This is a genomic window from Cupriavidus sp. 8B, from assembly GCF_054589115.1.
The window spans coordinates 113,048-170,718 of the sequence record NZ_BAAILO010000299.1 but is presented as its reverse complement, the minus strand read 5'-3'; the positions used below and the strand labels follow the sequence as shown (position 1 = coordinate 170,718).

Here is a 57,671-nt window from a genome sequence, read left to right as displayed (position 1 = left end):
CAAATTTACGGGAGTACCCATGCCTGACAATAAACTGATCGGCTTTTACCCTTCCGGATGGATCTCTGGGAGTGTAGAAAACACGCTGCAACGCGATGGCTCCATCTCTGTCGTTCCTGAACTGCCCAGCGGGTCGATAATCCTGGGCATCGCGGTGCTGCCCATCCACATCTATTCCAACGATCCCCATCCGGAACCATTTCCCGGTCTGGTGGTGAACTTCACAACCGATGGCCGCGGCTTTATCCTGCGAGCGGAACCCTACAATCCTCGCGATTCAATTCAGTCATTCGAATGGCAGGTGACATATGGCCAGGCGCCTGCCGGTTATCAACCAAGGGGCTGGGTCTCCGGCGTCACCGCCAACGCATCATTGCCGCAGAAAATCAACACGGGCCTCGCGCGCGACGTCGCCATTGCGGGGGTATCGATTCTCCCGATCCATATCTACAACAATGATCCGAATCCCGAGCCCTGGCCCGGTCTGGCCGCGGAGTTCACGGAGGCGGGAAATATCTTTCTCAGTTCGGATGGCACCGGGCCCCGCGACAGTATCGATTGGTTCGAATGGCAGACCCTGCTTGGTCCATATGGAGCCAGTCCCGCACGCATTGGCTGGCTCTCCGGCGTAACGGGCAATGCCGAACTCCCCATGCAAGTCACGCCGGCTGTCCCGGCTGGCTACGGCATTGTGTCGGTGACGGTTCTTCCCATACATATCTACGATAACGACCCCAAGCCCGAGCCATGGCCCGGATTGCGCGTAAAATTCCCAACCCCGCAAAGCTTCACCATTCAGGCGGTCCAAAACAACCCTCGCGACAGCATTAGCTGGTTCGAATGGCAGGTTAGCTACGCCGCCCTCGAGTAACGAGGCCTGGCAAGGACGTCGGCCGCCCGGGGCATCTGACCGGGCGTGCCGTGCGTTCAAGGCTGGATCTCCTCCTTGCCGAGATCGGGCCGAAACTGTCAAACACTTCGCACTTAGCGGCGATGTAATCAGATCCTGTCGCACTACTTTTCTCGTTGAGGAGGAGCGATCCGCATGCCTCTGCCAGGGCACCAATTCCATCTGGGTAGTGCCCACACGCAGTGATAGACGTCGTCGTTCGACGAGCGACCACATGGACGCTTTGGGTTAAGATCTGGCAGCCTTCTTAGCTCATTGCGGAGACTTGCTTGAAACATCGTTCCCAACGGTTCATTTGGTTGCTTGTCTGCACTCTCCTGGTGCTTGGAGCATTTAGAACTGCTGCTGCAGAAACGCTGACGATCAATGCGGCCATCAACAAGGCAGGCCGCCAGCGTATGCTGTCTCAGCGCATAGCCAAGGCCTACTGCCAGATTGGACTAGGCGTCGAGACGGAGCGCTCAAAGAGAATCCTCGATCAATCCGTGGCGCTCTTCGATAAACAGCTGGTGGAACTGAAAGCCTTCGCGCCTACGCCCGAGGTCAAGGAGACCTACGGCAAGCTCGAGCAGGCGTGGCTCTCCTACAAGGCGTTGCTCTCCGGCAGCGAGCCGAATCTCGAGAGCGCGAAGAAGGTCGCACAAGCGAGCGACGATGTGCTCAAGCTCGCGAACGAGGGAACGGTGCAACTCGAGAAGCACTCCGGTACCACGATGGGTAAGCTTATCAACGTTGCCGGTCGCCAGCGGATGCTGTCGCAGAGAATTGCAATGTTCAACATGTTCCGCGCTTGGGGCATCACATCTGCGCAGATGACACGGGACTTGGACGCCGCGGTGAAGGAATTCGCGGCTGCTCAGGAATTTCTCGCTGCTGCGCCGCAAAACACGGCTGCGATCAGTGGCGAGTTGCAACTCGCCAACGCGCAGTGGCTTTTCTTTGACGAGGCGCTCAAACAGGCGGCCGGCACTCGCGCAGAGCAATTGAGGAATATCGCCACCACCAGCGAGCGTATTCTTCAGGTCATGGATAGGGTCACCGGCATGTATGAGGTAACCACCAAGTAGTCTGCACTGAAGCGCGCCATTAAGTTGCCTGCAGCACAGTTGGATGCCTTGATCGCCCGCTTGGGCCACGGCAAACAGGCGCGCCCTTTGCGGGGATGCCAGCGCGGTGATGTTTAGCCAGGTGCGGGGCACGAGGGTGGTCTTGGCGCTTCTTGAATTTGAATTTCCAGGGTACCCTTGATCTTCTTGCCGCAACAATACTAATATGACATCTCGCTGGTCCTGCGCGATCAGCCGACATCAGGTCCGCCGGTATTTCAATACAGCACGCCGGCAACCGCACGTAGCATGTCCAGGACGCACACTGCAGCAACGTAGTGCCTACGCTCAGGAGCCGCTGATGCTGACCCCGCATGAACTTGCAACGCTGATGTTAATCAAGGACACCATCCATCCATCCGAACTCGATCCGGCTGATTTCAGTACGTTGGTAGAGCGCCAGCTCGCGAGATGGGAACAAGTCTCGCCGGGATGCCATCGCGCCCTGATCACTATCGAGGGCCATGTTTTTCTCAAATCGATTCAACGGCGGGGGATGGGCGACTGCCTGCGGTAGCAAGTCCGCCAACGCTAACCTTGCAGGCCAGGCGGCGAATTTGTGCAACAGCCCGCTGCACAATTGGCTTCGTTCCGCCTGCACACACTACTGGACTCTCTCCAATGAGTAGCGCAAATGGCATGTGTCCATGCAGCAGGGCAGGCCTGGTCGCGCAACATTTTGGTCATGCAAATTGAGACCTCAACAGCATGAACCGAGGCGGCATGCAGTCGACAACGCCGCCGGTCGGCAAAGACGAAATCAGGTTTAAATAATCCTGTATGGCGTTCTCGCGGTGGGGGGACCTACACTTTGTAAAATTCGACTTCGATCGGGAGTGGCGCCATGCAGGAAGGTAGGTTTTCCAAAGGCTACATAGAGTTAGCTCGTAGCCTGGCGGAGGCGACGGGCCGTCGACTCGTTCGCGAGGATGGCCCGGCGGCGGGAGATCTGGTCACTGTGCATAGCAGCATGGATCCCGAAGTCGTGTTCGATCTGCGAGTAACCGCCAGTGCAGGCCCGGAATCCTGGACCTGCGTCCTCTTGGGGATCGAGCGCGACGCGACCTCACTCGTAGCCTTCGATGGGCTGGAACTAGGTGAGGAACTGACGGTATCCCGGGCCGAGATTGCAGGAATCATCCGTTGTGGTGGTATCCATTAGCCTGCCGCATTTGCGCTGAGGCAACGTCAACGCATTGCTGGCTGGCGGTGGCTTGCGGTGCTAACCGGATCGGTAAAGCGTCCCGGTTAGCGGCCCTTGCAGGTGCGTCGGGCGGCCCATGCGCTTGCCCTGGGCTAGTGTCCCGCTCCGCTGATTCGTTCGCAAAGTCTGTTGAGCTTGGAGCAGGAATTGTAGGTTGGGGGAAAGGTGCGATGTGTATTGCTTGTGGCCCGCTGACGCGGGGGGGCTCTTGTGGGCGGGGTTTTCATGCTTCTAGCTGCTGGCGCGGCTGTACGGTGTTGGCCGTTTTAGAACGTGTGAGATGTCACTTTTCTTTACTCGTAAAGAAAAGTAACCAAAAGAAAGCGATCCTTGCAGGAGGCTGGCGTAGCGTCATTGGGGACCCCAATGGTTTCGTCGTACGGCCCTGGGTGCTAATGGACTCGTGCCGTTACCAGTTTAGATCACCACGAGCCAGCCAGTGCCCAGGGTTTCGTGGTGCCCCCCCCCGGTAGCGGCCACCACGAATTTCAGGCCGTCTGTCGGTCGCGGAGTCACTGGCCACGAAGTTGCAGGCGTCCCGTTTTCGTCGTGGGCGCGGTGGCACCGAGGAATAGATCCGATGGCATCACCACCGCGCCCACCCCACCACGAAACCATCACGATGTGATATATCGTGGCGCTTTGCGCCGGTACCGGCAGATGGGTGAATAGGCAGGGATGCCGCTACCGAGCAGCCTCACCACGAAACCAGCGCCATCCGCAGGATCGTGGCCATTCAAACCGGTAACGGCACGAGTCCATTAAAACCCGTGGCCTGACGACGAAACCACCGGGCTGCGCAACCCCGACAAGCCAGCCTCCTGCAAGGATCGCTTTCTTTTGGTTACTTTTCTTTACGAGCCGCGAGTAAAGAAAAGTGACATCTCACACGTTCCAACACGGCCAACACCGTACAGCCGCGACAGCAGCTAGAAGCGCTAAAACATCGCCCAATCACGCTATTCTGCATCAGCAGCTAGAAGCATCAAAACCCCGCCCTAAAGAGCTCTCACTATTTGGCTCGCCCGCTGCAGAAGCCAAAACGATGCGTGCCCGCGCAACCAGCGACGCTGGGATACTCCGTGAACTCGCCATCAACGCAAGTTGAGACCGCTCGTCTTCGCTCAACACCAGATCCAGCTTCGGTCGTCCCATTGGCATGTTGGCATCTCCCGTTCGTCGATACCAACATCCTACAAAAATATAGATCCGTTAACAACGGAACGGGACACTAGAGCGCCGCTGTCACGATGATCTCAACCAGCAACTCGGGGCGCGCGAGCTTGGCCTCGCAAGTGGCTCGCGTCGGCACGGCGTGCTCGGGAATCCAGTCCTCCCAGGCGACATTCATGCCGTCGAAGTCGCGTTCGATGTCTTTCAGCCAGATCTGCACAGATAACAGCTTCTCCTTATCGGAACCGACGCTAGCGAGGTAGCCGTCGATCTTGGCCAGCACGTCGCGTGTCTGGCCGGCGATGTCCGCGGTCGTGTCACCCGCGGTGACACCTGCTACATAGACGATGTCATTGTGGACAACCAACCGGGAGAGCCGTTTGGTGGATTGGTGACGCTGGATATTGCTCATGTGAATTCCTCTTGTCGGTGGTAGTGGTGTTGATGCTGGCGTGAACAGTGGGTTGGAACACGGGCCACGCCTAGTCGTGCAAAGCTGCCGCTCGCACGGCTTGAGGCTTGTCGAAGCGGTCGATGGCAAAGGCTTCAATTGGCAGCGAGGCACGCCCCTCGGTGACCAGTTCGGCGACGATCTGGCCCACGATCGGTCCGAGCTCGAAACCATGTGCGGAGAAGCCGAACGCATGCACCAGGTCGGGCGCGCAGCGGCTGCGGCTGATGACTGGGATGTCATCTGGCATGAAGGCTTCAACGCCCGCCCACGCGCGATTAATGGCAAGCGGGCCGAGGTGGGGGAAGAGGGCGGTGACGGTCTGCGCGCTGGTGGCAAGCTTGAGCATGTCGACCTCGCCGTGGCGGGCTTTGGCATCGGCCTCGCAGCGCAACCCGCCGCCGATCAGCACGGTGCCGTTGGCGAATTGCTTGAACGACAATGCCCTGCCGGTGGCGCCCAGCACTGGCTTGACGAAGGGGGCCACGCGGTAGGTGATCATCAGCATCAGGCCGCCAACCTGCACCGGCACCGGCTCGCCGACTTGTCCCGCAAACTCGCCGGCCCATGCGCCCGCCGTATTGACGAGGTGACTGGCGCTGAAGGTGCCACGCGGGGTGCGGACAAGCCAGTGGTTTTCGGTGCGTTCCACCTGCAACGCTGGCGTGCCCTCGTGTATCGCGGCGCCGGCGCGCGCCGCTGCGCGCCGAAAGGCGGTCACGGCGCGGTAGGGGAGCGCGTGGCCATCGTCGCGTGCCCAGATCGCACCCGTGACATGAGGCGTGATCGACGGCACCAGCTCGCGCACCGTGTGCGCGTCTACCAGTTCCTCATGTGTAAAGCCCAACGCCTCGAGCTGTGTGACTCGGCCGCGCAGCACTTCCAGCTCGGCCTCGCTCTCCGCTACCTTGAGCTGGCCGCTCGGCACAAAGTCGGCATCTTCGCCGGTCAGCTCGGCAAGGCGGTGCCACATCCCGCGCGCGGCAAGCGCGAGGGGAATCTCGGCAATGTGACGGCCAAGCGTGCGGACTCCGCCTGCGTTCACGCCGGAGGCGTGCCGGCCGCAGTATTGCGCTTCGAGCAACGTCACCCGCAGGCCGCGCCGCGCCAGTTGCAGTGCGCTGGAAGTGCCCTGCAGGCCCCCGCCGATGATGATGACATCGGCCCCCAGCTTGGCGTCAGGCTTCACGGGCAAGCTCGCCAAGGGTGATCGGCTTGATGGGCGGGCGGATGCGGTAGTAGCCCACTTCCTGCGGTGGCACGCCGCGCGCCTGCGCAATGATTTCCGTGACGGTCAGCCCGCACAGCCGGCCCTGGCACGGGCCCATGCCGCAGCGGCCGAAGGACTTGGTCTGGTTGGGACCGCCGCAGCCCAGTTCGACAAACGCGCGGATCTCGCCGGCCGTGACCTCTTCGCAGCGGCACACGACGACCTCGTCGGCGGGGATCCGGTTGGGGGCCTTGGGGCGATACAGCGCATCGAGGAAGGGGCGGATCTGCAGGTGCGAGCGCAGCGCGGCGCGGGCCGGCGCTGCGTGGCGGTCGCGCCCCGCGGCGTCCAGCCGGCCTGCCGCGTGCGCGGCGGCCAGCCCGGCGAGCTCGCCTTGCAGGCGTGCCGCCAGCGCGCCGCCGATGCCGCGTCCGTCGCCGGCGATAGAGATGCCGGGAATGTCCAGCGCGCCCCATTCGTCCGCCTGCGGCTGCCAGCACAGCTGGACATCGTCCCACCGATGCGCGGCGCGCAGCGCCCAGGTGAACTGCGTATTGGGTACCACGCCCTGGTGAAGCAGCACGGTGCGGGTCTCGATGCGTTGTTCGCGCCCGCCGCTGGTGAAGCGCAGCGCGCGCACGGCATCGTCGCCCTCGACAGCCAGGCCGGTGGCGCCTTTGTAGAAGGGCACGCCGCTCTTCCTGAGCGTGCGCATCAGCGCCAGGCCTTTTTTCAGGTAGCGCCAGCCGGCCAGCGCGCCGCCCAGGTGGGATAGCGCGCGGCGATAGTCGGCGCCATCGGTGGTGTCGACAATGGCACGGATCGGCACGCCGGCGCGCGCATACTGCCACCCCAGCAGGTAGAGCAGCGGGCCGCACCCGGCCAGCACCACCGGCTCGGCGGGCGCCAGGTCGGCGCTCTTGAGCAGGATCTGCGCCGCGCCCGCGGTCATCACGCCGGGCACGGTCCAGCCCGGGATCGGGAAGGGCCGCTCCATGGCGCCGGTACAAAGAATGACCTGACCGGCTTGCAGGCTCGCCACGCCGCCATCGCGCAGGTAATGCACCACCCGCTCGCGCGTGACTTGCCATACTGCCGCGCCGGTGATGTGCTGCGCGCCGCTGGCGGCGAAGGCCTCGGCCAGGGCGGCGCCGGCCGCGTAGTCAGGCCCGAGGATGCGCAGCCGCTCCGGCGTGGCCGCCGTGATGGCGCGGTAGATCTGGCCGCCGGGGGCTTCCTGCTCGTCCAGCACCGCCACGCGCGCGCCATGGGCGGTGGCGGCCACGGCAGCGGCCATGCCGGCCGGGCCGGCGCCGATGATGGCGATATCGAATTGATGCTCAGGCATGGTCAGCCTCCGTCTCGGTTGCCGTCTTCGGCGCCTTGAACGCGAGATCGAGTTCAAGGTCGCGTGCGCCATGCTGGCTGCGCACGGCCATGCCTTCGCGCACCTGCACCAGGCAAGCCTGGCGGCTGGGCTGGCCGTCGATCTCCATCAGGCATTCAAAGCACACGCCCATCATGCAATAGGGCGCGCGCGCAGCGCCGCTGACCGGCGTGGTGCGCAAGGGCGTCACGCCGCTGGCCAGCAACGCGGCCGCCACGCTGCGCCCGCAGGGCACGCGCAGGGGCTGGCCGTTGAATTCGATCGTCACCATGGCGGCGCCGTTGGCAAGCGGGCGGAACAGGGCTTCAGTGGGCATGATTAAAAACCTGGTTGGTATCGAGGAAGCGGTCGCCGGTGAATACGTCGATGCCTTCGGGCGTGGCGCCGCCGCTGACCCACGGCGCCACGCGGAAAACATGGGCGGCGGCCAGCGTGACGCCGCTGTGGCAAGTGGTGACGAAGGCACCGGGGCAGGCGGCGCTCTGCTGGTAGATCGGGAAGCCGTCCGGCGTCATCACGCGCAGGGCGCCCCAGGCGCGTACCAGCTTGAGGCTGGCCAGCGCGGGAAAACTGCGCACGCCACGCCTGGCGATCGCGCCTAGCACGTCCACCGTCGTGCCGTCGTCGAACCCGACATCTTCCATCGAATCGCCCAACTGGATGGTGCCCTCGTCGGTCTGCCGCACGTAGGTAGTGGGATGGTCGAGGAAGTGCGAGGCCCGCTCGCCGATCAGGACCTGGCCGCGGTTGGGCGCCACCGGCGCATGCAGCCCGATCTGCCCGGCCAGCGCGCGATTGCCCAGGCCAGACGCCAGCACGATGCGGGGCGCCGCAAAGCGCGTGCCGCCGGCTTCCACGACAAAGCCCGCGCTATCGCGCGCAATCTGTCCCACGCCGTGCCGGGGCAGTATCCGGACACCACGGTGCTGGCATGCCGTGTGCAAGGCGCGCAGCAGCTTGAGCGGGTTCGCATGGCCGTCCATCGGCGTGTAACTGGCGCCGGCCACGTCCGGGCCGATGCCGGGCAGGCGCGCGCCCAGCGCACCGTGGTCCAGCATCTCGAACGGATAGTCGCCGCCAAGGTCGTCCCGGATGCGTTGCAGCCGCGCCTCGCGCGCCTGCATCTCCTCGGCGGAAAAACACAGGTGGAAGCCGCCTGGCTGCTTGAGTTGCACATCGATGCCGGTATCTTCCAGCAGCGCGGCGGCAAGTGCCGGCCATCGCCGCGCCGAGCCCATGGTCCAGCTGGCGTAGGGCGCCATGCCATGGCCCTTGCCCTGGACCCAGACCAGGCCGAAGTTGCCGCGCGAGGCACGCAAGGCATCGTCGCCCTCGTCCAGCACGGACACGCGCACGCCGTTGCGGGCGGCGCCGTAGGCGATGGCGGTGCCGACCAGGCCGCCGCCGATGACAATAAGATCGCTTGTGGTCATGATGAGAGTGGGTTGCGAAAGACGCCTGGCGCGGGCGTTCAGTTCTTGCCGATCAGCACGCGGTCGAGCCCGACGATGCGGTCCAGCAGCACCATCAGCACTAGCGTGCCGACGATCAGCACCGTGGACACCGAGGCCACCAGCGGATCGATGGTCTGGGCAATCTGGTTGTACATGGCCACCGGTAGCGTGGTGGTGCCCGGGGTGGCGACGAACACGGTCATGGTCAGCTCGTCGAAGCTCTGGATAAAGGCCAGCATCCACCCGCCCGCCACGCCCGACAGGATCAGCGGCAGCACCACCCGCCGGAACGCCGTGAAGCGGCTCGCGCCGAGCGACAGCGCCGCGTGCTCCGCGTCGCGGTCCAGGCCGGTCGCCGCTGCCAGCACCAGGCGCAGCGCATAGGGCATCACCACCACCACGTGCGTCAGCGCCAGCCAGAAGAACGAACCGCTGACGCCCACCGTGGTGAAAAAGCGCAGGAAGGCCACGCCCAGCACCACGTGCGGGATCATCAGCGGCGACATGAAAAACCCCATCAGCGCGCCGCGCCCCGGAAAGCGGTAACGGGTGAGCGCCAGTGCGCCCGGCACGGCCAGCGCCACCGCGATGGTGGCCGAGGCCAGCCCCAGCCAAAGCGACAGCCAGAACGCGTCGACAATCTCGTGGGCGTCGCCGATAGCGCGGAACCAGCGCAGCGAGAGCCCGTCGGTGGGCAGGGAGATATAGCCCTTGCCGGTGAAGGAGACCGCCACCACCACGAGCAGCGGCGCCACGATGAAAGCGATGAAGAGGCTGTGGTAGAGCAGGGAAAACAGTCCGTTCTTGCGCATGATCCTCTCTCTTTTTCTCTTGCCTTGCTCAGCCCTCGAACACCTGGCGGAAGCGCCGCTCCACCAGCCGGTTGCAGCCTACGATGATGATCACGTTGGCGATCAGCAGCAGCACGGCGATGGTTGCGCCGAGCGGCCAGTTCAGCGTGTTGAGGAATTCGTCATAGGCCGCGGTGGCGACCACCTTGAGGCGGCGCCCGCCAAGGATGGCCGGCGTGGCGAAGGCCGATGCCGCCAGGGCGAACACGATGATGCCGCCCGACAGGATGCCCGGCAGGATCTGCGGCAGGATGATGCGGCGGAACACGGTGAAGGGCGACGCGCCAAAGGCCAGGCCGGCGTTCTCGACCTGCGGGTCGAGCTTTTGCAGCGCGGCCCAGACGGAGATCACCATGAATGGGATCAGCACGTGGGTAAGCGCGATCACCACGCCGGTCAGGGTAAAGACAAGCTTGACCGGTTCGTCGACAATGCCCATCCATTGCAGGGCCGCGTTGATCAGCCCGTTGTTGCCCAGCAGGATGGCCCAACCGAGCGTGCGCACCACCACCGAGATCAGCAGCGGGCCAAGGATCACGATCAGGAACAACGCGCGCCAGGGACGCTGCATGCGTGCCAGGATGATGGTTTCCGGCACGCCGAGCGCAACGGCCAGCATGGTCACGGCCAGTGCAAGGCCCGCGGTGCGCAGGAAGATCTCGTGGTAGTAGCTGTCGCCCAGCACCTCCAGGTAGTTGGCCATGGTCAGCTCGGGCAGCACGCCGCGCGTGCCGTCGAAGACATGGAACGACAGCAGCGCGGTGAGCGCGAGCGGCACCAGCAGCATCGCGGCGAACAGCAGCAGGGCGGGTGCCGACAGCAGCCAGGGCGCCGATCCGGCATGCGCATCGCCGCTGGCGGTGGCAGCCTTGGCGGGCGCGGCCGGGGCGCCGGAGGGCAGGGTGGAGACGGTGGTGTCAGCCATGATGTTGCTCCGCCGTCAGTACCCGCAGGTCATCGTCCGACCACAGCACGCTGACCGCCGAACCTTCCTCGGGCGGCGAGGCGCCATGGTTGGGCTGGCTGACGCGCAGCAGCCCGAGCGCACTTTGCACTTCCAGCATCCAGTGATTGCCCAGGAACAAGCGCGTCTGCACCGTGGCGGGGATGCCGCCGGCATTCGCCGGCGCCAGGCGGATCTTCTCGGGGCGCACGTAGACGTGCACCTCCTTGCCAACCTCGCGGCCCTCGTGCGGCACATGCGCGAGCGTGGCGCCCAGGCGCACTTCGCAGCAGCGCGGGTTGGTCTTTTCCACCACGCCGCGGATAGCATTGGTCTTGCCGAGGAAGCCGGAAGCAAAGGCGGACTGCGGACGCTCGTAGGCCTCGAGGGGCGCGGCCAGCTGCACGATGCGCCCGCCGTGCATCACGGCAATGCGGTCGCTCATGGTCATGGCCTCGACCTGGTCGTGGGTCACCAGGATGGTGGTGATGCCAAGGTGGCGCTGGATCGCGCGCAGCTCGATGTGCATGTCCTCGCGCAGCTTGGCGTCGAGGTTGGACATGGGCTCGTCGAGCAGCAGCACCTCGGGCCGGATGGCCAGCGCACGGGCAATCGCCACGCGCTGGCGCTGGCCGCCCGACAACTCGCGCGGGTAACGCTTGCCAAGGCCGCCAAGGCGCACCAGTTCCAGCGTCTCGTCGATGCGCCGGCGGCGTTCGGCGCACGCCACGCCGCGCATCTCCAGGCCAAAGCCGATATTGGCGGCCACCGTCATGTGCGGGAACAGCGCATAGCTCTGGAACACCACGCCCATGCCGCGTTTTTCCGGGCGCAGGGCAGTGATATCGCGGGCCTCGAGCAGGATGCGGCCATGGGTGGGCTCCACAAAGCCGGCGATCATCTGCAGGGTGGTGGTCTTGCCGCAGCCGGAGGGCCCGAGCAGGGAGAGGAACTCGCCGCGCCTGACCTCCAGGCTCAGGTTTTCGACGGCGTGGAAGCCACCATAGGCCTTGGCGAGACTGTCTAGAGTAAGGAACGTCATGGTCTTTTCGTGGTTGGCGCGGCGCCCCCCGCAAGAGGCTCCGTCTGTCGTGGCGACTACGGGAGGGGGCGCTGGCTCAGCGTTCCACGGTGCGGTTCCACCGGTTGGTCCACTCGGCGCGCTTGTCGTTGACAAGCGTCCAGTTGGTCGGCAGCAGCTTGTCGATCTGCGCCTTGCCATAGGGCACCTTGGCCGATACCTTGGCATCGAGCGCGGTCTTGGCATTGACCGGCCCCCAGCCCTGCGAATCCGCCAGCATGGCCTGCACATCCGGTGTCAGCAGGTACTGGACCAGCGCCTGCGCCTGCGCGGGCACATCGCTTTGCACCACCGGGCAGGCCGCGATCATCAAGGCGGGGGCGCCTTCCTTGGGGTAGACGAATTCCACCGGGAAGCCGGTATCCTTCAGGCTCTGCACGCGGCCGCTGCCCCACACGGCGAGCGAGATATCGCCGTTCTGGAAGAGTTCGGTCATCTTGCCCGGCGACGGTTCCCAGGCCAGCACGTTAGGTCCCACCTCTTTGGTCAGTGCGGTGAAGCCGGGTTCGATGCTTTGCTCGCTGCCCTTGCGCAGCTTGGCGAACATCACCAGCGTCTGCAGGCCGTAGGTATTGCTGATGGGCGGGATGGCGATCTTCTGCTTCAGCTTCTTGTCCGCCAGCGCCTCCCAGGAATCCGGCTTGGGCAGGCCAGCCTTCTTGAAGGCTTCGGTGTTGTAGGCCAGGCCGGTGGCCACCACGCCCACGGCGGTAGCCTTGTCGGTCAGGCGGGCAAGCGGATACAGCTCCTTGTACACCGGCGCATCCTTGAGTGTGTCGCAGAAACCGAACTGCACCGCCTGGTACATGGGGCCGTCATCGAGCAGGACCACGTCCAGCTCCTGCCGGCCCTTCTGCGCCTGCAGCTTGGCCAGTGTGTCGGTGGAGTTGCCGGACACATACACCACCTTGACCTTCTCCTTTGCTTCGAAGGCCGGGATGATCTTTTCCTTGAACAGCTTTTCGGTCGAGCCGCCGTAGGAACCCACATACAAGGTGGGCTGCTGCGCCACGGCTGCCGATGCCGAGAATGCCGCCAGGATGGCTGCCGCCACAATGTGCTGCTTCATCTTTCCCTTCCTCCGTGTGCACCGGTAATGGGCGGCGCTTCACCAAATCAATGCAAAAAAGTTATGGTTGCACCGCAACAGAAAATTCGGAAACAGGCTGCTTGAATCCTTGCTGCCTGGCATAGATTAGAGGGGCTGCCAACACTTGGAAAATTCTTTTTTTTGGCCTGTCCATAACATGGTGTTATAGACTTGCGGGATGAAGATCCGACAACTTGAAGCCTTCCGCGCCGTCATGCTTTGCCAGACGGTGACGCGCGCCGCGGAAATGCTGCACATCTCACAGCCGGCCGCCACCCGGCTCATTGCCGACCTTGAGGAATCTGTTGGCTTTGCCCTGTTCGAGCGTGTGCGCGGCAGGTTGTACCCGACCGCCGAGGCGCAGGTGCTCTATGAGGAGGTGCAGCGTTCATTGGTCGGGGTGGAGCGCATCGCGCTGGCCGCGCAGGACATCCGCGATCTGCAGCGCGGCTCGCTGCAGATTGCGGCGGCGCCCGCGCTGGCCTTGTCCTTCCTGCCGCGCGCCATCGCGGAGTTCCTGACGCAGCACGGTCAGACGCAGATCTCCATGCTGACGCACTCATCCCGCACCGTGGTGGACATGGTGGTGGGGCAGCGCTGCGATGTCGGCCTGGCGATCCTGTCGATGAACCACCCCAGTACGCATGGCGAGCGGCTGATCTCCACGCGGATGGTGTGCGCGCTGCCGGTCGGGCACCGGCTGTGCGCCGAGGCGGTGATCCGGCCGCATGACCTGGCAGGCGAGAGATTTGTCTCGCATCCGCGCGCGCTGGATTCGCGCCTGCAGATCGATGCGCTGTTCGCGTCCTATGGGATCGAGCGCCAGTTGCAGGTGGAAACGCAGGTGTCGTGGAGCATCTGCGCATTCGTGGAGGCGGGCCTGGGGGTGGCGCTGATCGATCCGATCACCGCGCTGGAGTATCGCGGCAAGGGCATTTGCTTTCGCGTCTTCGAGCCGCAGTTGACAACGGATTTTTCCGTGCTGTTTTCGACCCAGCGGCCGCCGTCGCTGTTGCTGAAATCGTTTATCGCCCACACGCGTGCGTTCGCGATCGCCCAGCTGGACCCGCAACTCGTGGTGGCATGAGGGTGGCATGAGGGTGGTATGGGAGTCGCCACAAGCGGCGCAGGTCCGACCGCGCCGCTTGTGCCGCTCGCGTGCCGCTCGCAGCTTAGGGCAGGTCGTCGACGTAGCCTGGATAGGCTTGCCGCGCCACGGCGGGCGTCACCTTGCCGTCGCGCAGGTCCCGCGCCAGTGCCTGGGCGCTGCGCTGCGCGGGATCGCCATAGCCGCCGCCGCCCGGCGTTTCCATGCGCACGCTCTCGCCGGCCTCCAGCGCGATATTGGCGGTCTTGGAGAACAGCTCGCTTTGCTGCGCGGTGCCGGAGTTCCGCACCAGCCGCGCGCGGCGGCCGTCATTGCCGCCATCGACGCCGGCGGGCACGCCCACCGTATGGCTGTCCGAGCGCGCGGAAAAGACTATGCCCGGCACCAGCGCGCGGATCTGCTTGGCGATGCCTAGGCCTCCGCGCGTGCGGCCGGCGCCGCCGGAGTCGGGAATCATCGCATACTCGTCCATGCGCAGCGGATACTCGTTCTCCAGCGCCTCGACCGGTAGGTTGGACGTGTTGGTCATATGCACGTGCACCGCGTCCATGCCGTCGCCGTCATAGCGTGCGCCGCTGCCGCCGCCGATCGTCTCCAGGTAGACAAAGTCGCCCGCACGCTGGCGCAAGCGCCCGGAGAACACGATAGCCGGGCAGGAGTCATTGCCCGAGGCCATGATCTTCTCCGCCGGCAGCAGGCCGCGGAAGGCGCCGAAGATGGCGCCCGCTACCTTCTGCGCGGTGATGGAGCGCGCACCCACCGCCGCGGGCGGCTCGGGATTGGTGATGGTGCCGCGCGGCGCGCTGATGCTGATGGGGTCGAACATGCCGGCATTGGGCACGAGCTCCGGGTCCAGCAGCGCCTTGACGGCGTAGTACACGGTGGCGCGCAACGCATTGATCGGCAGGTTCATGGCGCCGCGCGCCTGCTTGCCTGAGCCGGTGAAGTCGAAATGCAGCCTTCCTTGCGCCACGGTCAGGGTAACGCAGATGGGCACCGGATCGCCTCCCATGCCGTCGTCGTCCAGGTAGCTGGTGAACGTGTAGTTGCCCTCGCGCAGCTCGGCCACGCGGTTGGCCAGCCTGCGGCGGGTATAGCGGATCACGTCTTCCACCGAGCGCAGCACTGCCTCGAGCCCCATCTGGCGCAGTAGCCCGCGCACCGCCTCGGCGCCGCGCGCGTTGGTGGCCATCTGCACGCGCAGGTCCAGCATGCGTTCCTCCGGATCGCGCGTATTGCTGCAGACCAGGCGCAGCAGGTCGTCATTGAGCTCGCCGCCACGCGCGATGCGGCAGGCCGGGATGCGCACGCCTTCCTCGAAGATGCTGCGCAGCGTGCCGGCGATGGACCCTGGCACCGCGCCGCCCACGTCCGAATGGTGCGCGATATTGGCGGTAAAGAAGCGCAGCGTGCCTTCCCAGAATACCGGCGTGACGATGTTGATGTCAGGCAGGTGGCTGCCGTTGGCCAGGTAGGGGTCGTTGCAGATAAAGACGTCGCCGTCGCGGATGGTATCCGCGGGAAACTGTGCCAGCACTGCCTCGATGGCGCCATTCAGCGAGCCCAGGTGCAGCGGGATCTGCGTGCCCTGGGCCACCAGCCGCCCGGCCGCATCGAACAGCGCCACCGAGCAGTCCTTGCGCTCCTTGATATTGGTGGAGAACGAGGCCCGCACCAGCGTGTTGTTCATGTCCTCGGTGATGGACAGCAGCCGGTTGCTGAACACTTCCATCTCGATGGGGTCGGCCAATGCGTCCTGGCTCGGATCTGCGGCGCGGGGGGATTCAATGGACATGTTCGCTTTCCTGGATTGCCTGGCTTGCTTTGATGCCCTGGCCTGGCTGGCTCGTGCGGTGGGACTCACGCTGGCCGTCGGCCACCGTGACAATGAGGTTGCCATAGGCGTCGACCTCGGCATGGTGGGTGGGGCCGAGCACGGTGGTCGAGCTCATTTCCTCGATCACCGCCGGGCCGTCGATACGCAGGCCCGCGCAGAGCCGGTCGCGGTCGTAGACCGGCGACAGGCGCCAGCCATGCGCGCGGCCGTGGTAGACCTTCCGTTCTCCCGTCAGGGACTGGGCCAGCGTGCCGCCGGCACGGGCCGGCGCGAGCGGGGCCTTGATGACGTTGCCGACCGCCTGCACCCGGCAGTTGATGATCTGCACCGCCCGTCCCGGCACCTGGTAGCCGTACTCGCGCGCATGCTCGGCCTCGAACGCCGCCAGGAAGGGCGCCAGCTGGTCGCCGTCGATGGCCTCCATGGGCACCTGGACCTCGAAGTTCTGGCCGTCGTAGCGGGCATCGATGGCGTAGTGCAGGCGCTGGCTGGCCGGCGCCACATGCTCGGCCTCGAGCCAGGCCTGCGCCTCGCCGCGCAACTGGGCGAAAGCACTGACCACGCCTTCCCAGCCGTCGCCATCGGCCGGCGAGATCTCACTGCGCACGAAGTCGAACGAGATATCGGTCAGCAGGATGCCGCGCGCGCACATGGTGCCAGGCTCCTGCGGCACGATCACTTTGGGAATGCCGCATTCCTCGGCCACCTCCACCGCATGCAGCGGCCCGGCCCCGCCATAGGCGTACAGCGCGAACCGCGACAGGTCGTAGCCGCGCTCGGTGGACACGGCACGGATGGCGCGGCTCATATTGGCGTTGGCGATGCGGATGATGCCCTCGGCGGCGTCTTCCAGCGGGATCCCCAGCGGCGCTGCCACCTGCTCGGCAATCACGCGGCGGGCACCCGCCAGGTCCACCGGCATGCGGCCCTTGAGCAGCGCGACCGGGTTGAGGCGCTGCAGCGTGATCTGCGCATCGGTGATGGTGGGCTCGGTGCCCCCGCGCGCATAGCCCACGGGGCCGGGCACGGCCCCCGCGCTATGCGGGCCGACCTTGAGCGAGCCGGCGTCGTCACGCCAGGCGATGCTGCCGCCGCCCGCGCCGATCACGTGGATGTCCACCATCGGCGTCTTGACCGGATAGCCAGCCACGTGGCGGTTCGAGGTGAACAGCGGCCGGCCCGCGGAAATCAGCGAGACGTCGGTGCTGGTGCCGCCGACATCGAAGGTGACCAGGTCGGGCCGGCCGATGGCGCGGCCCACCGCTGCCGCGCCCACCACGCCGGCGGCGGGGCCGGAGAGGCAGGTGCGCACCGGATACTGGCGCACCGCGGCGGCCGACATCAGGCCGCCGTTGGAATGGATGGTGTAGGGCCGCTGGGCAATGCCCAGCTCGGCCACGCGTGCCATGAAGCGGTCCAGGTAGCGTGCCATGCGCGGGCCCACGGCAGCGTTCAGCACGGTGGTGGAAAGCCGCTCGTACTCGCGGAATTCCGGCAGTACCTCGCTCGACAGGCTGATATATGCGCCGGGCATGACCTCTTCCACGATGGCCCGGGCGCGCTGCTCGTGTGCCGGATTGCGGTAGGCATGCAGGAAGCAGATCGTCACCGCCTCCAGGCCGGCGGCGCGCAAGGCTTGCGCGGCGCGGCGCACGGCCGCTTCGTCCAGTGGCGTGACCACCTGGCCCTGCGCATCCAGCCGCTCCGGCACTTCGATGCGGTGCGCGCGGGGCACCAGCACCGGCGGCTTGGTCACGCTGTAGTCGAACAGGTGAGGGCGGGTCTGCCGGCCGATTTCCAGGATGTCGCGGAAGCCCTGGGTGGTGATCAGGCCCACCGCCGCGCCTTTGCGCTCGATGATGAGATTGGTGGCCACGGTGGTGCCGTGGCCCACGTGCGCCACCTCGGCGGGCGCCACGCCGTGCTCGCGCAGCAGTTCGGCAATGCCGCGCTCGATGGCCTCGGACGGGTCGTGCGGGGTGGAGGGGACTTTATGGAACTGCACGGCCCCGGCCGCCTCGTCGATCATGGTGAAGTCGGTGAAGGTGCCACCGACGTCGATACCGATTCGGTACATGTTGGGTTCCTGGGTTGCGCTGGTGAGGATGGGGAGCTGGGTGTTGGGGAGATCGGGAGTCGGACGCGCGCCTTGGCTGCCTGCCTGGCGGCAGGGGCAGCCCGGCAGCATCTCATTCGGGCTTGATGCCGGCGGCCGCCGCCACCTTGTGCCATTTGGCGATGTCGGTACGGATGAACTGCGTGAACTCCGCCGGGGACATGCCTGACGGCTGGGCGCCTTGCTCGGTGAGGTAGCCGCTCATCTTCTTGTCATGCATGACCGCCATCAGTTCGCGCGACAGGCGGCCCGCGATCTCGGGCGGCATATTCGGCGGCCCGAACAGGCCGAACCAGACAATGGCCTCGAAACCCGGATAGCCGGACTCCGCCACCGTGGGCACCTCCGGCAGCATCGGCGAGCGCGTGAGCGACGTCACGGCGATGGGTTTGAGCTTGCCACCCTTGATGTAGCTGTAGGAGGTCATCACCACATCCATCATGCTGTTGACATGCCCGCCGATCAGGTCGGCCATGGCGGGGCCAGAGCCCTTGTAGGGCACATGGGTGAGCGATACCCCTGCGGTGGACTTGAACAGCTCGTAGGCCAGATGGTTCGATGTGCCCTGGCCATTGGAGGCAAAGGCGTACTTGCCCGGCTCGCGCTTGAGCAGGCCCACGAACTCTTTCATATTGCCGGCCGGCGCCGCGTTGTTCACCACGAGCACGTTGGGGATGGTGGCGACCATGGTGAGCGGCGTGAAGTCCTTGAGCGGGTCGTATGGCAGCTTGGCGAACAGGCTGGGCGCCACCGCATGGGTGCTCACCGAACCCATCAGGATGGTGTAGCCATCCGCCGGCTGGCGCGCTACGAACTCGCTGCCCACCGTGCCGCCCGCGCCGGGCCGGTTCTCCACCACCACGGTGCCCTTGACGCGCTCCCCCAGGTCCTCCGCGATCTTGCGCGCGATCAGGTCCGTCGAACCGCCCGCGGCAAACGGCACAACCAGGCGGATCACCTTGGCCGGCCAGGGGGCCTGCGCGTGCGCGCCGGTGCTGCCCAGCAGGAGCGGACACAAGACGGGGAGGCAGGACAACAGGTGCTTCAGGCGCGGCATCGCTTCGTTCTCCGTAGTGGGGGAACCGGCTGCGCAGCGCCCGCGTGCCCTGGTTTCGGGCTGGCAGGCTGGCCGGACCCCGTGCGCCGGGTACTTCGCCCAGCGGCATCGAGGCCGGCGCGACGAAAGCCGGTTGACCCCATATTAGGCAGGCCGCCGGCCGCTACGCGATACAGTCGCCTTTATACTGGTATCCATCAGACAAATACTGCGCGCCGCCGCTGCCATGGCTGCCAATGCACGTTGACAGCCTTTGGCGCTGGCACGGCGCTCGCTTAAGCTGTATTCCTAATGGATCCAAGCCCATGAAAAGTGCCGACCTGAACCTTGTCACGCACTTCGATGCACTGATTTCGTGCCGCAACGTGTCCCGTGCGGCCGAGCAGATGCAGCTTTCCCAGCCCGCCATGAGCGCGGCGCTGAGCCGCCTGCGGCGGCTGTTCAATGACCCGCTGCTGGTACGCGAAGGCGCGCAGTGGAAGGCCACCGCACGGGCGCTGGAGTTGCACCGGACCTTTGCCCCAATCCTGCAGCAGTGGCAAGCCGCCACCGCCCCGCGCGAGGAATTCTCGCCGGCCAGCAGCAAGCGGGTGATCTCCATCTATGCGACCGACTATGTCCAGTTCACCGTGTTGCCCAAGGTCGTGGCCAGGGTGGCGCAGGAAGCGCCGCATATGCAGTTGCGCGTGTTTCCCGCGCGCCTGCAGCACGGCCTGAGCATGCTCGAGACCAACCATGTCGAACTGATCGCCGGCTACTACCCAGAGCCGGCGCCCAACCTGCGCGCGCGCTTCCTGTTCGAGGAGCCCACGGTATGCCTGATGCGCGCCGGCCATCCCTCGCTGGAGCGCCCTTGGAACCTCAACGCCTTCCTGCGCTACAAACATATCGACCTGGCCGCGCATACCCGCTACTTCAGCGAGCGGATCGACCGTGCGCTGGAAGGGTTGGGCCGGAGCCGGCAACTGGCGGTCACGTTGTCGAGCTACCTGGCCTGCCCGCATGTGGTCGCCGCGTCCGACATGATCGCGACTTTGCCCAGCAGCGTCGCCAACGCCCTGGCACGCAGCACCGGTACGGTGATCAGGGAGGTTCCGATCTCCCTGCCGGCACTCAGCGTGTCCCTGTACTGGCATGAGCGCTACCAGACCGATCAGGGGCATGCATGGCTGCGGCAGGTGATCGGGGATATTTTTTGATGGCAACTGGTTAAGCAAGCTCAGCGATAGGTTTGTTCGACCAGCGTCCTCAATGCCGCCGGTTCGCTCCCCTCTCCCGCGCGCGGGAGAGGGGCTGGGGGAGAGGGCGGGCGCTCGTTACGCCTGCGTGCTGGACAACCCCACGGGCTTCGCTTGAAGTGGCTCCTAGCCACCCCTCTCCCCGGCCCTCGCCCCCTGAGGGGAGAGGGAGAAACAGCCGTCGTCATGGCGCGCGGCTTTGGCCTGTTCGGCGGCTTCGGCTAATGTTCCAGGTTTGTCAGCAGTCTGAAAGCCCCGCCGAAGCGGGGCTTTGTCTTAGGCCAGGCGCTCGAGTTGCCGATCGACGTCGTCCAGCCAGGCCTGCTGCCGTCCGGAAATCGCTGCAAATTCTGCGCTGGCCAGCGGGTGCTCAGCGAGCCGTCGCCAGTAAGTGCGGGCCGACGGCAGCATCTCCTGCCAGATATCGGCCGGCGGCTGCGCGGGCGGCGTGAGCGCGTCCAGGTTGTCCCGCATTGCGCCGCTGCGGTCGGGTGCCAGGCCCATGGGCAGCATGTCGTAAGCCGGCGTCAATGAAAGCGGCAGCGCGCCGTCATGCAGGAAGGCGAGATTGCCAAAATGCATATCCGTGTTGCCAATCAGACGGCCGAAGGCATATAGCCGGCCGGCATCGTGGTGTGCCTGGTCCGTAATCACATCCTGCTTGAGCAGCGCGTCGGTGATGGCCGGCCAAGCACCTCGGCCGCGTCCGACGAATTCCGCATCCAGCACAGCCAGGGACACCACGCCCCGCCGGCCGCCCTGCGCGGTGCGATCGAAGCGGGCGACCTGCAGGAAGCGCTGGCCGCTGGCATCCAGCAACTCGCTCTTGGCCGCGGGCAAACCGTGATCCACCAACTGCTGCAGGGCGAGATGTTCCGCCAATAGCAGGTCTCGCCAACGCTGACTGATCGCGCTGTCCTGCGCGGCACTGAACTTGACCAGAACGTCCTGCCCATCGACCTGGATGGCGAACTTCGGCTGCTCTCCGCCGGCACTGGAGCCGACCCGCTCGCCCGCCATCGACTGGGCCGCCAGGCCCGGAAAGCGCTGAGCGCGTTCGCCGGCGGCGATGTTGTCCGGCTGGTGTGCCAGCCAGGCGTCGCGGCTCAGGTCACCCAGCAGTAGATTGCCGGTCACGTCATGCTGTCCCGCTGCCAGCGCGGCCAGCACGTGGTCGTCGCTCCAGGTCAGCAGATCATCGGGCAAACCGAGCCCAGCGGCGCGCTGGCGCACCCAGTGCCGCCCAAGAAAGCCTTGCGGGCGCATGTCCAGCAACCACCATGGCAAGCCCTCGAACCAGCGGTCGTCTTGGCCAGGCTGGCGTACGACAAAGCCCGGATGGACCGGCAACAGCTCACCCCATTGCTCAATGCGTCCTGCAACCGTCACACGGTACAGCGCCAGTTGCGCCTGCCCCGCCACGCTTCGGCGTGCCAGATAGCGCACAGCTCGGGCGTTGCCAATGCGCAGAACGCGATCGCCGGCTTCTGCGATACGGCGCGACAGCGTGGGCTGACTGATCCCTAGCCGCCCACACAGGTACCCCGCGTTAGCGGGGCCTTGGCTAAGGGCGTCCAGCAGAGCAGGGGTATGCGCAACCATGAATAGATACTGAATTGATGATGAAATATAGAAATCATTATATATCAATCAATTATGGTCGCATTCCATGGTTTGGCAGGTAATTCGTGAATAGATACTGGATAGGTGTCTAAAAAGTATGTTTTCGACATGCGCCGGCGGGCCAGTTGCGCAGGTTGGCGCACACGGGTGCTTACTGCGCTGGCTGGTCGCCGTCGATGCCTTGGACTGACACCTGGCCCAGCTCGGGGGGCAAAACGGATGCAGAAGACGCGGTCGCGGACGAGCGCGGTTGGCATGCATCCTAGGGCGAAGAGGCAGCTAGCGAAAAACTGTACTCCCGGGCAGCGCTGCCGTTTGTACGTACCCGGGCACACCCGCGAGACCTAATCTGGTGGCACCGCGACGATCCGGACCGACCCCATGGGCCAGGCCGGACGCCGCTCCAGTCGCTACAGGACACCACGCCATGAGTTCCCCGACGCCTGAAAAAGGCCATATCTCCTCCTATACCCACCCAACGGCCGGCTGGGGTGCGCTGAAGTACGTTGCCATCAACCTGATCAAGGAGAAGGTTGCCGGTGGCAAGTACAAGATGCTGTTCAAGCAGAATCAGGCGGATGGCTTCGACTGTCCCGGATGTGCGTGGCCGGACCGGCAGCACGCCTCCACCTTTGAGTTCTGCGAGAACGGCGTCAAGGCCGTGGCGGCTGAGGCCACCAGCATGCGCGTCACGCCGGAATTCTTCGCGCAGCACACGGTCACATCGCTGATGGCGCAAACGGATTTCGAGCTGGAACAGCACGGACGGCTGACGCACCCCATGGTCTACGACCCACAGACCGACAAGTACCGCGCGATCGCATGGGACGAAGCCTTTGCGCTGATCGGGCGCCACCTGCGGTCGCTGCCCGATCCGAATCAGGCCGCCTTCTATACCTCGGGCCGTGCCAGCAACGAGGCCGCGTTCCTCTACCAGCTGTTCGTGCGTGCCTATGGCACCAACAACTTCCCCGACTGCTCGAACATGTGCCACGAAGCCACCAGCCGTGGCTTGCCGCTGACGGTCGGCGCGGGCAAGGCCACCGTGGTGCTGGATGACTTCGAGCATGCCGACACTATCCTGCTGTTTGGCCACAACGCGGCGACCAACCATCCGCGCATGCTGGGCGAGCTACGCGAGTGCGCGCGGCGCGGTGCCACCATCGTTTCGATCAATCCGCTGCGCGAACGTGGGATGGAGCGTTTTACCAGCCCGCAGCATCCGGTGGAGATGCTGACCGGCTCCAGCACCAAGATCGCCTCGATGTTCGTGCAGCCTAAGCTGGGCGGCGACTTTGCCCTGATCAAGGGCATGGCCAAGCGCCTCTCCGAACTGGACGACGAGGCGGTGAGGCACGGCCGCACGCGCCTGATCGACGTGGACTTTGTGCGCGAGCACACCATTGGCTTCGGCGACTTTGTCGAAGACCTGCGCGCGCAAAGCTGGGTGGACATCATCGCGGAGTCGGGCGTATCGCAGGAGGATATCGACGCGCTGGCCCAGGTCTACGCCAGGGGCAAGCGCGTGATCGCGTGCTGGGGCATGGGGCTGACGCAGCACAAGCATTCCGTGCCGACGGTGCAGATCTTGTCCAACCTGATGATGATGCGCGGAAACATCGGGCGCCCCGGTGCCGGGCTGCTGCCGGTGCGCGGGCATTCGAACGTGCAGGGCGACCGCACGGTGGGCATCGAGGAAAAGCCCGAGGAAGCGTTCCTGGACCGCCTGCAGGCTACATTTGGCTTCGAGCCGCCGCGCGAGCATGGGTACGACGTGGTCAACACCATCTCGGCGATGCTTGACGGCAGAGTCAAGGTCTTCATCGGCCTGGGCGGCAATTTCTCCACGGCCACGCCCGACACGCCGCGCACCTTCGAGGCACTACGGCAGTGCGACCTGACCGTGAACATCGCCACCAAGCTCAACCGCAGCCACCTGGTACACGGCAAGGAGTCGCTGATCCTGCCCACGCTCGGCCGCACCGAGATCGACCAGCAGGACGGCGTGCCGCAGGGCGTGACCGTCGAGGACTCGGTCTGCATGGTCCATATCTCCTTTGGCATGAACGCGCCGGCGTCGCCGCACCTGCTGTCGGAGATTGCCATTGTCGCGCGCATGGCGGCCGCCACGCTTGGCTCGGACAAGATCGACTGGCTCTGGTATGCGCAGGACTATGCCCGCATCCGCGATGCCATCGAGCAGGTCCTTGATGGCTTCGAGAACTACAACGAGCGCGTCGCGGTGCCGGGGGGCTTCCACCTGACGCCTGCGTCCCGCAACCGCGTGTGGCACACGCCGTCAGGCAAGGCGCAGTTCCTGGTCAATCGCATCGACAAGGACACCCCTATCCATCGTGCCCGCGAGCAATATGGCGACCGGCTGATGGTGCTGATGACGACGCGCTCGCACGATCAGTACAACACCACGATTTATGGTCTGGACGACCGGTACCGCGGCGTCTTCGGCTTACGCCGGGTAGTCTTCATCAATCCCGCCGACCTGGCTCTGCTTGGCCTGAAGGCGGGGCAGCATGTCGACATCACCAGTGTCTGGGACGATGGCGTGCAGCGCCACGTCGAGGACTTTGTGCTTGTCGAATACGACATTCCGCAAGGCTGCCTGGGTGCGTACTATCCCGAGACCAATCCGCTGGTGCCCCTGGAGAGCACCGGCGATGGCTGTGGCACGCCCACGTCCAAATCGGTGCCGGTGTTGCTGAGCCCCTCCAGTCGCCAGCCCGCGGCGGCGGCGTAACCGCGGCAGCAGAGCAATGAGCTTGGACAGAAAACCCGGCTCCCGGCCGGGCCAAGGGCTGGTGCGCGCCCGCCTTGAATCCTTCCTGGGCATGGCGGAACTGGCGGGCCTGGTCGTGATCGGCCTGGCAACGACGTTCACCATGGCACAGGAAGGCTGGAAGGTTGCGGGCATGGGCGCGGTCTCGATTACCGACCTGCTGCTGATGTTCCTGTACCTGGAGGTGCTGGCGATGGTAGTGCGCTACCTGAAGCTCGGCCAGCTGCCGGTGCGCTTCCCCTTGTATATCGCGATGGTTTCGCTGGCGCGCGACCTGATCCTGCGCTTTAACGAGTCCACCGAGTTCCACATGCTGGCCTTGTGTGCCGGCGTTGTCATGCTGGCCTGCGGCGTGCTGATCCTGCGTTACGGGCAGTACCGCTTTCCCAGCACCGACGACGGGGAAAGCGGCGCCGGGGAGTAAAGGGCGGTGCGCGCAGGCATCTGTGGATGTCGCGGATTGGCGCAACTGTATCCCTCGTGCGCCGCGGCCCCTGCTTACCATCATTCCCAACAGTATCCGACAACGCCCCCTGGCGCTCGACGCGTGCCGGGGTGGCATCAATCTTCGCGAGGTTCCCATGGATTGCACCGAACCGGTTGAACTGGTTGAACTGGTTGAACACTCAGGCTATGAAGCGCGCAGCATCGTACGGCACAAGGACCGCGCGGCGCAGCCGGCCACCGACAACGTGGCGGAAGAACTACCGGTGGCCCTGGTGTACAACGGCATCTCGCACGCCGTGATGATGGCCACGCCGCTGGACCTGGAGGCGTTCGCGGTCGGCTTTTCGCTGACCGAGGGCATCGTCAGCCGCAACGCGCAGATCCACGACCTGGAAGCGCGCGTGCACCGGCACAGCGCCGAAGTGCGGCTGCAGATCAGCGAGCACGCCTTCGCCGCGATGAAGGCGCGCCGGCGCTCGCTGGCGGGCCGCACCGGCTGCGGTGTCTGCGGCATCGAGAGCATCGAGCTGCTCGACCTGCTGCCCGCGCGCATCCCGGAGCCGGCAAAGCGGCTGGCGCCGTCGCGCGAGGTGATCGAGCGCGCCGTCGAGGCGCTGCCGTCGCACCAGCGGCTGATGCGGGCCACCGGTGGCGTCCACGCCGCGGCCTGGTGCAACGAGCGCGGCGAGATCCTGCATGTATTCGAGGATGTCGGCCGGCACAACGGCCTGGACAAGTTGATCGGCCACCTGGCGATGCAGCGCGTGGCGATGGATGACGGCTTCGTGTTCCTGTCCAGCCGCGCCAGCTATGAACTGGTGCGCAAGGCGGCGCGCATGAATATCCAGATGCTGGCCACGATCTCGGCGCCGACCTCGCTGGCAATCCGGATCGCCGAGCAGGCCGGCCTGCGTCTGCTCAGTTTCTGCCGCAAGGACGGATACGTCGACTATACCGGCGCAACACCGGGCGGCGGCAACGATGCGCACACCACGTGCGCTCCGGCGGGAGGCGCGGCATGCTGAGCTTTGACGAGGCGCAGGCCGTCTTCGCAATGTGCGCGGAGCCGGTGCCGGAAACCGAAACCGTGTGGCTGGGGCTGCTGACCGGCCGCGTGCTGGCGCGCGACCTGGCCGCGGTCATCGACACGCCGGCGGCGGACCGCAGCGCCATGGATGGCTACGCGGTCCGCAGCGAAGACTGTCGCGGCGACGCCTGCTTGCCGCTGCAGCAGGTTGTCTACGCCGGCATGCGAGCGCAGCCGCTGCTGCCTGGCCATGCCATCCGCATCTACACCGGTGGCGTGATCCCGCCTGGCGCCGATGCCGTCGTCGCGCTCGAGGATGCCTTGGAGAGCTATCGTGGCGTCACCTGCGCCAGGGCGCCCGTGGCGGGCCAGCACATCCGGCGCAAGGGCGAGGATGCGCGCCGCGCAGACCTGCTGTTGCCGGCCGGCACGCTGCTGCAGGCCGGCCATATTGCCGCACTGGCCTCACAGGGCCTGGCGCAGGTGCCGGTCCGCCGCCTGGTCGAGGTCGCGATCCTGACTTCGGGCGACGAGGTGGCGGCGCACGACGAACCACGCGACGTGTACCAGGTGCATGATGTCAACGGCCCGATGCTCGAATCCCTCGTGCAGGAAATGGGCGCCGTGGTCTGTTGCCACCGCCATGTGCAGGACGACGAGCGCGCCCTCCATGACATGCTGCGCGAACTGGCGTCCGACGCCGACCTGGTGCTGGTCGCCGGCGGGGCCTCGGTCGGCCAGCGCGACCTGGCAGTCGCGGCGCTGGCCTCGGCGGGCGGCGAGCTGCTCTGCCGGGGCGTCAACATGAAGCCCGGCAAGCCGGTGACGGTGGGGCGCCTGCGCGGCAAGCCCGTGGTGTGCCTGCCCGGCAACCCGGCGGCGGCCTATGCGACCTTTGCACTGCTGGTGACACCGCTGCTGCGCCGGCTGCAGGGCCGGGCTGAGCTGTTCCCGCCGGTGAGCCTGGTCCGAGCGGCGCTGGCTGGCGCGCGCACGCAATCGTGCGACGCGTTCTGGCGCGTGGGCGAGGTCAGCAACCCGGGCGGCCGGGAAGGCATCGTCCAGGTCAATGCCCAGCAGGGTGCTGCTTCCGTGTCGGCGCTAGGCCAGGCCAGCGGCTTTGTGCGTGTGGGGCCGCAAAGTGCAGGGCAACTCCATAATGTGCCGCTGCCGTACTATGATCTCCATCGTTGGCTCAGTTGACGGCAAGCCGGCGAAGGGCAGCCGGCGCAACGGCAGCCCCGGGGCAGGGAACGATCCGGCCGGGCCGGAGTGGAATGGCTGGCGAGGGGAGCGCGGCGTGAAACTATATGAAAAGCTGGCTGCGGATATCGAAGCATTGGTGCTGCAGGGCGTTTTGCTGCCCGGCGAGCGGATTCCCTCGGTGCGGCAGGCAAGCCAGCACCACCGCATGAGCATCACCACGGTGATCCGCGCCTATGTCACGCTGGAAAGCCGCGGCATTATCGAAAGCCGGCCACAGTCCGGGTACTTTGTGCGCGCCCGGCCGGGCGAGCCGGCGATCGAGCTGCGGCCGTCGCGGCCCAGTGCCAAGCCTTCCGCGGTGGACGTCAGCGCGCTGGTGCTCTCCACACTGCGCTCGATCCGCTCGGACAAGGCCGTGCCGCTCGGCTCGCCTTATCCCGACGCCGCGCTGTTTCCCTGGCAGCGCATCAGCCAGTACGCCAACAACATCGCGCGGCGCTACGCCAAGTGGACCATGCTGGACGACCTGCCGCCGGGCAGCCCGGAGCTGATCCGGCAGATCTCGCGCCGGTATCTCGAGAACGGCTACGCCATCGACCCGAACGAGGTGATCGTAACCATCGGCGCCACCGAGGCCATCAACCTCTGCCTGCAGGCGGTGGCCAAGCCGGGCGATACGATCGCGGTGGAGTCGCCGACGTTCTATGCGATGCTCCATGCCATCGAACGGCTGGGGATGCGCGCCATCGAGGTGGCGACCGATCCGGTGGAGGGGATCGATATCGGCGCGCTTGAGCGGCTGATCGACGAAAAGGGAGTGGCCGCCTGCATGGTGATGCCCAACTTCCAGAATCCGCTCGGCTTCCAGATGCCCGATGAAAAGAAGCGTAGCCTGGTGGCGATGCTGACTGCCAAGGATATCCCCGTCATCGAGAACGACGTCTACGGCGAGCTCTACTATGGCAAGTCCCATCCCAGTTCGCTGAAGGCCTATGACACGGCCGGCATCGTCCTGCATTGCGCCTCCTTCTCCAAGACGCTGACCAATGCCTTTCGCATCGGCTGGGCGTTGCCGGGCCGCTACCGGGACGTGGTGGAGCGGCTCAAGTTCCTCAACACGCTGACCACGCCGGCCATCCCGCAGCTGGCGATCGCGGAGTTCCTGAAGAACGATGGCTACGACTCCCACCTGAGGCGGGTGCGCAAGGCCTATGCGCAGCAGGCCAGCATCATGGCCGCCGCCGTGCGCAGGTTTTTCCCCGAGGGCACCACCACGTCGCGGCCAGCGGGGGGCTATGTGCTGTGGGTACAGCTGCCGGAGGGCATCGACGCCATGGAGATGTACCACGCGGCGCTGGAGCGCCGCATCACCGTTGCACCGGGGCATATGTTCGCGCCCGGGGCCACTTACCGCAACTGCATCCGGCTGAACTACAGCGCGCAATGGTCGCCCGGCATCGAGTCCGCCGTGCAGACGCTGGGCAAGATCGCTCAACACCTGCTTGCGCGCAACCGCCAGTCGGGCGAGGACAGCCACGACCATGCAAGACGCTGATATCGATCCCGCCATCCTGGCAGTCCTCGTGGTCCTGTGCCAAGCCAGGCGCGAGGGCGGCGCCAGCCCTTGGTCGCTCGCCAAGATCGCCAAGCGGGCAGCGCTGCCGATGAGCGTGCTGCGGCGCGGGCTGACGCAACTGCAGTCCGCCGGACTGGCCGACGTCGCGATCGACGAGGAAGGCCGCGGACACGCGAGCCTGACGCAAGCCGGCGCGGCGCTTGCCGCGCAGGTTTTCCCGGATCCGGCCTGAGACCAGCGCCCCGCGGCTCAGCCGCCCACCAGCGACATGCGCACCGTCGGGTACTGCCGCTTGCCGCTGGCCAGCCTGCCCGCGCGCAGCTCGGAATAGCGGTCTGCGCGCGCCTGCCACGCTTGCCGTACCGCATCCGCCACGGCTTGTACCGGGCGAGCGGCAGACAGGTGCCGGCGCAGGTCGACGGCGCTCGTGGCGAACAGGCACAGGTGGAGCCGGCCGTCGACCGAAACGCGCGCGCGGGTGCAATCGCCGCAGAAGGGGTGCGACACGCTGGAGATGAAGCCCAGCTTCAGGCTGCCGTCCGCCAGCGCATGGTTGCTGGACGTCTCGCCGTCCCGCCTTGCCACTGGTACCAGCGCATGCGCGCGCTCGACGATGCCGCGGATCTCGTCGGAGGCGACGACGCGGGACCGGGACCACGCGCTGGGGCCTTCCACGTCCATGTATTCGATGAAGCGCAGCGTGACGCCGCTGCCGCGGAAGTACTCGACGAGCGGCAGCACCTGTGCGTCATTGGTGCCGCGCTCGACCACGCAATTGACCTTGACCGGCGCCAGGCCCGCGGCGCATGCCGCCTCGATCCCCTCCAGCACGCGGCCGACCGGGAAATCGACGTCGTTCATGGCGCGGAAGATCTGGTCGTCCAGGCTGTCCAGGCTGACCGTGACCCGGCCGAGGCCCGCGTCCCGCAGCGAGCGGGCCTTGCGGGCAAGCAGGCTGCCATTGGTGGTCATTGCCACTTCCACCTGGCCGCCGTCGACGGTGCGCAGGGCGGCTATGCGCTCGACCAGCGACTCGATGCCCTTGCGCAGCAGCGGCTCGCCGCCGGTCAGGCGCACCTTCTCCACGCCAAGGCTGACAAAGGCCCGCACGATCCGGAGCAGTTCCACATCGGACAGGCGTTGCTCGGGGGACAGGAACGGATAGTCGCGCCCGAAGCGCGCCTTGGGCATGCAGTAGGTGCAGCGGAAGTTGCACTGATCGATCACGGACAACCGCAGGTCCCGCAGCGGGCGGCCCAACTGGTCCCGGCAGGCGCCCGATGCCCGGGCCGGTACAAGTGCCTCAAGGCTGACGGCGGCGGAACCTGGTTGCACAAGCGCTGGTTGCATGGCGAATCTCCCTGGAGCAATGGCGTGGGGGCATGGCGCGGCAGCGGGGCGGCCGGTGTGGCGCCTGGCTGCCTTGCCATGCCGCCAATACTAGGGATGGATGGCTGCCCGGCAGGCGTACAAATCGCCGGGCCAGGTAGCAGAACAGTTGGGTGGGGCGCCGCAGCGGGTGCCCCCTGAAGCGCCAGTTGACGCTGGGAATGCGGCATGGCTTCAGTGGGAGAGCCCGGCCGCGCGCATCACCAGCCGCATCAGGCAGGCAAAGGCGAAGACCGTGCCGACGCCCGCCAGCCAGAGCGCCAGCAGCCACCCAAGCCGGGCCCTGAGCCGTGGTTGGATGATCCTGGCCATCAGTGGTACCCCTCTCCACGCCGGACCTTGCCGCGGAACACGTAGTAGGACCAGGACGTGTAGGCCAGGATGATCGGCACGATGAACAGGGTGCCGACCAGCGCGAAGCCCTGGCTTTGCGGGGCGGACGACGCATCCCAGATCGAAACCGACGGCGGGATGATGTTGGGCCAGACGCTGATGGCAAGCCCGGTATAGCCCATGAAGATCATCAGCAGCGCGTACAGGAAGGGCGACACGTTCGGGCGTCCGCGCAGGGCCCGGTAGATGCCGGCGGCCGAAGCCAGCACCAGCAGCGGCACGGGCAGGAAGAAGAAGAGATCGGGCAGCGAGAACCAGCGTTGCGCGATGCCCGGATGGGTCAGCGGCGTCCACACGCTCACCGCCGCGATCATCGCCAGCATCACGCCCGTCAGCACGTTGGCCACGCGCAGCATGGTCCATTGCAGCCGCCCCTCGGTCTTCATGATGAGCCAGGTGACGCCAAGGAAGGCGTAGGTGATCACCACGCCCACGCCCGTGAAGATCGGGAACGGCGCCAGCCAGTCGAGGGCGCCGCCGGCGTAGGTGGTGCCTTTCATGGCAATGCCGTCGATATAGGCGCCCAGCATCACGCCCTGGAAGAAGGCGGCGACCACCGAGCCCCACGAGAAGGCCTTGTCCCAGTAGGGGCGGCTGCGGTCGCTCGCCTTGAAGCGGAACTCGAAGGCCACGCCGCGGAAGATCAGGCCGAGCAGCATCAGCATCAGCGGCAGGTAGAACGCGCTGAGCAGGACCGAGTAGGCCAGCGGGAAGGCGCAGAGCAGCGCTGCCCCGCCGAGCACCAGCCAGGTCTCGTTGCCGTCCCAGACCGGCGCAACGGTATTCATCATGACGTCGCGGTCATAGCGGTCGCCGACAAAGGGGAAAAGGATGCCGATGCCGAGGTCGAAGCCGTCCATGATGACGTACATCATCACGCCGAAGAAGATCAGGCCGGCCCAGATAACGGGAAGATTGATGCCCATGGTGATCACCTGTTCAGGATTTGCGCTGGCCGTGCGGGGCCATGGCGTTGGATGCGGGGGCCGTGGTGATGGCGGCAGGAACGGCGCCGACACTGCCCGGCCCGTAGGGCGGGGGCTCTTCGTGCGCGTCGGCGGTGGGGCCGGCGCTCGCCAGCTTGAGCATGTAGCGGATGCCCACGCCGAAGACGATGAAATAGACCACCACGAACAGGGCCAGCGACAGCGCGACCGGTGCCGCCTCGTGTGCGGAAACGGCATCACGGGTGCGCAGCAGGCCGTAGACGACCCAGGGCTGGCGGCCGAGCTCGGTGGTCATCCAGCCGGCAAGCAGCGCGATCAGGCCGGTGGGGCCCATCAGGACGGCAAGCCGCAGGAAGGCCCGGGACCGGTACACGGCGCCATTGCGGCGCAGCACCCATCCCAGCACGCCGAACAGGATCATCAGCACGCCCAGGCCAACCATCGTACGGAAGGTGAAGAACAGCACGGTGGCATTGGGGCGGTCCTCTTTGCGGAAGTCCTTCAGGCCGCGGATCTGGCCGTCGAGGCTGTGCGTGAGGATCAGGCTGCCCAGGCGCGGGATCTCGATGGCGTAGCGTGTTTCCTCGCGTTCCATATCCGGGATGCCGAAAACGATCAACGGGAACCCGCCCTTGTCGTCCTTGGCGGCGGTGTTCCAGTGCCCCTCGAGCGCCGCGATCTTGGCGGGCTGGTGCTCGATCGTGTTCAGGCCGTGGGCGTCACCCACCACCGCTTGCAGCGGCGCTGTGACCAGCACCATCCACAGGGCCATCGACAGCATCTTCCTGGCAGCGGGTACTGCCCGGCCGTGCAGCAGCTGCCAGGCCGAGGACGCCGCCACGAACAGTGCCGTGGACAGCAGCGCGGCGATGACCATGTGCGTGAGGCGGTAGGGGAACGAGGGGTTGAAGATCACGGCAAGCCAGTCGGTCGGCACCACCTTGCCGGCGACGATGGCGTAGCCCGCTGGCGTATGCATCCAGCTATTGGAAGCGATGATCCAGGTGGAAGAAATGATGGTGCCGAGCGCCACCATCACCGTGGCGAAGAAGTGCAGCCCAGGCCCGACGCGGTTCCAGCCGTACAGCATGACGCCGAGGAAACCCGCTTCCAGGAAGAAGGCGGTCAGCACCTCGTAGGTCAGCAGCGGGCCCGTAATGCCCCCGGCAAACTGCGAGAAGAATGACCAGTTGGTGCCGAACTCATAGGCCATGACCAGGCCGGAAACGACCCCCATGCCGAAGTTCAGGGCGAAGATCTTGATCCAGAACTGGTACAGGGTCCTGTACACAGGGTCCTGGGTCCGCAGCCAGTGCGCTTCCAGGAAGGCCAGGAAACATGCCAGCCCGATCGTGATGGCAGGAAAGAGGATGTGAAAGGAAACCGTGAATCCGAACTGGATTCGAGCGAGTTCCAGCGCTGTGAGTCCGTGCATCGATGTGCTCTCCGTGGGGTTGCCGCCGGCAGACGGCGTGTCGCGCGACACTAGGGACAAGCGTAGGGACTACAGCCCGCCCGCAAAGGTTACAGTTCTGGCCGAACCGCTAAAGCTCAGTTTGCGCAAGCCGGAAGAAGCGCTTGCCAGGCGCCTTGCAGCCATACAGATGGCGCTATTGCGCAGGATCACAGTCATGGCCAGACGCGCAAGGCCATCGCCAGGACCTGGATCAGCAGGAGCAGTCACAGCTGCAGAGATCGAACTGTTCTGTTGATGGGAGGGCTTCTCTGTACTCCGGTTGGCGCGTCGTTGTTTTCTACCATTCTCATAACGGCTGGCAGCCGGGCGCCACATATTCGTGCTTCGTGTGACCGTCAGCGCGCGAGTAGTCCAGCCGCCGGGGCGCTGCTTTCGCATTGTTCGCGCGATATCTGCGTCGGAGATGCGGCAGCGCTTAGAGGCAAGAAACCCAGTGATCAAGTTCGCTATGAATAATCTGTGGCTCAAGAATCCGTCCCTCGCGTATGCAGACTGGCAAGGACGCGAATCCGCGGGCACAGATCAACGCCGCTTTGCTCAACAGTCGATCGTCCAGCATCGCGCGATGCTTGACCGTTTTCAGCGCCATCTGGTCGCCCATGGTGTGACGCTGGAAGACTTCGATCGCGACCATATCGAAGCCTTCTGGCGCGATCCGGAGGCGGCCACCTACACGTCTGCCACAAGGATGCGCTACCTGCAATTGCTCGACCGTTTGTGTCGTCACCTTGTAGAGATCGGTGTGCGGGAGACCAACCCTGCCGCCGATCCGGCGCGCGATGGCAGCTGGTCCTCCGACGGGGCCGTTCCACTCTTCTTGCCAGAGGAAGTGGACGCGCGGCTGCAGGACTTTGTGCAGCCGCTTGAAGGCGACGATGTCTCACGGCTTCGCATGCGAGCCATCCTGGCCTTGTTTCTAGGTGCTGGCGTCACGGCGGCAGAAGGCCGAGGCGCGACCATTCCTGACCTTCACACCTCGTGCCCCTCATCATTTCTCTCTGTCCCAGAGGGTCGCGCGAAGGTCGCCCGGTCCGTTCAGCTGGAGCCCTTCGCCGTCCCGGCCTTGGACGCGTGGAAGGTACGGCGGGCTACACTCCCCATTGCTGGTGACCTGCTTTTTGCCCTGCGGCCCTCCGGCACACCAATCACTGACATGAGTCTCGGAAACATCGTGCGCGATGCGTTCGAGGCGATCGACTATAGGGCGGCTGATATGAGCCCGCGGATTCTGCGAAATACTTATTGTCGGCGCGCGCTCCTTGCGGGGGTACCACGCGACCGCGTGTCAGAGCGGCTTGGGCTGACCAGCAATCACACGTGCGACCGAATGCTCGCCACCATACCCGGGCCCGCTGATCGCCGGCTGAGTGCTTAGTCAAGCTTCCGTGCAAATCAACGCCGGGGCGTACTGAATCACGCCCCCAGTTCCTGAAACGCGTGGCCATTGGCCTCTAGCCCCTTCAAGATCTCGGGTGGCAGCTCGGTCTGCCAGACATTGCCGTCGAGCACCCACTGATCTGGGTCGGCGAGGTCGGGGAGTCCTGCTCCCTTACGCACATAGAGCCCCAGTGTTGGCTTCTTCGGATTGATGTAGAAGTCGAATTCCTGCATTTGCGACATCTCCCAGGAAAGTGAAGTTTCCAGCTGTCTGTAGTACGGCTCACGGTCAATTTCCGTCAAGCCTGTTCATGCCTTTTCCGCCCACGTGGCTGAAGGAAAGTTTGCCAGCTTTGCGGAGAAGACAGCGTGCATTCTTTAAGAAATTATTGTACGTGGATCATGTTACGGAAATGCTGGTAAACGCTATGGATAATGAAATTTATATACTGATTGGATTGTCGTTAATTTATATACTGCCAGGAATTATTGTATTTATATACTGAGCCCCGTTCTATGTTGTTCTTCATTTGTAACCTTTACTTTCCCGGGGTGGAAACCGAGTGTATCGTTACGTATAGTCAATCATGTGGCTGAGATTAATCGACCTTTTACTCCGGTATATCCGGAATAATTTGTGGAGAGAACATGGCTAATCGACGCGAAGTGCCAGGTATCCGGAAGTACGATGGTCCCGCAGGAGGTTGGGGGGCGCTTAAAGCTACAGCCACGACTATTCGCCTGCAGATGGATACCACCAAGGCCCCGATCACACTGCTTCGGACCAATCAGCCCGATGGGTTTGACTGTCCGGGGTGCGCGTGGCCTGACAAGGAACACCTGTCCACATTCCAGTTCTGCGAGAACGGCGCAAAAGCGGTGACCTGGGAGGCAACGACCAAGCGGGTTCGCCCCGATTTCTTTGCGAGCCACACAGTGTCGTCGCTGTTGAATCGAACCGACTACGAACTCGAAGACCTGGGCCGCCTTACGCATCCGCTCGTCTACGACCGCGCTACCGACACGTTCCGCGCGGTGGAATGGGAAGCAGCCTTCGCCCGTATCGGCGAAGTGCTCCGCGGGCTGTCGCCCGACGAGGCCGAGTTCTATACATCGGGGAGGGCTTCGAACGAGGCCGCATACCTTTATCAGTTGTTCGCAAGAGAGTATGGAACGAACAACTTCCCCGATTGTTCAAACATGTGCCACGAACCGACGAGCGTTGGCCTGCCTCGATCGATCGGCATCGGCAAGGGCACCGTCTCATTGGAGGATTTCGATCAATGTGAACTCATCATCTCGATCGGACACAATCCCGGTACGAATCACCCACGGATGATGGGAACCTTGCACGAGGCATCAAGACGCAAGGTTCCCATTATCGTATTCAACCCGCTTCGCGAGCGAGCGCTTGAGCGTTTTGCGGACCCCCAGAACATGCTTGAAATGGCGACTTACGGTTCCACGAGAATCGCATCGTCCTATTTCCAGGTTAAGGCCGGGGGGGATGCGGCTGCCATCAAAGGCGTAATGAAAGCGTTGATGGACCTGGAAGCCAGGCAGGGCGGTGTCCTCGACTACGAGTTCATCGCTACGCATACCGAAGGATTTGACGCGCTTGCTGATGATCTCGAGGCCACGGAATGGCCGGATATCGAGAAGGCCAGTGGACTGGGCCGCGCGGATCTTGAACTGGTCGCGGCTGCCTATGCAAAGTCGAATGCCACGATCATCAGCTACGGGATGGGTGTCACGCAGCACAATGAAGGCACTGCGAATGTCCGTCTGCTGTGCGATCTGCTGATGTTGCGCGGCAACGTTGGAAAACCTGGCGCCGGCATTTGCCCATTGCGAGGTCACTCAAATGTGCAGGGGAATCGGACGGTTGGCATTACCGAGAAGCCGTCGAGTCGCTTTCTTGCAAAAATCGAGGAAGTATTCGGGTTCAAGCCGCCCGACCAGCATGGGCATGACGCCGTCAGGGCCATGCAAGCGATGATTGCAGGCACGGCCAAGGCATTGATCTGCCTGGGCGGAAACTTTGCGGTCGCGCTGCCTGATCCTGATCAGTGCTTCCCCGCCATGGGCAGGCTCGACTTGAGTGTCCACGTCGGCACCAAACTCAATCGCACGCATCTGTTGGTGGCAAAGGAAACCTATTTGCTGCCCTGCCTGGGTCGCACCGAACTTGACGTGCAGGAGACTGGGCCCCAATCGGTGACGGTAGAGGATTCGATGTCGATGGTTCACGCCTCAGCCGGGAAGCTTACGCCCGCTTCCGAGTTCCTGAGATCCGAGCCAGCGATCGTGGCTGGCATTGCCACCGCCACCTTGCCGAACAGCAGGGTGTCATGGCTTGCATTGACTGCAGACTATGACAGGATTCGCGATCTGATCGAGAAGACTGTGCCGGGATTCGAGAATTTCAATGAGCGCGTTCGAGTTCCGGGAGGATTTCGCATGCCGCTTCCGCCCACTGAGCGAAAATGGGAAACACCATCAGGAAAAGCCATGTTCTTCGTGTTCAAAGGGCTGCACGAAGACAAGGAAGTCCAGGCCGACGATGTGTTGCGCCTCGTGACAATCCGCAGCCATGATCAATACAACACGACCATCTATGCAATGGATGACCGGTATCGGGGCGTGTTCGGTCGGCGTGATGTGTTGTTCATGAACGAAGCGGATCTGGCCGCGCGTGGCCTGGAGCATGGGGATCTGGTCGATATCGAGACGATTACATCGGGCAGGTTGCTTCGGGTTGAAAAAATTACCGCAATCGAGCATGACATCTCTGCCGGTTCGGTCGCGGCTTACTATCCCGAAGCGAACAAACTAGTGCCGCTCGACTACATCGATGAGGATAGTGGCACACCGTCCTACAAGTCAGTTCCGGTGCGTGTGGTGCGCTCGGAAGTGACGTGATTTGCGGCGAGGACCAAGCCACTTGGCAGGAGGTCACACAATTAAACCTGCTCATCCACGGGCAGGGCGTTGCACGTCTCCTCACTTCTTGAGTACGTGTGTCATTTCGATGTCGCCGAGTGGAGTCGGCAGCAGAGAAGCGAATCGGCCCGGGGGAGCCAGATCCTCATGCCGCCATGGGGAGGTGCCGCGGCTAGATCGCGGCGCCTCCCGCGTCAATTGCGCGCGTGGCGGCATCCTGCGATACCTCACTATGGAGATGAATCCATCATGTCGACACTTTGTGAAATCTGCAATGCACGCCCAGCCGTTGCGCGGGTCGCGGTTGTGCAGAACGGTCAGCGCAAATCGATGTCAATCTGCGACTATGACTATCGCCAGTTGCTGCGCCACCAGAGCATGATGAATCCGTTCGACTCGCTATTGGGTGGTGGCTTGTCTCGTTTCTTCGATGGTTTGGGGGGCGTGATGGATCATGAGGCCGAGGATTCGGGGCTGGCTGCAGAGGTGCCGCGTGAATCCGTGGATGTCACCGATGCGTTCAGCGAGCAGACTCTTGAACTCCTGCAGCGCGCGGCAGAGAAAGCCCACGAACTGCGTCGCAATGAGCTTGATACAGAGCATCTGCTGTACGTGCTTGCCGATACTGACGTCGGGACCGCGTTGCTCAAGGAGTTGAAGCTCTCGCCGCAGGACATCATGGGGTACATCGACAAGCATGCGCAAACGGGCCCTGCCGAGCCGGATGCACCGATTGATAGAATGACGATTTCTCCGCGCCTGAAGAAAGCCTTTCTCTACGCGTTTCAGGCGTCGCGTGATCTGGGACATTCGTACGTTGGCCCGGAGCATCTGCTCATCGGCCTTGCCGCCGTCCCGGACAGCATCGCGGGGACTCTGCTGAAGAAGTACGGCGTGACGCCCGAGGTGCTGCGCCAGAAGGTGGTGAAACTCGTCGGCAAGGGCGCGGAGGACGGCCGAGTCGATACGCCGACGGGCACCCCGACGCTCGACAAGTTCGGCCGCGACCTTACGGCAATGGCGCGGCAGGGCAAGCTCGACCCGGTGCTCGGTCGCGCGCAGGAAATCGAGAGCACGATCGAAGTCCTTGCCCGGCGCAAGAAGAATAATCCGGTGCTGATCGGCGAGCCGGGGGTTGGGAAGACTGCGATTGTCGAAGGCCTCGCGCAGCGCATCGTCAATGGCGACGTGCCAGAGGTGCTGCGCGACAAGCGCCTCGTCGAGGTGAACATCAACGCCATGGTTGCCGGTGCGAAGTATCGCGGTGAATTCGAGGAACGTGCGAAGCAGCTGATAGACGAGGTGACCGCGAAGAACGCCGAGCTGATCCTGTTTATCGACGAATTGCACACAATCGTGGGTGCGGGGCAGGGCGGCGGCGAAGGCGGCCTTGACATCGCGAACGTGCTGAAGCCCGCGCTTGCGCGCGGCGAACTGAGCCTGATCGGCGCAACGACGCTCAACGAATACCAGAAATACATCGAGAAGGACGCCGCGCTTGAGCGACGTTTCCAACCGGTGCTCGTGCCGGAGCCAACTGTTGAGCAGACCATCATCATCCTGCGCGGCCTGCGCGACAAACTTGAGGCACACCACCAGGTCACGTTTGCCGACGATGCCTTTGTCGCCGCTGCCGAGCTTTCAGACCGCTACATTACGTCGCGCTTTCTGCCAGACAAGGCCATCGATCTGATCGACCAGGCGGCTGCGCGTGTGCGCATCGGCTCGACATCGCGGCCAACCGATATCCAGGAACTCGAAGCGGAAATCGCACAGATCAAGCGAGAGCAAGACTATGCGTCGTCGCGCAAGCGCTACGATGAGGCGAAAGACTTTGAAGAACGCATCAAGGAGAAGCAAACGCGGCTCGACGACCTGACCGAGGCTTGGCAGCGCAAGACAGGCTCGCAGACGCTTGAGGTAACGGTCGCGGCAATCGCCCAGGTGGTATCTCGCCTTACGGGCATTCCGGTTACTGACCTCACTCAGGAAGAGCGTCAAAAACTCCTGAAGATGGAAGCCAAGTTGCGCGAACGCGTCGTGGGCCAGGAGGAAGCCGTAGTCGCGGTCAGCGACGCAGTGCGTTTGTCACGCGCAGGGCTCGGTCAAGCACACCGGCCGATTGCAACGTTCCTCTTCCTGGGGCCCACCGGCGTCGGCAAGACCGAACTGGCAAAGGCGCTGGCGGAAACGGTGTTCGGCGATGAACAGGCGATCATCCGTATCGACATGTCCGAGTACATGGAGCGGCATGCGGTTGCACGGCTCATTGGCGCGCCCCCAGGATATGTGGGTTACGACGAAGGGGGGCAACTGACCGAGCGCGTCCGGCGACGTCCCTACAGCGTGATTCTGCTCGACGAGATCGAGAAGGCACACCCCGACGTGAACAACGTGCTGCTGCAGGTGTTTGACGACGGTCGCCTGACCGACGGAAAGGGGCGTGTCGTGGATTTCAGCAACACGATTCTCATTGCCACCAGCAACCTTGGCGCAGCGATCATCATGGAGAACCTCGAGCGCCCTGAGGATTCCCGCATCACCGACAAGGCGTTGCGCGACGAACTCATGAAGGTTCTCAAGGGCCACTTCCGTCCTGAGTTCCTGAACCGCATCGACGATATCATCGTGTTCCATGCGCTTTCGCGAGAGAACATCCGCTCGATCGTGCAGATTCAGCTCGAAAGGGTGGTGCGGACCGCCGCAGCACAGGACATCACGGTGACGCTCTGCGCTTCACTCATCGATCATCTGGTCGAGGCAGGCTATCAGCCGGAGTTCGGTGCACGCGAACTGAAGCGCCAGATTCGTCAGAAGGTCGAAACGAGGCTCGCGAAGGAGATTCTCGGCGACGGCCTGAAATCGGGTGATAGTGTCGAGCTGGGCTTTGACAAGGATAAGGGTGAGGTGATACTGAATAAGGCCGCGGTGGCTCGGAAAGCCAAGGTGAATAAGCCAGGCACGACGAGCGCTCAATCTACGGCAGGAAATAGTCCGGAGCCTTCAGGTAACCCCGATTCTTCCGTTTCCGCGCCGCCTCCGCCTCCTTGACTAATGGTGAGTGCGGGCCCGATCGAGGCGGGCGCTCAGGCTGAATAGGCCGGGCGCGTGCCTCCCGGCAATGCGAGCGGCAAGTGTGACGTGGACTGATTTCATCAGGAATTTGGCTGTCCACGTGGGTATTATTTAAAAATCAAGAAAATATTATGATCGTGCGGCCAAAGAAGAATTGGTTCAGCATGCTGTTCGTGTGGAACGGCTCCGTATTGCTGTCAATCATTCCGCAGCTACTTTTCCTGGCTGTTGTGAGCGGCTTTGCGGTCCTCACCCAAGGACGTATCCTGGGCGAAAAGATTCCACTGAATACCGCCCCTTTCACACTCTTCGGAGTGGCGCTAACGATCTTTCTTGCGTTCAGGAACAATGCCAGCTATGAGCGCTACAAGGAAGCGCGGCATCTTTGGGGCAGCGTACTCATCGCCTCGCGCTCGCTCACGTCGCAGGTATTGTGCTACATCCATGATGACCGTGCGGATCGTGTGCAGCTGGTCAATGGTCTTATTGCATTTGTCTATGCACTGAAGCACCAGCTTCGTAAAACGGATCCGATGCAGGATTTAAATCGACTTCTGGGCCGGGAGGCGGCGGAAAGATTGCGTTCAAAACATTATCAGCCGATCGCGATTCTCAATGATATTCGCTGCAAGCTTGGTCGGCTTCAATTGGGTGAGCGGACTTTTGACACGAAGCTATGGATGTTCGACGCCCGGATAAACGATCTGGAAAAAACAGTTGGAGGGTGCGAGAGAATCGCATCCACTCCAATTCCATTCTCCTATGGCGTCCTGCTTCATCGCACGGTATATGCATATTGCATAATGCTCCCGTTTGGCCTTGTCGACTCGACGGAACTGTTTACTCCAATAATCAGCGTTTTCGTCGCCTACACGTTAATTGCGTTGGAGGCGATAGCCGAAGAAGTGTCGGAGCCATTTAGTATGGCTCCAAACGCGCTCGCGCTCGACGCAATCACGAGAAATATCGAGCGATCGCTACTTGAGCTTTGTAATCGTGAAATTCCGGAAGAAAAGGTACCCGATCCGTTGTATCAGCTAACCTAGGGTCGAGTTGCGCCGTCTGCGTATCCGAGTGGGTTCCCAGCGAAGTCACGATCGCGCACGCCCTCATGGTTCGGTCGAGTCGGCTGTCCATTGGGCATGCGAGCGGGGCGGAGACATGAGCTGGCTCGGCGACGCCTTCGCCGGCGCATACCAGGCGTAACGGCGCCTCGCAGGTTGCCTCATGCAACCAACGTGCGGGGCCTGTCGAATGCCGTTGGCCGGGTGAAGCCAATGACGAATTCGCCGCCTTCGAAATGTCCCTTGAAAAGTCCCGGGAATTTGCTAGTAGTGATTCTGTCAAGGGTGGATCGATAGGGAAAGGAGGGCGTCATGGTCAGTCGCGTCGAGGCGGTTCTGGACAAGTATGGCCTCCAGTCTGGCGCCATGGAGCAGGCGATCTACCTCAAGGTTTGCGTAACTGACGTGCGCGGCCTGGGCGTGTCGGGTCTTGGGATCAAGAGCTTTAGGGCGATCGACCTCGGAGCGTTCCGGAACGTCGAGCACACCGAGGTCACCGGTACGGGCCAATTCGAAATCGTCGAGGTCGATCACGTGACGCCACCGTCGGGAACCGACCCCTTCGCGGTAGAGGCCTGCAAAGGCTATTACATCCTTCGTGTCGCGAAACCCGCGAGCGGTTGGCGTCCGCACATGACGCTCGGGCTCACGGTCCAAATACTCCGGGACCTACGACTGACCCCTGGCTTCGGAGGGCCGACGAATGGTCCGCACGGTGAGGCCGCCTACGACTACTGCCATACATTGGTGCAAATTGATCTGCTGTAGTGCTCGGGCGGCGATGATATGGGCAGGTCGCGGACGCCGATGGCGTGGCGTTCGACAACGCGGGGTTGTTGCCTGTTATTTGTCGCGGCCGAGCCTGCTTGGAGGGTCTTCGCGATACCGCAGCACACCTTGAACCGGTCCAGTTCATGCATCGGCATGGTCACCTTCCCGGGCTTCGGCATGGCTGGACTCCGATCCAGGCGGATAGAGCGCCAGCATGCTCGCGTTGGCCCTGACTCACCCTCTTACTCATGCTGCGCCGCGGCGGGAGCCTCAATCAGGCAACAAAGGAGTAACAAGGGAGTCACCGTGGCCGCTTCCACTCGTACACTGAGCCAGATTCCGTCAGGCATATGGATGTTGGGCTTCGTCAGCCTCTTGATGGACATCTCGTCGGAGATCATTCACAGTTTGCTGCCGGTCTTCATGGTGACGACACTTGGCGCCAGCGCCTTCTACGTTGGACTCATCGAGGGTGTCGCGGAGGCAACCGCGCTAATGGTCAAGGTGTTTTCCGGCACCTTGAGCGACTACCTGGGCAAGCGTAAGGGACTCGCCGTCGCCGGATACGCGCTCGGGGCACTGTCCAAGCCCCTGTTTGCGCTGGCCCCCGGGGTGGGGACCGTGCTGGCGGCGCGTCTCACGGACCGGATCGGGAAGGGCATGCGTGGGGCGCCCCGCGACGCGCTGGTGGCCGACATCGCGCCGCCCCATCTCCGGGGTGCCGCGTTTGGGCTGCGGCAATCGCTGGACACCGTGGGAGCACTTCTGGGGCCCGTGATCGCCATCGGCCTGATGTATCTCTGGGCAAACGACTTCCGGGCCGTCTTCTGGGTCGCGGTTATCCCTGGCATCCTCTCGGTATTGCTGCTCATGATTGGCGTGCGGGAGCCGGAGCCCCAGGGCGGCGTCAAGCGCACCAACCCCATCAAATGGGCGAACCTGACTCGGCTGGGACGGCCATATTGGCAAGTGGTCGCAATCGGTGCCGTCTTTACGCTAGCGCGCTTCAGCGAGGCCTTCCTGGTGCTTCGTGCCCAGCAGGTCGGCTTGGCGCTCTATCTGGCACCGGTGGTCCTGGTGGCGATGAACCTCGTCTATTCGCTGTCAGCGTATCCGTTCGGGAAGCTGTCCGATGGTCTGCGTCATACGACGCTGCTGACCTGGGGATTGGTCGTGCTGGTGCTCGCCGATCTTGTGCTCGCGCTCGGCACCCATTGGGCGGTCACCCTGGCGGGTGTGGCGCTATGGGGCCTGCACATGGGCATGACACAAGGCCTGCTTGCCACGATGGTGGCGGACACCGCGCCCAACGACCTGCGTGGAACGGCGTACGGCCTTTTCAATCTGGCAAGCGGGCTGGCCCTGCTCGTCGCCAGCGTGCTGGCAGGCCTGCTGTGGGACCGGCTGGGCGCAGCCTTCACGTTCTATGCGGGCGCGGCTTTTTGTGTCGCCACCATCGCGCTAATCCTTCTCGTCGCGCGCAACCGACGGCTGCAAATGACTTGACCGACTCTCCAGAACTTCGCCATTGGCGCCGAAAATCGCCAGCGCTTGCATGGCTTGGGCCAAAGCCGCTTCCGATTCGCTAGCCGCCTCCCCTGCGACCTTCGACAGTGGACCGGCGTACCGCAAGAAGCCTTCCGCTCGGAAGTCCTCAAGCGCGGCTGCTAGGCCCGCTGCCCCCTTTCCCGCAGGCCCGCGCCGATGCGCCGGATCTCGGCCTCTCCCCGCGCAAGAGCCGCCGGGCTCGTGTGCACGGAGTAGTAGCCTGTCACCAGTTCGTAGGGATGCTTGACGGCCGAGCCCAGGACAAACGCGGTCTCGCCGCGGGCGACGAGGCCGATCGCGCCTTCGGATTCTTCGAACACCGCGAGTTCGCCGGTACCGATGGGGCCACCGCTGTCGCCCGCGTCGAGCCGACCGGCGTCGACCGCGACCCAACCCACCGTATGGCCAACCGGCGGCTGGTAAATCCAGCGCTCGCCGTCTTGCAGGCGCACCGCCAGATAGTTGATTGGCGCCGGTGCCGGGATGGCACTTTGGGCCGCACCGTAGCGGCCGAGCAGGACGCGCGCCGGTCCCTCTTGCGGCACCTGTGACGGCGCAAGGTAGAGACTATGGGCCGGGGCATTTTCCTCCGCGGCCGGTAAGGCCACCCAGAGCTGGAAGCCATGCACGTGCGTCACCCCGGGCGCAAGCGCCCCGGTGTGCCAGACACCGCCGCCAGCCCGCATCCATTCGACGCCGCCGGCGGGCAACACACCGTATTGGCCAGTCGAGTCTTCATACAGCGTGTCGCCTTCGGTCAAGTAGGTCAGCGTGGCGATCCCCGAGTGGGGATGCATGCCGAAGGCCTGGCCGGCCCTCGCCTGCAAACTGAAGCGATCGAGGAACACGAACGGCTTGAGACGCTGGCCCAGGTCGCCCGGACTCATAAGCCGCGTGATCGGTCCGTGCGTGTTGCCGTGCGTGCGATGGACAATGGCGCGCGGCCTGCCGGCGAGAGCGTTCATGCGGCCTCTCTTGCAGTCTTGAGCGCCTTGGCCCACCAGGCGATGTCGTCGAGCAGTCCGTCGGCTGCCTGCGCCAGGTGGGGGAAGTCTTCGAAACGCTTGCCCTGCTGCCAGATGCCGAGGAACTCGACCATGCCGATATGCACGGCGTTGCGCACCGGTGCCATCTGCATTTCAATCGCCACCAGGCGCATCTGCTCCACGGCCCGCGCCGCCCCTACGCCGCCGTAGCCCACGAAGCCGATCGGCTTGCGGCCGAATTCCTGGTAGGCGTAGTCGAATGCGTTCTTGAGCACCGCGCTGGGGCCATGGTTGTATTCGGGCGTGACTACGATCAGGCCATCCAGCGTTGCCAGTTTGTCGGCCCAGCGCAGCGCCGCCTCGTTCTTCACCGGCGCCCATGCTGGCGACATTGGCTCGTCGAAGAAGGGCAGGGGATGATCGCGCAGGTCGATCAGCTCCACGTCGAGATTGGAGCGCTGGCGGGCGATCTCGTGGATCCAGCGTGCGGGCTTATCGCCGAAACGGCCTTCGCGGGTGGAGCCGACGATGATGCCGATGCGGAGTTGATGTGATGTCATGGCTACTCCTGGAAGAGGGGCGGGGTGACGATGGGAAGGTGTAAGCGGTCGACCTACCGACCGTTGGTCAGATTATGGAAGTGCCTGCATTGCTTGAGTAGATGGCACAATAGGAGTGCACTCATCCATTTTTAGAAGGAATTGCCTGCCATGGTTGACCTGAACGACATCGCGCTGTTTGTGCAGGTGGTGCGCTACGGCAGCTTTGCCGAGGCCGCGCGGCGGCTGGGATTGCCTGCCAACACAGTGAGCCGGCGCGTCCAGCAACTCGAAGCCCAACTCGACACACGGCTGATGCAACGGTCCACGCGCAAGCTCACGCTGACCAATGCGGGCCAGGTCTTCCACGAGCGCTGCGCAGGCGCGGTCGACGGGCTGGTCGAAGCCAGCCAGGCGCTGGCGTCAGGCGGCCAGGAACCCAGTGGGCCGGTGCGCGTAGCGGCGCCAGCCGATTTCTTCGAGTTCTTCCCGATGGCATGGATCGCCGAGTTTTTGGCCGTGTATCCGCAGGTCCGGCTCGATTTCGTGCTAAGCGACGCCAAGGCCGACCTGATTGCCGAGCAGATAGACATCGCATTTCGCGGTGGCCAGTTGCCGGACTCGGGCTATATCGGCCGCCAGCTCCTGGGCGAGCGCAGCGACGGGCTGGTGGCCAGCCCGGCCTACCTTGCCGCGCGCGGCGCGCCTGGCTCGCTGCAAGACCTGGCAAACCACGACTGCGTGACCGCCGGGCACGTCAGCGGCCACGCCAGCTGGCGCCTCGTCGGCCCCGATGGGACCGAAGAGGAGGTGCAGGTCAGCGGCCGCTTTAGCGGCAACACTGCACAGGCACTGCGCAAAGCCGCGCTGGCCGGACTCGGCATCGCACTCTTGCCGCCGTCGATGGCCACGCTCGATGTGCAGGCCGGTCTGCTGGTGCCAGTGCTACCGGCGTACCAGCAGACCAGCCATGGCCTCAGCGTCCTGTACCCGAGCCGCCGGCACCTGCCGACCGCGGTATCGGCGTTTATCGAGTGGATGAAGGAAAAGCTGGAGGCGTTGGAAACCCTCGAGCCTACGCCATCAAACTCGGACATTTGAGCCTGGCTGGAACCGGGCATTCTGATTTGGCCTTTACATTTGGCCTCTACACATGGCTTGTCCAGGCTGTTTTTAGGTGTCGATGGGCAGGCTAAATAGCAATGTCAGTGCGGATCGACCAGGCCAATTCGCAGGGGGTCTCGCCGCGCGCCTCCTTTGATGATTGTGCCTCTTTGTGCAGTTGCAGGTCTGGGTAAAGCGCTGATACATTGGTAGGTGCTGGATAGCGTCATGAATCAAAGCCGAAGCGCCCGGATTTTGCGTGGGATTTTGTGGCTGCTGGCAACGCCCTGTTGCCTGGTGGTGATTGGCGTGCTGGTCGTTCTGCTGGCTGCCGTGCTGGAATACTCAAGACTCCCCGCGCTTGACGATTTGACGGACTACCGTCCTGCGCTGCCGCTTCGGGTATTCACTGCGCAAGGCACGCTCATTGGTGAGTTTGGCAAGGAGCGGCGCGTGGTCGTCGCGTTTTCCGACGTCCCGCAATCGCTTCGAGCCGCAATTGTCGCCGCGGAGGATGATCGCTTTTATCAGCACCACGGGATCGACTACCCGAGCATTGTCCGTGCCGCGCTCGCCGACCTGTCGAGCTGGGAAAAACGGCAGGGCGCGAGCACGTTGACGATGCAACTGGCGCGCAGCGTCTACCTGTCACCCGAGAAGAGCTTCGAACGGAAGTTTGCCGAGGCGCTCCTGGCGGTCAAGATCGAACGGACCTTGAGCAAGGAGCAGATTCTCGAGAGATACGTCAATCAGATCTATCTCGGGGAAGGCGCATACGGATTCGCCGCCGCGGCCGATGTCTACTTCGGTATGCCCCTGAATCAGTTGAGTGTTGCGCAGGCGGCGCTGCTGGCCGGCCTGACCAAAGCGCCTTCACGTGACAATCCCGTGGTCAACTTTGCAGCAGCGATCGCCCGTCAGCGCTATGTACTTGGCCGGATGCTCGCGTTGGGCGTTCTTGCGCCGGACCGGTTCCAGCAGGCCATTGCGGAGCCGATCCATCTCCGGGAGGCGCGCGCGCGATATCGCGTGAACGCCGCGTACGTTGCAGAGGACGTGCGCCGGATCATGGTGCAGCAGTATGGCGACGCAGCCTACCAGATCGGGCTCAACGTCTATACGACGCTACATGACTTGGATCAGGCGCGCGCGTACCAGGCGGTCGCGCGTGGGTTGGTGGCCTACGATATGCGGCATGGCTATCGCGGTCCGGAGCGCAACCTTGACCTGCCGCGTGATCCCGTACAGGTCAAGGCAGTGGTGATGCAGGCATTGAGCGGGCTACCATCCTTGGGCGGACTGGTGCCGGCAGTAGTGCTGAGCGTGCACAGTGGTGCGGCAAGCGTGATGTTCGCCGACGGTAGCACAGGGCGATTTTCCATCGGGCCCATGGGACGAGCCACGCTCGGCAAGGGTCGCGCAATGCCGCTGGCTGCGCGGTTGCAGATCGGATCGCTGGTTCGACTTGAGCGCCTGGACAATGGGACATGGCGGCTTGCCGAGATTCCACAGGCGCAAGCTGCGCTGGTGTCTATCGACCCGGCCACTGGAGCTATCACGGCATTGCAGGGCGGCTTCGATTTCAGGCTCGAATCCTACGATCACGTGACGCAGGCGCGGCGACAACCCGGGTCCAGTTTCAAACCTTTTATCTATTCTGCCGCGCTGGAAAAAGGGTTGATGCCAGCGACCATGGTCGACGACAGTCCATTTGTCGTGCCTCCATCCGGGCCGGGACAGAAGGCCTGGGCGCCGGTTGATTATGAGCGGAATTACCTCGGTCCGATCTCGATTCGATACGCGCTCGCCGAGTCGCGCAATGTCGTGGCAGCGAGGGTGATCGAACAGATTGGTGTGCCATACGCGAGGCAATACGTGACCCGCTTCGGCTTTCCGCTCAGTGAGATCCCTCCGTATCCGTCGATGGTGCTTGGCGTGGGATCCTTCACGCCGCTGCAAATGGCCGTCGCGTATGCGACGTTTGCTAACGGAGGCTACCTGATCCGCCCGTACTTGATCGACCGCATGACCGATTCAAGCGGCAATGTCCTGTTTCAGGCTCACCCGCTGACTGCCGCCGACGGCGCGCCGCGGGTGATCGATGCCAGGAACGCGTTCATGATGACCAGCATGCTTCATGATGTCGTCGAGTATGGCACGGGGGCGGCGGCCAAGCAGTTGGGGCGTGGCGATCTGGCGGGTAAGACCGGCACCACCGATGACTTCATTGACGCGTGGTTCGACGGGTACTCGTCCGACCGACTGACGATCACATGGATCGGCTTCGATCAGCCTCGGTCGCTGGGAAAGGGCGAGGTGGGCGCCCGCGCTGCGCTGCCGATCTGGATGGATTTCATGAAAGCGGCACTGCAGAACAGCCCTGAACGTCAGCTAACCGCCCCTGACGGGGTCGTGACGGTGCGGATCAATCCGGCAACCGGGCTACAGGTGCCGGAAACGGACCTGTCGGGGCGGCTTGATTACTTCTTCGAAGAAAATGTCCCGCCGATGGAGCCGACCGCTATCGAAAATGGCGAGGCTCAACCGGAAGGTGCGCCGGCGGAGCAGTAAGTGCCAGAAAACGTAGTCAGCCAGGCACGCGCTCATGGCACCATGGGAGCCGGGGCCTTGGCCCCCGGAACGCGCAGGTTCATTCTTCGACCTCAGGGCATTTCCGTTTCGATGACTCGCCGCGGCCGGCCCTTGTTGATTTGCACGGGGCGGCCCGCACGTGCATCTGGCGGCGACCCCTTGCCTGCCTCATGCCGCCCAGGCATCCTCGCTGCGGGCGGCGTCGGCGGTCCCGCACGCTGCATGTAGCGCAGACGCGAGGATCATGGCATAGGCGTTGCGCGCCGGCGGCCGGCAGGGGCGCGGGCGATAGACGGCCTGGCCCTTTGCGATGGGGAGGCCGCTGAGGGCGCAAACCCCATCCTCGCGCGCCGATACCGCAGTCCAGATCTGGTCGCCGTAGCGGCAATGGGTGGGATCGCGCCAGCTGATCACCGCCAACGTGGAACTGGGCCGCTCCACCACGCTGACGATGGCGGTGTGCCGGCGGTCTTGCGGGTCTTCCTCATCGGGCCATGCGCCATCGGCGCACAGCTGGAAGGCTTGACGCGCGTGGAGCAGCCCGATGGTGCTGCCCCACGGGTCGGGGCGGTCCGCCTGTGCGTGTGGTGTGGATGATGTGGCGTGATTCGGGTGCGCTGGCATGGTCAGCTCCGGATGATGGAAACGTGCGGGGTCGTGGGCAGAGTCACGGTCGGGGGCTCAGCTCAGCCGGCCTTTGCAGCCTTGCCGGTCTTGACTCGCCGCGCCGGGGCGCGCAGCGCCATTGGCGTTCCTGCAACAGGCTTTCGTTCTTGCTCATGGCGGCTCCGCTGGAAGGGGAGGCGCGCGGGGGGGGGGCAGCCGGACCCTGTCGCGCGGATGAGGGCTGGCGTGCGGACGCCGGCCGTGAAGACATCTTATGACGCGCCCCACGCCGCACGCAGTTGTCCATCCGTGCAGTCGCGGTACTGCATTGAGATGGCAGAGCTATACGAACGTAGGAGGCGCCCGCTGCAGATGGGAAGAAGGCCGTTGCCTGCGAGGGCCGTCTCCGTTTCTTTGGGGAGAATCAATCGTCAAAATATTTGAATAATGCATCCATGAATTGATTGGCTCACACGTGGGTTGCTCTCATATAGTTCAGTCCATGGACGGCACGGACACAAAAAACCCTGCCCCACGAAGTTCAACCAATTTCAATGAGAGAGCGCAGATCATGTCCAATCCGAAACTCGAAGTACTGACCCCGCAAAACAGCCAGCTGATCTTCATCGACCACCAGCCGCAGATGGCCTTCGGCGTGCAGTCGATGGACCGCCAGGCGATGAAGAACAACGTGGTGGGCCTGGCCAAGGCCGCCCGGATCTTCGGCATCCCGACCACCATCACCACGGTCGAGTCGGACTCCTTCTCGGGCTATACCTACCCCGAGTTGCTTGATGTGTTCCCCGACCAGTCGACGCTGGAACGCACCTCGATGAACTCGTGGGACGACCAGAAGGTGCGCGACGCGCTGGCCGCCAACGGCCGCAAGAAGATCATCGTGGCCGGTCTGTGGACCGAGGTCTGCAACACCACCTTCGCGCTGTCCGCGATGCACGACAGCGACTACGAGATCTACATGGTGGCCGATGCCTCCGGCGGCACCAGCAAGGAAGCACACGACTACGCCATGCAGCGCATGGTGCAGGCCGGCGTGGTGCCGGTGACCTGGCAGCAGGTGCTGCTCGAATGGCAGCGCGACTGGGCCCACCGCGACACCTACGACGCGGTGATGAAACTGGTCAAGGAACACTCGGGCGCCTACGGCATGGGCGTGGACTACGCCTACACCATGGTGCACAAGGCCGCGCAGCGCACCGCCACGCCCCACGCGTCGCTCGCGCCGGTGCCGGCGCGCTGAGCCGCGTTGCCGACCCGGCTAGGCAGGCTGCACCACGCCCATGATGCGCCTGCCCAGCGCGATGCCCCACTGGGCCAGGCGCTTGTCCGCGGCCCACTGGCTTCGATCCCATAGCGCGAGCGCGTCGTCAATGCGGTTCCCGGTGGCCTGCAGCGCGCGCGCCAGGGCCACGGCATTGGCTGCCGCCTTGCCCGCGCCTGCGCCGGTATGCGGACGCGCCACGAAGGCGGCGTCGCCGAGCAGCACGGCGCGGCCGAAGCGCATGCGCGGCGCCGCGTAGTCCTGGATCAGTTGCAGGAAGGGATCAGGGGTCGATGCGACCAGTGCCGCGAACACGGGCGCGAGGCTGTCCGCCGCGTCATGCCGCAGCGCCCGGGCATCGGCGTCCTTGACCGCCCCCGGGGGCAGCGAATGCGTGTGCTGGCGGCCATGGCGGTCCAGCAGCACCGCCGCCAGCGGTCCTCCGGCGGGCAGCGCGCGGTGCCAGACCCAGTTCAGGCGCCGTTCGTTGCGCAGGACCGACCCGTCCTCGCCGGGAATCAGGTAAGTCAGCATCTGGTGTCCCGGGCCGTCCTGGAAGGCAAAGGCATCGACCAGCAGCGACTTGGCCTGCGTGCCCAGCGCAGCCTCGGGCAGCACGCCGCGCCAGGCGACATAGCCGGCATAGGCGGGCGCATCGCCGGGCAGCAACGCCTGCCGCACCGTGGACAACGGTCCGTCGGCGCCGATCAGCAGATCCGCGCGCTCGGTGCGGCCGGAGGCAAAGCGGGCCGTCATATGATCGGCCTCGTGGGCCAGTGCGACCAGTTCCTCGCCGGCATGGATCATGCCCGGATCGAGCGCGCCTTTCATCAGGGCATAGAGTCCGTTCCAGGCGATCTGTGTCTGCGGCATGTAGATGCGGCGAACCACACCCTCGCGGTCCAGGAAGATGCGGTCCTTCGACGGCACGCCGAACTCTGGCGGGTGCGCGACCCCGGCGAAGTCCAGCGCGTCGAGCACGCCAGGCTGCAGCACGAGCCCGCCGCCGCGGCTGTCGAGTTGCTGCGGCGAGCGCTCGAAGACATCGACATTCCAGCCGATGGCGCGCAGGCAGATGGCGGTAAAGAGCCCGCCGAGCGAGCCGCCGATCACGATGGCGCGGTAAGGTCTGGACGTGGGCATGGTGGGCATGATGGTCATGGCGTTGAGGTTCGGGGGCCGGGCACCGGTTAGCGCCCGGGACATGGCACGCTGCGCGCTACGGCGCGATTTCCCTGCGCAGCCGCTCGCCGCCCAGCGGCATGTCGCGCAGGCGCTTGGCCGTAGCATCGAACAGGGCATTGCCGATGGCGCCCGCGGTGGGCCCCATCGCCGCTTCGGCCACGCCCAGGAACGGCGTGCCCGGGCGGTCGATCAGGTGCACGTTGATGGTGGTGGGCACGGCGGAGAAGCGCATGATCGGATAGGCGCTCCAATCGAAGCTGCCGATGCCGCCGGTGTCAAAGCGCAGCTGCTCGTACAGCGTCCAGCTCGCGGCCTGCAGGATGCCGCCCTCGATCTGGTTGCGAACGCCATCCGGATTGACGATCTGCCCGCAATCGACGGCCACCTCCGCATGCTCGAGACGCACCAGGCCCGTGTCGCGCACCACCGAGATCTCCAGCGCGATCGCCACATAGCCCCTCAGGTTCTTGTACCTGGCGAACGCGAAGCCGACGCCGCGGCCGGGCTTGCGGCCGCGCCGGGGCCAGCCGAACCTGGCGGCGGCAAGCTGGATCACGTCGCGCGCACGCGGGTCTTCCAGATGCCGCAGCCGGAAGGCGACGGGGTCGGTGTTGGCCACGGCGGCCAGTTCGTCCATGAAGCTCTCGATCGAGAATACGTTCATGTGCGCGCCCAGCGAGCGCATCGCCGAGGTGCGCAGCGGCATGGTCGGCGAGAAGTGGTTGACGATGCGCGAGGCCGGGAGCTTGTAGAGCGGAATCGCGTTGCGGTCGCCGCCGCCCTCGGGCTGCAGCATCGGGACCGAGGGCGCGGGAACGAAGGGCCTGGCCAGTTGCGTGGCGGGCAGCAGCCGGCCCGCGTTGACCACGCGCTCGTTATGCGAGCTGCTCCACAGCGCGTAGTCCCAGTCGACGATATGGCCACTGGCATCGAGCGAGGCCTTGACCTCGGTGACCATGGCCGGCGTGAAGTGGTCCCACAGGTTCTCCTGGTCGCGCATCCATTGCGCGCGCACCGGCTGCCCGGGCAGGGCGCGGGCCAGATAGGCGGCGTGCGCAGCGGCGTCGTCGGCGCCGTTGTGCCCGTAGCAGCCCGAGCCTTCCACGTGGATGCAGCGCAGCTTGTCCTTGGGCATCGACAGCATCTCGGCCAGGCCGTCGCGCAGCGGGTAGACGCCCTGGGAGTGGGTCCATACGGTCAGCACACCGTCCTGCATCTGCGCGACGGCGCACGAGGGGCCGATCGATCCGTGCATCAGGTAATGCTTGGAGTAGGTGGCGGTCAGCGTCCTGGCGCCTGCCGGCACAGCGCCCCCGGTATTGGCGATCTCGATGCGCTGCGTGGAGATCTGCTTGAGCTGCGCGATCACGTCGGCGGGGCGGGGCAGCGCGCGCCCCTTGCCCCAGCGGCAGGCGGCGCCGAGCGCGCGCTGTGCCCGCACCGCCTGCCATTCCCCCCTTGCCACCACGGCGAGCAGGTTGCCGTCGCGCACGACGGCGATCACGCCGGGCATGGACTTGACCGCGGTCTCGTCGACCGACAGCAGGGCGGCGTCATAGGCAGGCGGCAGCACCACGCGCGCATGCACCATGCCCGGCATGGCCAGGTCCTGGACATAGCTCGGCTTGCCGGTGACCTTGCCGGGAATGTCCAGCCGAGGCATCGGCGTGCCGATCACGGAGAACGACTTCGGGTCGCGCAGCGGCGAGGCGGGCGTCGCCGCGCGGTGCAGGTTCACCGCGGGCAGCAGTTCGCCGAACGAGAGCGAGCGCCCGTCGGGGGCGGTGATGCGTGCGTTGCCGACCGACAGCGACGCCGCATCGACACGCAACTGCCGCGCGGCCGCTGCTGTCAGCAGCCCGCGCACCTGGGCCGCTGCGTTGAGCAGGGCGCTGCCGCTGTCGGCCATGGTGTGGCTGCCGGCGGTCAGCCCTTCGTCCGGCGAACGGCCGGTATCGGCGCTCAGGAAGGTGATCAGCGCGGGCGCCATCTGCAGTTCTTCGGCCGCCACCTGCAGCAGCGCGGTGCGCACACCGGTGCCCAGCTCGACCTTGCCGGTGTACACCGTGACCTGGTTGTCGGGTGCGATCCTGATCCAGGCGTCGAGATAGGGGTTGGTCTTCAGGCTGCCCGCCAGCGCCTGGTACTGCCGCGCGACCTGCACGGCCGCGCCCTCGTCGGCCAGCACCATCTGCGCGATGGCCTTGCGGCCCGGCAGCAGCGTGAAGCCCACCACCAGCGAGCCCGAGACCAGGAAGGCGCGGCGGCCCGGGTCGATGTGGTCGTCATGGCCGCTCATCGCGCCCCCTCCTTGTTGCCCTCGGCCTTGACCCCGCCCGGGCGCACGGCGCCGGGCGTGCCGGCCACGGCGCGGATGGCCGCCAGGATGCGCATATGGGTGCCGCACCGGCACAGGTTGGGTTCCATGTGCGCGCGCAGCTCGGCCTCGGTGGGATGCGCGTTGACCTCCAGCAGGGCCTGCGCGCGCATGATCATGCCGGCGATGCAGTAGCCGCACTGCGCCGCCTGGTGGTCGATGAACGCCTTCTGCAAGGGACCCGGGCTGTCGGCGGTGCCCAGGCTCTCGATGGTGCGCACCGGCCGGGTGCCGATCGATGCCACCGGCATCAGGCACGAAAACACCGGGCGGTCGCCGACAATGACGGTGCAGGCGCCGCACTGGCCCAGGCCGCAGCCGAACTTGGCGCCGTGCAGGTGCAGTTCGTCGCGCAGGGCGTAGAGCAGCGGCATGGACGGATCGATGTCCAACTGGTGGCTCGCGCCGTTGACGGTGAGCTTGATCATCTCGCTTCGTCCCCTTTCCTGAGGTTAGCCATGGTGTCCTGCACGCCGGTCCACGGCGGCTGCCGGGAGTAGGTGGCGCGCAGGTAGGCCGCCAGGTCGGCAAGCTGCTGGTCGTCGAAGGCCTGCGCGAACGCAGGCATGTAGTGAATGGCGTCCTCGCCGTTCCACGCCACGCCCTGCAGCATCATCTGGATGGCGTTGCGCGGCGTGCTCGCGTTGACCGCGGAACTGGTGGCGAGGCTGGGGCGGGCACCCACGCTCTGCATCGGCGAACCGGTGCCGTGGCAGGTGGCGCACGCCCCGGTGAAGAGCGTCGCGCCGCGCGCGATGGCGGACTGGTCGGCCACGGCCGCCGAGACCGGTACCACGGCGGGCGCGGGTGCCGGCTTCTGCAGCGACATCAGGTAGGTCGCAATGGCATCGACGTCCGCCTCCGGCACCGTGGCCAGTTCGAGCGTGACTGGCAGCATCGGCCCGGCTGCCGCGCCATGCGCCGCGGACATGCCGGTGCGCAGGTAAGCAGCTAGCTGCGCCTTGGTCCAGGGCACAGGCCCTCCCGCCAGGCGATTCAGCGGCGGCGCTTCCCAGTTGTCCACCACGCCGCCGTCGAAGGCGTGGCCCGGCTTCTCGCCGCCGATCGGGTTGAGCGGCGAGTGGCAGGCAGCGCAGTGGCCGAGCCCATCCACCAGCAGGCGGCCGCGGTTCCAGGCTTCGTCGCGTGCGGGATCGCGCTGCGCTTCGCCGGGCCGCAGGAACAGCACGTTCCAGAAGGCGACCAGGGGCCGGAAGTTGAGCGGGAAGATCAGTGCGTTGGCGGGCGGCCTGGCAGTCACGGGCTCGCGCCGCATCAGGTAGGCATAGGCCGCCTCGATGTCGCGGTCCGACATCCTGGTGAAGTGGACATACGGAAACGCCGGGTAGAGCTGGTGGCCGTCGCGCGCGATGCCGTGCCGCATGGCGCGCGCGAAAGCGTCCAGCGACCAGTTGCCGATGCCGGTTTGCACATCGGGCGTGATGTTGGTCGAGTAGATGGTGCCGAACGGCGTGACCAGTGGCAGGCCGCCGGCGAAGGGCTGGCCGTCCTTGGCCGTATGGCACACCGCGCAGTCGCCGAGCGCGACCACGCGGGCGCCCTCCAGCGTCAGCGCCCGGTCGAAGGAAGCGGGCGCGGGCGTGGGGATCGGCGCGATGGCCGGCTCCCACATGATGCAGGCGGCAGCTACCAGGGCAACAGCCGCTGCCCCTGCTGCCGCGAGAAGGACGGGCCGGCGTTTCATGCCTGGCCTGCCGTGAGGAGATGCCGGTTCATTGCGGGAATCCTTGTATCGGTGGAGGCCTGCGGCGCGCATCCCATGCATCGGGATCTTCGGCAGCGGCGGGAAGGCACTGCTCAACTCGCATGGTAGGAGCCGTATTGACCGGCAACAATCAGACGAGTGGTCTGTGACGCCCAAACCAAAGTATGAGAGGGCGGTGTGCCGGCGCGTTGGCGCTGGTGCCGAGCACGCCCTATCGCTTGCTGGCCACCTGCATTTACGCCGCGGCCGGATAATCGGTGTAGCCTCCGGCACCGCCGCCGAAGAAGGAAGTGGCATCGGGCGCGTTCAACGGCAGGCCGCTGCGCAGCCGGGCGGGCAGGTCGGGATTGGCGATGAACGGGCGGCCGAAGGCGATGATGTCGGCGCGGCCGCTGGCGAGCGCGTGCTCGGCGGTGTCGCGGCCATAGCCGCCCGCCAGCATCAGCACGCCGTGGTAGGCCGCGCGCAGTTGCTGGATGATCGCGTCCCAGCGGGGATCGGCGTGCTCCTCCTTGACGGTGCCGACCATGGCCGGCTCGACCAGGTGCAGGTACGCCAGGCCCCGGGTATCGAGCTGGCGCACGATGTAGCCGAAGGTCTCTTCGGGCGATGCATCTCCCATGCCCATGAAGCGCCCCATGGGCGTCAGCCGCACGGCAACGCGCGCGGGCCCGACCTCCGCCGCGATCGCGTCCACCACCTCCAGCAGCAGCCGTGCCCTGTTCTCGATGCTGCCGCCGTAGGCGTCGTCGCGCTGGTTGCTGTTGGAGTTGATGAACTGGTCGAGCAGGTAGCCGTTGCCGGCGTGGATCTCCACGCCGTCCATGCCGGCGGCCATGGCGTTGCGGGCGGCGTGCCGGTAGTCGGACACGATGTCGTGGATGCCGTCGAGGGTCAGCGCCTGCGGCACCGGCACGTCGCCCCAGGCGCCGTTGCCATGCGCGTCGATAATGAAGGTCTTGCCGGGGACCGGCAGGGCGCTGGGCGCCACTGGCAGCGCGCCGCCGGGCTGGAACACGGGGTGCGAAACGCGGCCGACGTGCCACAGCTGCATGAAGATGATGCCGCCCTGGGCGTGCACGGCGTCGCTGACGGCCTGCCATCCCTGGATTTGCGCCGCGCTATGGATGCCCGGTGTCCAGGCGTAGCCCTGGCCCTGCTGCGAGATCTGCGTGGCTTCGGTGACGATCAGCGCCGCGCCGGCACGCTGCCGGTAGTACTCGACATTCATGTCGGTGGGCACGTTGCCGGGCTGGCCGGCGCGCGAGCGCGTCAGCGGCGCCATGGCAACGCGATGCGGCAGGGTATGGTTGCCGAGGCGAATGGAGGTGAAGAGATGGTGGGTCACGGTGGTTCTCCGTCAGGTGCGATGGGTCGGTCGGCGGCAGCAGGCTTGACCTCGCG

At 64.8% G+C, this 57,671-nt stretch carries 47 protein-coding genes and 1 pseudogene; 21 read left to right on the top strand and 27 right to left on the bottom strand.

The features are described from left to right. Positions 1 to 19 precede the first annotated feature (19 nt). From ACYP5B_RS30290 to ACYP5B_RS30275, 4 genes are all read left to right on the top strand, one after another. Positions 20 to 871: a hypothetical protein gene (locus ACYP5B_RS30290; RefSeq protein ID WP_400094858.1), complete on the top strand. Its 852-nt coding sequence runs from the start codon at positions 20 to 22 to the stop codon at positions 869 to 871. Positions 872 to 1,179: 308 nt separating this feature from the next. Then, entirely contained in the window at positions 1,180 to 1,977 is a 798-nt protein-coding gene (locus ACYP5B_RS30285) for a type IV pili methyl-accepting chemotaxis transducer N-terminal domain-containing protein (protein WP_459572119.1), read from the top strand. A gap of 340 nt (positions 1,978 to 2,317) precedes the next feature. Beyond that, a complete protein-coding gene (locus tag ACYP5B_RS30280) occupies positions 2,318 to 2,533 on the top strand; it encodes a hypothetical protein (protein ID WP_459572118.1) in 216 nt (71 codons plus the stop codon). Positions 2,534 to 2,986: 453 nt separating this feature from the next. Next, complete coding sequence (locus ACYP5B_RS30275; protein WP_400094862.1) at positions 2,987 to 3,178, top strand: hypothetical protein; 192 nt, start codon at positions 2,987 to 2,989, stop codon at positions 3,176 to 3,178. Positions 3,179 to 4,228: 1,050 nt separating this feature from the next. Here ACYP5B_RS30275 and ACYP5B_RS30270 read toward each other — a convergent pair. The 10 genes and pseudogenes from ACYP5B_RS30270 to ACYP5B_RS30225 all read right to left on the bottom strand — a co-directional run. Then, positions 4,229 to 4,381, bottom strand: a pseudogene (locus ACYP5B_RS30270) (IS630 family transposase); the annotation flags it as partial. Between the two features lie 70 nt (positions 4,382 to 4,451). Beyond that, the gene (locus tag ACYP5B_RS30265; RefSeq protein ID WP_318233588.1) at positions 4,452 to 4,805 is read right to left on the bottom strand and encodes a RidA family protein; all 354 of its coding nucleotides are present in this window, start codon (positions 4,803 to 4,805) and stop codon (positions 4,452 to 4,454) included. Positions 4,806 to 4,875: 70 nt separating this feature from the next. After that, positions 4,876 to 6,033: an NAD(P)/FAD-dependent oxidoreductase gene (locus tag ACYP5B_RS30260; protein WP_459572117.1), complete on the bottom strand. Its 1,158-nt coding sequence runs from the start codon at positions 6,031 to 6,033 to the stop codon at positions 4,876 to 4,878. Beyond that, a complete protein-coding gene (locus ACYP5B_RS30255) occupies positions 6,023 to 7,402 on the bottom strand; it encodes an FAD/NAD(P)-dependent oxidoreductase (RefSeq protein WP_459572116.1) in 1,380 nt (459 codons plus the stop codon). Before ACYP5B_RS30255 ends, ACYP5B_RS30260 begins: the two co-directional genes overlap by 11 nt. Next, on the bottom strand, positions 7,395 to 7,757 hold the full coding sequence (locus ACYP5B_RS30250) for a (2Fe-2S)-binding protein (protein WP_400102592.1): 363 nt from the start codon (positions 7,755 to 7,757) through the stop codon (positions 7,395 to 7,397). Before ACYP5B_RS30250 ends, ACYP5B_RS30255 begins: the two co-directional genes overlap by 8 nt. After that, entirely contained in the window at positions 7,747 to 8,874 is a 1,128-nt protein-coding gene (locus ACYP5B_RS30245; RefSeq protein ID WP_459572115.1) for an NAD(P)/FAD-dependent oxidoreductase, read from the bottom strand. Before ACYP5B_RS30245 ends, ACYP5B_RS30250 begins: the two co-directional genes overlap by 11 nt. A 38-nt stretch (positions 8,875 to 8,912) precedes the next feature. Then, positions 8,913 to 9,707, bottom strand: coding sequence for an ABC transporter permease (locus ACYP5B_RS30240; RefSeq protein ID WP_459572114.1), 795 nt, complete (start codon positions 9,705 to 9,707; stop codon positions 8,913 to 8,915). 28 nt (positions 9,708 to 9,735) lie between these two features. Then, positions 9,736 to 10,671, bottom strand: a complete 936-nt coding sequence (locus tag ACYP5B_RS30235; RefSeq protein WP_459572113.1) for an ABC transporter permease — start codon at positions 10,669 to 10,671, stop codon at positions 9,736 to 9,738. Beyond that, entirely contained in the window at positions 10,664 to 11,731 is a 1,068-nt protein-coding gene (locus ACYP5B_RS30230) for an ABC transporter ATP-binding protein (protein ID WP_459572112.1), read from the bottom strand. The genes ACYP5B_RS30235 and ACYP5B_RS30230 overlap by 8 nt, the downstream gene beginning before the upstream one ends. A gap of 76 nt (positions 11,732 to 11,807) precedes the next feature. Continuing rightward, positions 11,808 to 12,839 (bottom strand): ABC transporter substrate-binding protein, encoded by a 1,032-nt coding sequence (locus tag ACYP5B_RS30225; protein WP_400102588.1) that lies wholly within the window; start codon positions 12,837 to 12,839, stop codon positions 11,808 to 11,810. Positions 12,840 to 13,038: 199 nt separating this feature from the next. Between ACYP5B_RS30225 and ACYP5B_RS30220 the strand changes: the two genes are divergently transcribed. Further along, entirely contained in the window at positions 13,039 to 13,947 is a 909-nt protein-coding gene (locus ACYP5B_RS30220) for a LysR substrate-binding domain-containing protein (protein WP_459572111.1), read from the top strand. An 85-nt stretch (positions 13,948 to 14,032) separates the two neighbouring features. Here the strand turns inward: ACYP5B_RS30220 and ACYP5B_RS30215 are convergent, their stop codons facing one another. The 3 genes from ACYP5B_RS30215 to ACYP5B_RS30205 form a co-directional block, all read right to left on the bottom strand. Then, complete coding sequence (locus ACYP5B_RS30215) at positions 14,033 to 15,763, bottom strand: hydantoinase B/oxoprolinase family protein (protein WP_318233596.1); 1,731 nt, start codon at positions 15,761 to 15,763, stop codon at positions 14,033 to 14,035. Further along, positions 15,753 to 17,882, bottom strand: a complete 2,130-nt coding sequence (locus ACYP5B_RS30210; protein ID WP_459572110.1) for a hydantoinase/oxoprolinase family protein — start codon at positions 17,880 to 17,882, stop codon at positions 15,753 to 15,755. Before ACYP5B_RS30210 ends, ACYP5B_RS30215 begins: the two co-directional genes overlap by 11 nt. 112 nt (positions 17,883 to 17,994) lie before the next feature. Then, the gene (locus ACYP5B_RS30205; protein ID WP_459572109.1) at positions 17,995 to 18,978 is read right to left on the bottom strand and encodes a Bug family tripartite tricarboxylate transporter substrate binding protein; all 984 of its coding nucleotides are present in this window, start codon (positions 18,976 to 18,978) and stop codon (positions 17,995 to 17,997) included. 305 nt (positions 18,979 to 19,283) lie between these two features. Between ACYP5B_RS30205 and ACYP5B_RS30200 the strand changes: the two genes are divergently transcribed. Further along, positions 19,284 to 20,177, top strand: a complete 894-nt coding sequence (locus ACYP5B_RS30200; protein ID WP_400102583.1) for a LysR family transcriptional regulator — start codon at positions 19,284 to 19,286, stop codon at positions 20,175 to 20,177. A gap of 315 nt (positions 20,178 to 20,492) precedes the next feature. Here the strand turns inward: ACYP5B_RS30200 and yjjJ are convergent, their stop codons facing one another. Continuing rightward, entirely contained in the window at positions 20,493 to 21,818 is a 1,326-nt protein-coding gene (gene yjjJ / locus ACYP5B_RS30195; protein WP_459572108.1) for a type II toxin-antitoxin system HipA family toxin YjjJ, read from the bottom strand. 448 nt (positions 21,819 to 22,266) lie between these two features. Between yjjJ and ACYP5B_RS30190 the strand changes: the two genes are divergently transcribed. From ACYP5B_RS30190 to ACYP5B_RS30165, 6 genes are all read left to right on the top strand, one after another. Beyond that, positions 22,267 to 24,594 carry an FdhF/YdeP family oxidoreductase gene (locus ACYP5B_RS30190; RefSeq protein ID WP_459572107.1) on the top strand — a complete coding sequence of 776 codons (2,328 nt, stop codon included), beginning with the start codon at positions 22,267 to 22,269 and terminating at the stop codon, positions 24,592 to 24,594. Positions 24,595 to 24,610: 16 nt separating this feature from the next. After that, positions 24,611 to 25,057, top strand: a complete 447-nt coding sequence (locus ACYP5B_RS30185) for a phosphate-starvation-inducible protein PsiE (protein WP_440938198.1) — start codon at positions 24,611 to 24,613, stop codon at positions 25,055 to 25,057. Positions 25,058 to 25,214: 157 nt separating this feature from the next. Further along, complete coding sequence (fdhD, locus tag ACYP5B_RS30180; protein ID WP_459572106.1) at positions 25,215 to 26,105, top strand: formate dehydrogenase accessory sulfurtransferase FdhD; 891 nt, start codon at positions 25,215 to 25,217, stop codon at positions 26,103 to 26,105. Then, entirely contained in the window at positions 26,099 to 27,310 is a 1,212-nt protein-coding gene (locus ACYP5B_RS30175; protein ID WP_400097924.1) for a molybdopterin molybdotransferase MoeA, read from the top strand. Before fdhD ends, ACYP5B_RS30175 begins: the two co-directional genes overlap by 7 nt. Before the next feature lie 97 nt (positions 27,311 to 27,407). Beyond that, entirely contained in the window at positions 27,408 to 28,868 is a 1,461-nt protein-coding gene (locus ACYP5B_RS30170) for an aminotransferase-like domain-containing protein (protein ID WP_459572105.1), read from the top strand. Next, on the top strand, positions 28,855 to 29,121 hold the full coding sequence (locus ACYP5B_RS30165) for a transcriptional regulator (protein WP_400097928.1): 267 nt from the start codon (positions 28,855 to 28,857) through the stop codon (positions 29,119 to 29,121). Before ACYP5B_RS30170 ends, ACYP5B_RS30165 begins: the two co-directional genes overlap by 14 nt. Before the next feature lie 17 nt (positions 29,122 to 29,138). On the opposite strand, the gene moaA is transcribed toward ACYP5B_RS30165, so the two are convergent. The 4 genes from moaA to ACYP5B_RS30145 all read right to left on the bottom strand — a co-directional run bounded on the left by moaA (position 29,139) and on the right by ACYP5B_RS30145 (position 33,053). Further along, the gene (gene moaA / locus ACYP5B_RS30160) at positions 29,139 to 30,239 is read right to left on the bottom strand and encodes a GTP 3',8-cyclase MoaA (protein ID WP_459572104.1); all 1,101 of its coding nucleotides are present in this window, start codon (positions 30,237 to 30,239) and stop codon (positions 29,139 to 29,141) included. A gap of 213 nt (positions 30,240 to 30,452) precedes the next feature. Next, entirely contained in the window at positions 30,453 to 30,590 is a 138-nt protein-coding gene (locus tag ACYP5B_RS30155) for a DUF2474 family protein (protein WP_459572103.1), read from the bottom strand. Further along, a complete protein-coding gene (gene cydB, locus ACYP5B_RS30150) occupies positions 30,590 to 31,597 on the bottom strand; it encodes a cytochrome d ubiquinol oxidase subunit II (protein ID WP_400097934.1) in 1,008 nt (335 codons plus the stop codon). The genes ACYP5B_RS30155 and cydB overlap by 1 nt, the downstream gene beginning before the upstream one ends. 13 nt (positions 31,598 to 31,610) lie before the next feature. Further along, on the bottom strand, positions 31,611 to 33,053 hold the full coding sequence (locus ACYP5B_RS30145; protein ID WP_459572102.1) for a cytochrome ubiquinol oxidase subunit I: 1,443 nt from the start codon (positions 33,051 to 33,053) through the stop codon (positions 31,611 to 31,613). A gap of 475 nt (positions 33,054 to 33,528) precedes the next feature. Here ACYP5B_RS30145 and ACYP5B_RS30140 point away from each other — a divergent pair, with 475 nt between their 5' ends. Next, positions 33,529 to 34,470 carry a tyrosine-type recombinase/integrase gene (locus ACYP5B_RS30140; protein ID WP_459572101.1) on the top strand — a complete coding sequence of 314 codons (942 nt, stop codon included), beginning with the start codon at positions 33,529 to 33,531 and terminating at the stop codon, positions 34,468 to 34,470. 38 nt (positions 34,471 to 34,508) lie between these two features. Here ACYP5B_RS30140 and ACYP5B_RS30135 read toward each other — a convergent pair whose 3' ends face one another. Then, positions 34,509 to 34,775, bottom strand: coding sequence for a hypothetical protein (locus ACYP5B_RS30135; protein ID WP_459572100.1), 267 nt, complete (start codon positions 34,773 to 34,775; stop codon positions 34,509 to 34,511). A 345-nt stretch (positions 34,776 to 35,120) separates the two neighbouring features. Between ACYP5B_RS30135 and ACYP5B_RS30130 the strand changes: the two genes are divergently transcribed. The 5 genes from ACYP5B_RS30130 to ACYP5B_RS30110 all read left to right on the top strand — a co-directional run bounded on the left by ACYP5B_RS30130 (position 35,121) and on the right by ACYP5B_RS30110 (position 43,831). Further along, positions 35,121 to 37,394, top strand: a complete 2,274-nt coding sequence (locus ACYP5B_RS30130; RefSeq protein WP_459572099.1) for an FdhF/YdeP family oxidoreductase — start codon at positions 35,121 to 35,123, stop codon at positions 37,392 to 37,394. Positions 37,395 to 37,664: 270 nt separating this feature from the next. Further along, the gene (locus ACYP5B_RS30125) at positions 37,665 to 40,466 is read left to right on the top strand and encodes an ATP-dependent Clp protease ATP-binding subunit (protein ID WP_459572098.1); all 2,802 of its coding nucleotides are present in this window, start codon (positions 37,665 to 37,667) and stop codon (positions 40,464 to 40,466) included. 155 nt (positions 40,467 to 40,621) lie between these two features. Beyond that, positions 40,622 to 41,536 (top strand): bestrophin family protein, encoded by a 915-nt coding sequence (locus tag ACYP5B_RS30120; RefSeq protein ID WP_459572097.1) that lies wholly within the window; start codon positions 40,622 to 40,624, stop codon positions 41,534 to 41,536. Between the two features lie 330 nt (positions 41,537 to 41,866). After that, positions 41,867 to 42,322, top strand: a complete 456-nt coding sequence (locus ACYP5B_RS30115; protein WP_400097947.1) for a hypothetical protein — start codon at positions 41,867 to 41,869, stop codon at positions 42,320 to 42,322. Between the two features lie 357 nt (positions 42,323 to 42,679). After that, positions 42,680 to 43,831, top strand: a complete 1,152-nt coding sequence (locus ACYP5B_RS30110; protein ID WP_459572096.1) for an MFS transporter — start codon at positions 42,680 to 42,682, stop codon at positions 43,829 to 43,831. Positions 43,832 to 43,992: 161 nt separating this feature from the next. Here ACYP5B_RS30110 and ACYP5B_RS30105 read toward each other — a convergent pair whose 3' ends face one another. Beyond that, entirely contained in the window at positions 43,993 to 44,838 is an 846-nt protein-coding gene (locus ACYP5B_RS30105) for a pirin family protein (protein WP_459572095.1), read from the bottom strand. Then, the gene (locus ACYP5B_RS30100; protein WP_267602460.1) at positions 44,835 to 45,419 is read right to left on the bottom strand and encodes an NADPH-dependent FMN reductase; all 585 of its coding nucleotides are present in this window, start codon (positions 45,417 to 45,419) and stop codon (positions 44,835 to 44,837) included. The genes ACYP5B_RS30105 and ACYP5B_RS30100 overlap by 4 nt, the downstream gene beginning before the upstream one ends. Positions 45,420 to 45,569: 150 nt before the next feature. Here ACYP5B_RS30100 and ACYP5B_RS30095 point away from each other — a divergent pair, with 150 nt between their 5' ends. After that, positions 45,570 to 46,499, top strand: a complete 930-nt coding sequence (locus ACYP5B_RS30095) for a LysR family transcriptional regulator (RefSeq protein ID WP_400097953.1) — start codon at positions 45,570 to 45,572, stop codon at positions 46,497 to 46,499. Between the two features lie 231 nt (positions 46,500 to 46,730). Beyond that, positions 46,731 to 49,073 (top strand): penicillin-binding protein 1A, encoded by a 2,343-nt coding sequence (locus tag ACYP5B_RS30090; RefSeq protein WP_459572094.1) that lies wholly within the window; start codon positions 46,731 to 46,733, stop codon positions 49,071 to 49,073. Between the two features lie 189 nt (positions 49,074 to 49,262). On the opposite strand, the gene ACYP5B_RS30085 is transcribed toward ACYP5B_RS30090, so the two are convergent. Further along, positions 49,263 to 49,718: a DUF3331 domain-containing protein gene (locus ACYP5B_RS30085; protein WP_459572093.1), complete on the bottom strand. Its 456-nt coding sequence runs from the start codon at positions 49,716 to 49,718 to the stop codon at positions 49,263 to 49,265. Positions 49,719 to 50,271: 553 nt separating this feature from the next. Here ACYP5B_RS30085 and ACYP5B_RS30080 point away from each other — a divergent pair. Next, positions 50,272 to 50,958, top strand: coding sequence for a hydrolase (locus ACYP5B_RS30080; RefSeq protein WP_459572092.1), 687 nt, complete (start codon positions 50,272 to 50,274; stop codon positions 50,956 to 50,958). Between the two features lie 18 nt (positions 50,959 to 50,976). Here the strand turns inward: ACYP5B_RS30080 and ACYP5B_RS30075 are convergent, their stop codons facing one another. The 5 genes from ACYP5B_RS30075 to ACYP5B_RS30055 form a co-directional block, all read right to left on the bottom strand. Continuing rightward, complete coding sequence (locus ACYP5B_RS30075; RefSeq protein ID WP_459572123.1) at positions 50,977 to 52,140, bottom strand: FAD binding domain-containing protein; 1,164 nt, start codon at positions 52,138 to 52,140, stop codon at positions 50,977 to 50,979. A gap of 58 nt (positions 52,141 to 52,198) precedes the next feature. After that, positions 52,199 to 54,463 (bottom strand): xanthine dehydrogenase family protein molybdopterin-binding subunit, encoded by a 2,265-nt coding sequence (locus ACYP5B_RS30070; RefSeq protein WP_459572091.1) that lies wholly within the window; start codon positions 54,461 to 54,463, stop codon positions 52,199 to 52,201. Then, entirely contained in the window at positions 54,460 to 54,969 is a 510-nt protein-coding gene (locus tag ACYP5B_RS30065; RefSeq protein ID WP_459572090.1) for a (2Fe-2S)-binding protein, read from the bottom strand. The genes ACYP5B_RS30070 and ACYP5B_RS30065 overlap by 4 nt, the downstream gene beginning before the upstream one ends. Beyond that, positions 54,966 to 56,246 (bottom strand): c-type cytochrome, encoded by a 1,281-nt coding sequence (locus tag ACYP5B_RS30060; protein ID WP_459572089.1) that lies wholly within the window; start codon positions 56,244 to 56,246, stop codon positions 54,966 to 54,968. Before ACYP5B_RS30060 ends, ACYP5B_RS30065 begins: the two co-directional genes overlap by 4 nt. A 256-nt stretch (positions 56,247 to 56,502) precedes the next feature. Next, positions 56,503 to 57,615 (bottom strand): alkene reductase, encoded by a 1,113-nt coding sequence (locus ACYP5B_RS30055; RefSeq protein WP_459572088.1) that lies wholly within the window; start codon positions 57,613 to 57,615, stop codon positions 56,503 to 56,505. Positions 57,616 to 57,671: the final 56 nt, after the last annotated feature.

Excerpts from the sequence above, each read along its gene's own strand:
- ACYP5B_RS30290 (WP_400094858.1), top strand. The coding sequence starts at position 20 with ATGCCTGACAATAAACTGATCGGCTTTTACCCTTCCGGATGGATCTCT.
- ACYP5B_RS30280 (WP_459572118.1), top strand. The coding sequence starts at position 2,318 with ATGCTGACCCCGCATGAACTTGCAACGCTGATGTTAATCAAGGACACC.
- ACYP5B_RS30275 (WP_400094862.1), top strand. The coding sequence starts at position 2,987 with ATGGATCCCGAAGTCGTGTTCGATCTGCGAGTAACCGCCAGTGCAGGC.
- ACYP5B_RS30265 (WP_318233588.1), bottom strand. The coding sequence starts at position 4,805 with ATGAGCAATATCCAGCGTCACCAATCCACCAAACGGCTCTCCCGGTTG.
- ACYP5B_RS30255 (WP_459572116.1), bottom strand. The coding sequence starts at position 7,402 with ATGCCTGAGCATCAATTCGATATCGCCATCATCGGCGCCGGCCCGGCC.
- ACYP5B_RS30250 (WP_400102592.1), bottom strand. The coding sequence starts at position 7,757 with ATGCCCACTGAAGCCCTGTTCCGCCCGCTTGCCAACGGCGCCGCCATG.
- ACYP5B_RS30245 (WP_459572115.1), bottom strand. The coding sequence starts at position 8,874 with ATGACCACAAGCGATCTTATTGTCATCGGCGGCGGCCTGGTCGGCACC.
- ACYP5B_RS30240 (WP_459572114.1), bottom strand. The coding sequence starts at position 9,707 with ATGCGCAAGAACGGACTGTTTTCCCTGCTCTACCACAGCCTCTTCATC.
- ACYP5B_RS30235 (WP_459572113.1), bottom strand. The coding sequence starts at position 10,671 with ATGGCTGACACCACCGTCTCCACCCTGCCCTCCGGCGCCCCGGCCGCG.
- ACYP5B_RS30230 (WP_459572112.1), bottom strand. The coding sequence starts at position 11,731 with ATGACGTTCCTTACTCTAGACAGTCTCGCCAAGGCCTATGGTGGCTTC.
- ACYP5B_RS30225 (WP_400102588.1), bottom strand. The coding sequence starts at position 12,839 with ATGAAGCAGCACATTGTGGCGGCAGCCATCCTGGCGGCATTCTCGGCA.
- ACYP5B_RS30220 (WP_459572111.1), top strand. The coding sequence starts at position 13,039 with ATGAAGATCCGACAACTTGAAGCCTTCCGCGCCGTCATGCTTTGCCAG.
- ACYP5B_RS30215 (WP_318233596.1), bottom strand. The coding sequence starts at position 15,763 with ATGTCCATTGAATCCCCCCGCGCCGCAGATCCGAGCCAGGACGCATTG.
- ACYP5B_RS30210 (WP_459572110.1), bottom strand. The coding sequence starts at position 17,882 with ATGTACCGAATCGGTATCGACGTCGGTGGCACCTTCACCGACTTCACC.
- ACYP5B_RS30205 (WP_459572109.1), bottom strand. The coding sequence starts at position 18,978 with ATGCCGCGCCTGAAGCACCTGTTGTCCTGCCTCCCCGTCTTGTGTCCG.
- ACYP5B_RS30200 (WP_400102583.1), top strand. The coding sequence starts at position 19,284 with ATGAAAAGTGCCGACCTGAACCTTGTCACGCACTTCGATGCACTGATT.
- yjjJ (WP_459572108.1), bottom strand. The coding sequence starts at position 21,818 with ATGGTTGCGCATACCCCTGCTCTGCTGGACGCCCTTAGCCAAGGCCCC.
- ACYP5B_RS30190 (WP_459572107.1), top strand. The coding sequence starts at position 22,267 with ATGAGTTCCCCGACGCCTGAAAAAGGCCATATCTCCTCCTATACCCAC.
- ACYP5B_RS30185 (WP_440938198.1), top strand. The coding sequence starts at position 24,611 with ATGAGCTTGGACAGAAAACCCGGCTCCCGGCCGGGCCAAGGGCTGGTG.
- fdhD (WP_459572106.1), top strand. The coding sequence starts at position 25,215 with ATGGATTGCACCGAACCGGTTGAACTGGTTGAACTGGTTGAACACTCA.
- ACYP5B_RS30175 (WP_400097924.1), top strand. The coding sequence starts at position 26,099 with ATGCTGAGCTTTGACGAGGCGCAGGCCGTCTTCGCAATGTGCGCGGAG.
- ACYP5B_RS30165 (WP_400097928.1), top strand. The coding sequence starts at position 28,855 with ATGCAAGACGCTGATATCGATCCCGCCATCCTGGCAGTCCTCGTGGTC.
- moaA (WP_459572104.1), bottom strand. The coding sequence starts at position 30,239 with ATGCAACCAGCGCTTGTGCAACCAGGTTCCGCCGCCGTCAGCCTTGAG.
- ACYP5B_RS30155 (WP_459572103.1), bottom strand. The coding sequence starts at position 30,590 with ATGGCCAGGATCATCCAACCACGGCTCAGGGCCCGGCTTGGGTGGCTG.
- cydB (WP_400097934.1), bottom strand. The coding sequence starts at position 31,597 with ATGGGCATCAATCTTCCCGTTATCTGGGCCGGCCTGATCTTCTTCGGC.
- ACYP5B_RS30145 (WP_459572102.1), bottom strand. The coding sequence starts at position 33,053 with ATGCACGGACTCACAGCGCTGGAACTCGCTCGAATCCAGTTCGGATTC.
- ACYP5B_RS30130 (WP_459572099.1), top strand. The coding sequence starts at position 35,121 with ATGGCTAATCGACGCGAAGTGCCAGGTATCCGGAAGTACGATGGTCCC.
- ACYP5B_RS30125 (WP_459572098.1), top strand. The coding sequence starts at position 37,665 with ATGTCGACACTTTGTGAAATCTGCAATGCACGCCCAGCCGTTGCGCGG.
- ACYP5B_RS30120 (WP_459572097.1), top strand. The coding sequence starts at position 40,622 with ATGATCGTGCGGCCAAAGAAGAATTGGTTCAGCATGCTGTTCGTGTGG.
- ACYP5B_RS30115 (WP_400097947.1), top strand. The coding sequence starts at position 41,867 with ATGGTCAGTCGCGTCGAGGCGGTTCTGGACAAGTATGGCCTCCAGTCT.
- ACYP5B_RS30110 (WP_459572096.1), top strand. The coding sequence starts at position 42,680 with ATGTTGGGCTTCGTCAGCCTCTTGATGGACATCTCGTCGGAGATCATT.
- ACYP5B_RS30105 (WP_459572095.1), bottom strand. The coding sequence starts at position 44,838 with ATGAACGCTCTCGCCGGCAGGCCGCGCGCCATTGTCCATCGCACGCAC.
- ACYP5B_RS30100 (WP_267602460.1), bottom strand. The coding sequence starts at position 45,419 with ATGACATCACATCAACTCCGCATCGGCATCATCGTCGGCTCCACCCGC.
- ACYP5B_RS30095 (WP_400097953.1), top strand. The coding sequence starts at position 45,570 with ATGGTTGACCTGAACGACATCGCGCTGTTTGTGCAGGTGGTGCGCTAC.
- ACYP5B_RS30090 (WP_459572094.1), top strand. The coding sequence starts at position 46,731 with ATGAATCAAAGCCGAAGCGCCCGGATTTTGCGTGGGATTTTGTGGCTG.
- ACYP5B_RS30085 (WP_459572093.1), bottom strand. The coding sequence starts at position 49,718 with ATGCCAGCGCACCCGAATCACGCCACATCATCCACACCACACGCACAG.
- ACYP5B_RS30080 (WP_459572092.1), top strand. The coding sequence starts at position 50,272 with ATGTCCAATCCGAAACTCGAAGTACTGACCCCGCAAAACAGCCAGCTG.
- ACYP5B_RS30075 (WP_459572123.1), bottom strand. The coding sequence starts at position 52,140 with ATGACCATCATGCCCACCATGCCCACGTCCAGACCTTACCGCGCCATC.
- ACYP5B_RS30070 (WP_459572091.1), bottom strand. The coding sequence starts at position 54,463 with ATGAGCGGCCATGACGACCACATCGACCCGGGCCGCCGCGCCTTCCTG.
- ACYP5B_RS30065 (WP_459572090.1), bottom strand. The coding sequence starts at position 54,969 with ATGATCAAGCTCACCGTCAACGGCGCGAGCCACCAGTTGGACATCGAT.
- ACYP5B_RS30060 (WP_459572089.1), bottom strand. The coding sequence starts at position 56,246 with ATGAAACGCCGGCCCGTCCTTCTCGCGGCAGCAGGGGCAGCGGCTGTT.